Here is a 53,599-nt window from a genome sequence, read left to right as displayed (position 1 = left end):
TCCGTTTATTGGGCTTTGAGAAAAGGAGGAACGCACTGTGATTCAGCAGCAAACTTACCTCAAGGTTGCCGATAACACCGGCGCTAAGGAACTTATGTGCATTCGTGTTCTCGGCGGAACCAGAAGAAGGTATGCCAATATAGGCGACGTAATCGTTGCTTCCGTTAAGAAAGCAGCACCCGGCGGCGTTGTTAAAAAAGGCGACGTTGTAAAGGCAGTTGTTGTACGTTCTGCAAAGGGCGTACGCAGAGAGGACGGCACTTACATTCGTTTTGATGAGAATGCAGCCGTAATTATAAAGGAAGATAAGAACCCTAAGGGTACTCGTATCTTCGGACCGGTAGCAAGAGAGCTTCGTGATAAGGATTATCTGAAGATTCTTTCTTTGGCTCCGGAAGTACTTTAATGGAGGTGTCAGCAGATGAATAAGAAACTTCATGTAAAAACAGGCGACACCGTTGTAATTATAAGCGGAAAGAGCAAGGGCAAAAAGGGCAAGGTTCTTGCAGTTAGCCCTAAGGAAGGTAAAGTTATCGTAGAGAAGTGCAACATGGTTCACAAGCATGTTAAGCCAAGAAAGATGGGCGACCAGGGCGGCATCGTTGATGCTGAGGGCGCAATCTACGCTTGCAAGGTACAGCTTTACTGCCCTAACTGCAACAAGGCAGTAAGAGTTGCATATAAGACCTACGAAGACGGCACAAAGGCTAGAGTTTGTGCAAAATGTAAGGAAGCACTTTAATAGGAGGATTAAGAAATGGCAAGACTTAAAGAGTTATACGCTAAAGAAGTTGCACCTGCTCTTATGAAAAAGTTCTCTTATAAGAGTGTGATGCAGATTCCAAAGTTTGATAAAATCGTTATCAACGTAGGTGCAGGCGAGGCTAAAGATAATTCTAAGGTTATCGACGCTATCTGCACAGATCTTGCAGCAATCACAGGTCAGAAGCCAATGGTTTGCCGTGCAAGAAAGTCAGTTGCTAACTTTAAACTTCGTGAGGGTATGGCAATCGGCGCTAAGGTTACTCTCAGAGGCGACAGAATGTATGAGTTCATGGACAGACTCTTCAACGTAGCTCTCCCAAGAGTTCGTGACTTCAGAGGAATTAACGCTAACTCCTTTGACGGCAGAGGCAACTACAACATGGGTCTTAAAGAACAGCTCATCTTCCCTGAAATTGAGTACGATAAGATCGACAAAGTACGTGGTATGGACATTTGCTTCGTAACCACTGCAACTACAGACGAAGAAGCCCGTGAGCTTTTGACACTTATGGGCGCACCATTTGCGAAGTAAGGAGGAATTGTTGTGGCTAAGACTGCTATGAAAGTTAAGCAGCAGAGAGTTCAGAAATATTCCACAAGAGAATATTCAAGATGCAAAATCTGTGGTAGACCACACGCCTACCTCCGTAAGTACGGAATTTGCCGTATTTGCTTTAGAGAACTCGCTTACAAGGGCGAGATTCCCGGTGTAAAAAAGGCAAGCTGGTAATCAGAGGAGGTAAACGGTATGCAGAGTACAGATATCATCGCTGATTTGCTTACTAGAATTCGTAATGCAAACACAGCAAAGCATGACAGTGTTGAAATCCCAGCATCAAACATGAAGAAGGCTATCTGCCAGATTCTTCTTGATGAAGGATACATCAAAAACTTTACAGTAACCGAAGACGGCAAGCAGGGCATGATCAAGGTTGTTTTGAAATACGGCGAGGGCAAAACTCCAGTTATTTCCGGCCTTAAGAGAGTTTCAAAGCCAGGTTTGCGTATATACAGCGATGTAGAGAATATGCCAAAGGTTATGAAGGGCCTCGGAATTGCAATCATTTCAACTTCTAAGGGCATCATGACAGACAGAGAGGCTCGCAAAGAGCACGTAGGCGGCGAGGTTCTCGCATATATTTGGTAATAGGAGGTGCGAAAATGTCTCGAATTGGAAGAAAACCTATAAATATTCCCGCCGGTGTAGAAGTTAAGTTCGAAAACGGCGTTCTCACAGCAAAGGGTCCTAAGGGTACACTCACTCAGAATGTACACCCAAACATGCTGGTAGAAATCAACAACGGCATTATCGAAGTTAAGCGTCCAAATGACGACAAGCTTAACCGTTCACTTCACGGTCTTACAAGAACACTTATCCACAATATGATGATCGGTGTAACTGAGGGCTACAAGAAGGAACTGGATGTTAACGGCGTTGGTTACCGTGTTCAGAAGCAGGGTAAGACAGTTACAATGAACCTTGGATTCTCACATCCGGTTATCATTGAGGATACAGACGATATTACAATCGAAGTTCCAAACCCAAATAAAATTATCATCCACGGCGCAGATAAGCAAAAGGTTGGTCAGTTTGCTGCCGAAGTTAGAGAGAAGCGTCCACCAGAGCCATATAAGGGCAAGGGTATTAAGTATGTGGACGAACACATCCGCCGCAAGGAAGGCAAGGCCGGTAAGGGCGGCAAGAAGTAATTAAGGAGGGAAATGACTAATGGTAAAGAGACCTGATACAAAAAAAGCTCGTTTGAATCGCCACAAGAGAATTCGTGGCAAAATAAGCGGCACACCAGAGTGTCCACGCCTTTGTGTATTCCGCTCCACTAACAACATCTATGCACAGCTTATAGATGACGTTAACGGTGTTACACTTGCTTCAGCTTCTAGCCTTGACAAGAGCATCGAAGGAAACGGCGGTAACAAAGAGGCAGCACGTGCAGTAGGCAAGCTCATTGCTCAGCGTGCAGCAGAGAAGAATATAGTTGATGTTGTATTCGACAGAGGCGGCAACATCTACCACGGCCGTGTTAAGGAATTGGCCGAAGGCGCCCGTGAGGGCGGCCTCAATTTCTAAGGAAGGGGAGGAATAACTTTGGCAATTATTGACGCAGGAACATTGGATTTGAAAGAGCGCGTTGTTGCTATCAACCGCGTATCTAAAACAGTAAAGGGCGGACGTATCTTCAAGTTTGCAGCTTTGGTAGTTGTAGGCGACGAGAACGGAACAGTAGGCTTCGGTATCGGTAAAGCAGGCGAAGTTCCGGATGCTATCCGCAAGGGCATTGAGGATGCTAAGAAGAACCTTATTAAGGTTTCTCTCAGAGGCACAACAATCCCACACGAAATTATCGGTGAGTACGGTGCAGGCAGAGTTTTGATGAAGCCGGCTGCTCCCGGTACAGGAGTTATCGCCGGAGGTCCAGTGCGTGCCGTTGTTGAAGCAGCAGGTATCAAAGATATCAGAACAAAAGCTCTTCGTTCAAACAACCCATGCAACGTAGTTAGAGCTACACTCGAGGGACTTAAGGCTCTTCGTACAGCAGAAGAAGTTGCTGCAATCCGTGGCAAGTCTGTAAAAGAAATTTTATAATAAACGGGGGTTGACGAAATGAAAATCAAATTAGTTAAGAGCCTCATCGGAGCTAAAAAGGATCAGATCGCAACTGCCCATGCTTTGGGTCTTAAGAAAATCGGCGATGTTACAACACAGCCAGACAACGCTCAGACAAAAGGCAAAGTAGCAAAAATAATCCACCTCATCGAGGTAGTTGAAGGTTAATCAATCAAGGAGGTGCGAAAAATGAAGTTACATGAACTTTCACCTGTTGAAGGCTCAAAGAAGGACGCCAAGAGAATTGGTAGAGGTCACGGTTCAGGCTGGGGCAAAACTTCCGGTAAGGGTCATAAAGGTCAGAAGGCAAGAGCAGGCAGAGGTATGCGTGTTGGCTTTGAAGGCGGCCAGATGCCTTTGCAGAGACGTATTCCTAAGAGAGGTTTCAACAACATCTTCGCTAAGGAAATCGTTTCTATCAACGTAGGTTCTCTCAACAGATTTGAAGACGGCGCAGTTGTAGATGCAGCAGCACTTGTTGAAGCAGGTCTTGTTAAGAATTATTTTGACGGTATTAAAATTCTGGGCAACGGTGAGCTTAAGAAGAACATCACTGTTAAAGTAGATGCATATTCAGAGTCCGCTAAGGCTAAAATCGAGGCTGCAGGCGGAAAGGCTGAGGTGATTTAATTGTTTAAGACAATTAGAAACGCCTGGGCTATCCCAGATCTCAGAAGAAAGTTACTTTTCACTTTAATGATTATAATCGTATTCAGAATTGGTTCCGTTATCCCGGTTCCATTTCTGGATATGGCTGCACTGAGAGAGGTTATGAACGCTAACGGCGTTGAAACCGGCAACTCAATGCTTGCTTATCTTAATACTCTTTCCGGTGGCGCTTTTTCCAACGCAACACTGTTTGCAATGGGCGTTTCACCATATATCAACAGCTCCATCATTATGCAGCTTTTGACAATTGCTATTCCTCCTCTTGAGAGAATGGCAAAAGAAGGAGAAACTGGAAGAAAGAAAATTGCTACAATAACTCGTTATGTAACTGTTGCGCTGGGACTTATTCAGGGTACTGCATATTTCTTCTATCTGCGCAACCAGAACATAACAGTTTACAACGAAGGCTTCAGCCTTTGGTTCTCAGCAATCGTTATCATCCTCGCATTTACAGCAGGTACTGCTCTTATGATGTGGATGGGTGAGCAGATCAATAAAAACGGTATCGGAAACGGTATTTCAATTCTCCTTTTTGCAGGTATCGTTGCTCGTCTGCCTTGGACAATCAATGTTTTGGCACAGTACTTCTCATTGGGATTTTCCGGCAGCGCTCAGTATTTTATTCTTGTACCATTCTGGGTTATTCTCTTCCTTGCAGTTATTTGGATTATCACATTCATGCAGGATTCCGAGAGAAGAATCCCGATTCAGTACGCAAAGAGAGTTGTTGGCAGAAAGATGTACGGCGGTCAGTCCAGCCACCTTCCAATCAAGGTTGCTTTGGGCGGTGTTATGCCGGTTATCTTTGCTAGCTCCATTCTCTCAATTCCAAGTACAATTGAAATGTTTTGGCAGCCAACAGGCATCTGGGCAGGCTTCTTTGCAGCATTCAGAGCTGACGGCTGGGCATATGCATTACTTTATTTCTTACTCATTTTGATGTTTGCATACTTCTACACCTCAATTCAGTACAATCCGGTAGAAATGGCAAACAACTTGAAGCAGAACAACGGCACAATCCCGGGTATCAGACCTGGTACTCCTACTGCGGAGTTCATAAGAAAGATTCTTTCCAGAATCACACTTATCGGTGCTTTGTTCCTTGCATTCATAGCTTTGGTTCCAATTATTTATTCGTCAGTGACAGGTTTGAGAGGCCTCACAATGGGTGGTACATCCGTTATCATCATGGTTGGTGTCGCTCTTGAAACAGTAAAACAACTGGAATCTCAGATGATGATGCGTCATTATAAGGGATTCCTGGACTAATACTTTTTACCTTAGGAGGAGAATTCACATGAACATCATTTTGTTGGGAGCTCCCGGTGCAGGTAAGGGCACTCAGGCAGCTGTTATTTGCGAAAAGTTGAATATTCCTACAATTTCAACAGGAAACATCATCAGAGAAGCGCTGAAAAACGGCACTGAAATGGGATTGAAGGCAAAGTCCTACATGGACGCAGGAAAGCTGGTTCCGGATGAGGTAGTAATCGGCATAGTTAAGGAAAGACTTGCACAGGACGACTGCGCAAACGGTTTTATCCTTGACGGTTTCCCAAGAACAATTCCACAGGCCGAGGCTCTGGACGCAATGGGCGTTGTTATCGACAAGGTTATCGACATCGAGGTAGCCGACGAGGTAATAGTGAACAGATTGTCCGGACGCCGTGTTTGCGAGAAGTGCGGAAGACCTTATCACCTTGAGAGCTTGAAGCCAAAGGCTGAGGGAATCTGCGACGACTGCGGAGGCACCCTTGTTCAGCGTAAGGATGACAGCATTGAGACCGTAAAGGCTCGTCTTGATATCTATCACAACGAGACAGAGCCGCTCAAAGACTACTATGCAAAGCAGAACAAGCTTGTTGTAGTTGAAGGACAGGACACTGTAGAAGATACTTCTAAGTTGGTTCTTGCAGAAGTAGAGGCGTAAAGTATGATTGTGTTGAAAACCGCTCGTGAACTTTCTCTTATGAGAGAGGCGTGCAAAATATCTGCACGGGCATTAAAAATTGCCGGCGAAGCTGTTCAACCGGGAGTTTCGACTCTTGAAATCGATACTTTAGTTCGCAAGTACATCGAGAAACAGGGAGCCGTTCCCTCGTTTCTCGGGTACGGCGGATTTCCGAACAGTGCTTGTATATCGGTAAATGACACGGTTATCCATGGCATACCAAGCAAGAAACGCATTCTCAAAGAGGGCGACATTGTAAGCGTTGACGTGGGAGCTTATATAGGCGGATACCACGGAGATAACGCATGGACATTCCCATGCGGAAAGATAAGCGATGAAGCGCAGGCGCTGCTTGACGCAACGAGAGAAAGCCTTTTTAAAGGAATCGAAAAGGCTCAGCCGGGAAACAGAATCGGAGACATCGGCTCAGCGGTTCAGCAGTATGTCGAAGAGCGCAGTTACTCGGTGGTACGTGACTTTGTCGGCCACGGAGTAGGTGCGAAGTTACACGAAGAACCATCTGTACCAAATTTCGGTACACCGGGAAGAGGCCCGAGGCTTTTGCCCGGCATGACAATCGCAATAGAACCTATGATAAACATGGGAAGCTACCGTGTAAAGGTTCTTGAAGACGAGTGGACCACGGTTACAGTGGACGGAAGCTTGTCCGCTCATTTTGAGCATACAATAGCAATAACTCCGGACGGTCCAAAGATATTAACACTTCCGGATTAAGGATTGGGAATAATCTTATGGATATAGTCAAGGGAAGAATCGTAAAAGCCAAGGCAGGCAGAGATAAAGACAAATTCTTTGTGGTTGTGGATATATACAAAAGTACAGCGTATATATGCGACGGAAAGACCAGAAGAATAGAAAAGCCTAAACGCAAAAATGTTCTGCATCTTGCGCCTACCGCAGAAATGGCAGACGAATTTAACAGCAACCGAAAGATTCGGGAAATCCTCAAAAATTACAGAGGCGATTGATTTTAATAATCCGTTAGGAGGTTACAGTTGTGTCGAAGCAAGACGTTATCGAAATAGAGGGTACAGTAAAAGAAGCTCTCCCAAACGCACAGTTTAAGGTAGAGCTGCCAAATGGTCATGTTATTCTTGCCGTTATTTCAGGCAAGCTGAGAATGAACTTCATCAGAATTCTTCCGGGCGATAAGGTAACAGTTGAGATGTCACCATATGACCTTACAATAGGCAGAATTACATGGCGCTCAAAGTAATTGCAAAGCATATACGCTTTATTAAATAAATTGATTGACTATTAAGAAAGGAATGATTATAAATGAAAGTCAGACCTTCAGTAAAGAAAATTTGCGATAAGTGCAAGGTTATCAAGAGACACGGAAAAATCATGGTAATCTGCGAGAACCCAAAGCATAAGCAGCGTCAGGGTTAATCATAAGTAAATTAAACTATATTTTGAAATAATTATGGAGGTGCAACTATGGCTCGTATAGCAGGTGTTGATTTACCGAGAGATAAAAGAGTTGAAATTGGTTTGACATACATCTACGGTATCGGACGTAAAACTGCAAGCGACATTCTTGCTGCAACAGGTGTTAATCCTGACACTCGTGTCAGAGATCTTTCAGAAGACGATGTATCAAAGCTGAGAGAATATATCGATCATAACTGCCGTGTTGAAGGTGATCTTCGCCGTGACATAGCTTTTGATATTAAAAGACTTATTGAAATTGGTTGTTACCGTGGCGTTCGCCACAGAAAGGGTCTCCCGGTAAGAGGTCAGCGTTCAAAGACTAACGCTCGTACTCGTAAGGGTCCCCGTAAGACTATGGCAAACAAGAAGAAATAAGTAAAGGAGGACAAAGCTTATGGCAGCACCAAAAGCCGGAAAGAAGGCAACCGTGCGTCGTCGCCGTGAACGTAAAAATATCGAAAAAGGCGCAGCACATATTCAGTCAACATTTAACAATACAATCGTTACTATATCCGATACACAGGGTAATGCAATCTCCTGGGCAAGTGCCGGAGAGCTTGGCTTCAGAGGTTCAAGAAAGTCAACTCCTTTTGCTGCTCAGTCAGCAGCTGAGACAGCTGCAAAGGCAGCTATGGAGCATGGCCTCAAGTCAGTTGAAGTATACGTAAAAGGCCCTGGTCAGGGAAGAGAAGCAGCTATCAGAGCTCTTCAGTCCGCAGGTCTCGAAGTTAGCATGATTAAGGATGTTACTCCGATTCCTCACAACGGATGCCGTCCTCCAAAGAGAAGACGTGTATAACCGTAATATTACAGGAGGTGTCCCATTATGGCAAGATATACAGGAGCTGTGTGCAGACAGTGCCGCAGAGAGGGTCAGAAGCTTTTCTTGAAGGGCGACCGCTGCTACACAGATAAGTGCGCATTATCCCGCAGAGCTTACGCACCAGGACAGCACGGTCAGGGTCGTAAGAAGAGTTCCGAGTACGGTACTCAGCTTCGTGCAAAGCAGATGACAAGACGTTACTATGGCGTTTTGGAGAGCCAGTTCAGAAAGTACTATGAGTTGGCAGAGAAAAAAGAAGGTAAGACAGGTGAGGCATTGCTGGCAATCCTCGAGAGCCGTCTCGACAGTGTTGTATACAAACTCGGCTGGGCTTCTTCACACGCAGAGGCAAGACAGCTTGTTTCTCACGGTCATTTCACAGTAAACGGCAAGAAGGTTGATATTCCATCATACCTTACAAAGCCGGGCGATGTTATTACAATCGCTGAGAAGAGCAGAAGCAGCGCAAAGTTTAAAGCTCTTCTCGAGGCAAATGCAACAAAGCCTGTTCCAAAGTATCTTGAAGTAAACAACGATGCTTTCGAGGGCAAGGTAGTTTCCGTTGCAAAGCGTGAAGAAATTGATTTACCGGTTGATGAAACACTTATCGTTGAGTTGTACTCCAAGTAATCCCCAAAAAACGCAGGCAGGTTACAAACTCAGCGGCTTAAATGCCGCCTAACGTCAAGGAGGATTCGCTAATGATAGAGATTGAAAAGCCAAGAATAGAAACCGAAGAGTTATCAAGCGACGGCAAGTACGGTAAATTTGTTGTAGAGCCTCTCGAAAGAGGATTTGGCAACACATTGGGCAACAGTTTGAGACGTGTGCTCCTTTCATCCTTGGAAGGAGTTGCGGTTACATCCATCAAGATTGATGGTGTGCTTCACGAGTTTTCCACAATCCCGGGAGTAAAAGAAGACGTTACCGAGATCGTTCTCAACATGAAAAGACTTGTTGCAAAGCTTCACACCAATGATCCGAAAGTTGTGGAAATTTTTGCCGAGGGTCCTTGCGAAGTAACTGCAAGCACAATTAAGTGCGACAGCGAGGTTGAAATCCTCACACCGGATCTTCATATCGCTACACTGGGCGAAGGTGCAAAGCTTCATATGGAGATAACACTGGACAAAGGCAGGGGTTATGTTCCGGCAGAGCGCAATAAGCTCATCGACGGAAACAACGTAATCGGCGTTTTGCCGGTTGACTCCATATATACGCCTGTAGAAAAGGTAAACTACACAGTTGAAAATACCCGTGTAGGTCAGATTACCGACTACGACAAGCTTACTATGTATGTTTGGACAAACGGCGTGCTGAACGCACAGGAGGCTGTTTCATTGGCAGCCAAGGTTCTCACAGAGCACCTCAATCTGTTTGTTGACCTTTCAGATAAGGCAAGCAGCGCAGAGGTTATGGTAGAGAAAGACGACAAGGGCAAGGAGAAGGTTCTTGAGATGACTATCGAAGAGCTCGACCTTTCCGTTCGTTCCTTCAACTGCCTCAAGAGAGCCGGAATTAACACAGTGGAGGATCTCATCGGTAAATCCGAAGAGGATATGATGAAGGTTCGTAACCTCGGACGCAAGTCTCTCGAAGAGGTTATGTATAAGCTCAACAGCCTGGGCTTCAGTCTTCAGAAAGAGGACGAATAATTTGACAGCCCGTTTTTAATATCAATCCATATTGAAAAGGAGTGAATACAAATGCCAGGAACAAGAAAGCTGGGAAGAGCATCTGCTCACAGAATCGCTATGCTGAGAGCAATGGTTACCTTCCTTTTTGAAAAAGGCAAGATTGAAACAACAGTTACTCGTGCCAAAGAAGTATCAGCAATGGCAGAGAAAATGATAACAATAGCAAAAACAAACAGTCTTCACAATAAGCGTCTTGTAATGTCTTTCGTAACAAAAGAGGACGTTGCAAAGAGTCTTTTCGATACAATCGCACCTAAGTACATGGACAGAAACGGTGGTTACACACGTATCACTAAGATCGGACCACGTCGTGGCGATGCTGCTGAAATGGCAATTATCGAACTTATCTGATTTGTCTGATTGTATATGATTTTACATTTGGGAGCGGACATATATCCGCTCCCATTTTAAAATATTTCAAATTAGAATTTATATACCCGCCCGTGGCGCAGCCGGATAACGCAGCAGATTCCGATTCTGAAGAACGGGGGTTCGAATCCCTCCGGGCGGGCCATTTATTTTATTTCCGCCTTGCTGAACTTTGTTTTAGAAATCAACGACATTTCAAGGCGGGCGGGACCTTTTCTCTAAAGCTTTGGAATGGCTTTCTCACAGTAGGATTTATCTATTGTGAAGTTATGAGAATTGTAAAGGAACTACATTAACTTTTGTTGTGTTATGTCGTTAAATAAAAATAGAAGCTCTCCCGTAGGAGTGGATTGTATATCTACATGGTCGCAATAAGAATTATGTTAAATAATAGTCATTCAATATCGAATAATAAAACCCCCATTGTTATAGATTTCGTAACAATGGGGGTTTTGATTTTGTATTAAAATTTACTGATTTTCATTTACAAGGACTACTGAAACTCTTATGTTGTTTTCTGCTTCGTCAATATCATAGATTGAATTGTCGTCTATTGGAATATGTATTTCGTAGATATCTGATGTGCTGAGAGTTTCTCCGTCAAATACGAAGCTCCAGTTTTCATCGTTTACCTTTTTAAAGTTTCCATCGGAAGAGTAGGCGTAAAGGGTATATCCCTCGCCTGTGCCCTCAAGGCCGTTTCCTCTGAAAGCTACTGTTGTAGTGGTGTGAACATTTTCAACAGAGGCTGTGAAAACATAGGAAGCGGCGTCGCCGTGGATTCCGGCTTTCAGCTTTTCTTCATCTGTTAAAATGCTTCTTTCGGCAGAGTCCAAATCAACCTCTCTGTAAGGTATTTCCGGAAGATATACAAATCTATCCTGCAATCTTAAAAGCTCCATACAGCCTGTTGGACAGTAAAGTGTGTTTCCGTCACCGCCTGTGAACATTCCGATAGCCATATTGTTATAGCCGCTGAGGCCGGAAACATCCTTTGTATATACTGTTTTTCCGGTTTCAAAATCAAGGATAATATAACGCCACATCTTTGTTTCCGGGTCTTGGTCGTAGCCGTAAAGATATCCGGTGGCGGTTGAAAGCTTGAAAATGGATGTTGAGCTTATATCGTTTCTGCTCCAAATGGTTTTCATTTCCTTGCCGTTTTCGGTTTCAATCAGGTCAACTCTTTCAATTCCCGGCATTATGTAATCATTGCCGTTTTGCATCCAGTTTACATCGTAAATATTTTCAAAGGATTGGATTGAGGAGTCGCTGTCATCTTTTGCTAAGTCTGCGCTTCCTGCGCCGAACCAGTTGCAGACAATAGTGCTTACAGCCTCTTCGCCGTCGTAAACGATTATAGAGTTTTCAACGGAAACCTGCTGACCCTCTGCCAAATCGTCGAGAACCGGAGCGCTTGCAGCCAATTTACCGGTTTTAATATCCAGGGCAATAAGATTTACAGGGTCAAGGTTGTCGGTAAACAGCACATAATCCTGTGTAAGTGTCGGTGAAGAACCGCCGCCCCAGGAAAGACCGCCGCCTGTAGTTGTGCTGCCTGCCTCGCTGTCGTTTGCGCCGTTGCTGCCGTATTCTGTGCGCCATACAACGTCTACACCCTCGTTGGCTTTAAGGAGATAGCAGGCCTTGTTAGTGAGTATTACACAGCCATCCTCGCAGGAGGCAATGCCGTTTTCTGCTCCCTCGCCTGGGATTGTTTCGTAAACGTATACAGATTCCTCAGGCACGCTGCTTCTTTTTCCTTCCATTAAATCTTCAATGGCTTGTGCTTCTATATATCCTAAATATCCAACCTGTTCACGATCTGGATAAATGCGGAAACCACCTGTTACAAACCAAAGATTTCCTTCATAGTCGTATGTAACAGCTAAAAGGTTTTGTTCGGTTTGTCTGTCGATAACTGCTTCAACTAATTTCTTAATATCAATATCTGCAATCTTTTCAAAGGTTTCCAAAATATTTCCGTCTTCGTCCATTGTTTTTAATATCAAAACATGGTTGTGTGAGGTTGGGCAGACAATGTTGTTTTGAGAGTCCACAAAGGAATAAGAGGACTGAATGGAATAGCTTCCGTTGTCATCCTTCGATGGGATGAAAGAACCGATTGTTGTTATAACGTCAGCGTTTAAATCTCTTATGGTAATTCCACCCAAAAGCGGTGAAATAGCGTTGCCGTATTCATCGTAGAATATGGCAGGAGGAGCTTGTATACCCACTGTTTCAAGGGAAGCGTTAACCTCCGTGTAAATACCCAAAGGCAAAATGGCGTCGGTGGAGTCTGAATTGTAGCCGTCGTTGTGGATATTTGACTCAGATTTCGCCAAATAGGGATTTTGTTTGACAGATTTCGCAGCCAGGGGTTTAGGAGACAGAGAGAAAGAACTGTCACTGTAGTCAATTTTTCCCGTATCCTGACTTTGGCATCCGGAAGCAAAAATCACCATTGCGGCTAAAAGCACTGCAAAGATTTTTTTCATATTTACCTCCTAAATAAAAAACATAAGTTATTAAATATAAACTTGTAATATGATTATATATAAATATAAATATGGTGTCAATAAAAGGAAAGTAATTTTTTCCAAGTCGCCCATAAGAGGACAAAAGATTTATATATTTAATAAAAGACAGAAAAGTCATTGCTTTAAGCAGTGATAAACGAAAAAAATTATTTTTTTTGCAAAATTCTTAAAAAGACTTTACTTTACCGTGATAATGTGATAGAATACAAAAAAGTCACCGGATTAAAATCCGGAATAAATTATTCGGAGGAATTTATTTTGAAAAAGATACTTGCAATGCTTATGGCAATTCTCATGTTCGGTACAGTTGCAGCAGGCTGCGGCGGTAATGACGCAACAGAGAACAATTCAACAGACGGTTCAACATCAGAGGTTGGCGGCGCAGACGAGTCATGGACAAAGGTAGAGTCCGCCGGCAAATTGGTTTTGGGTCTTGACGACAGCTTCCCTCCAATGGGATATAAGGACCCTGAAACAGGCGAAATCGTAGGCTTTGACGTTGACCTTGCAAAAGAAGTTTGCTCAAGACTTGGTATCGAGCTTGTGCTCCAGCCAATCGTATGGGAAACAAAGGAAACAGAGCTTAACGGCGGAAACATCGACTGCATCTGGAACGGCTTTACCGCAACACCTGAGCGTGAAGAGGCAATGCTTCTTTCAGCCCCTTATATGCAGAATACTCAGGTAGTTATGGTTGCTGAGGGTTCAGACTTTACTGACCTTGCTTCCCTTGCAGGAAAGACAGTCGCTGTTCAGTCCGGTTCTTCAGGCGACAACGCTCTCAATGCGGATGAAAACGCAGACTTCAAAAACTCCCTTGGAAACATCATCAAGATTCAGGATTACCTCAGCGCAATCACAGAGCTTGAAAACGGTACAGTAGACGGCATCGTTTTGGACGAAAAGGTTGCCACAAACTACATAAACATGAAGCCTGGCAAGTACAGAATACTTGAGCAGGACGGCAAAGAGATTACACTTTCTGAGGAAGAATATGTTATCGCATTCAGAAAGGGCGATCAGGCTTTGATGGAGAAGATTATGGACACTCTTAAAGAGATGAAAGAGGACGGCAAGTTGGCAGAAATCTCCACAAAGTGGTTTGAAGAGGACGTTACAACAATCTGATTTTAACGAAACAAAAGAAAAAATTAAGGGTGGGCTTTGCCTGCCCTTAAGTTTGTTTTGGTTTAATAACTTAAATTTGGTATAAAACCTAATTTATGCCATAAAACAAGGATGAAATTGCAGGTATCAAAATAATAATTGCAGAATAAAAAGAAAGAATTTTGAGAGGTGTTCTTGTGAACTATAGTATTTTACTTTCCGAGATGCTGGAGGGTACATTAAATTCCCTTGCGCTTTTCGGACTTACATTGTTGTTTTCTCTGCCTTTGGGACTTATACTTTGTGTGGGCAGACGTTCAAAATTTAAAATTATAAATATTCCGGTAAAGTTTTACTTACTTCTGCTGAGAGGTACTCCTCTTATGCTCCAGCTTATGTTTGTTTTCTACGTTGTAAATCCCCTGTTGCCTTTCAGAATCGACAGATTCCCGGCGGCGGTTGTGGCTTTTGTTTTAAACTATGCGGCATATTTTGCAGAGATTTACAGAGGCGGAATGGAGAGTATTCCGGTTGGACAGTACGAAGCCGCAAATGTTTTGGGCTTTAGCAAAAAGCAGACATTCTTTAAAATTATTCTTCCTCAGGTAATAAAGAGAATTTTGCCTCCTATGGGCAATGAGTTTATAACCCTTGTAAAGGATACCTCCCTTGCAAAGGTAATTTCAGTTGTAGAGCTTATGAAGGTTACATCAGACTGGGCAAACTCTGCGGCAAACTTTGTTCCGTTTATCATCGCCGCTATTTTCTACCTTGTTATGAACGGCGTTGTTTCCAAGTGCTTCAGCATTGCGGAAAAGAAACTCAGCTATTACAGATAATGGAGGTATACCGATATGAAAATGCTGGAAGCAAAAAATATAGAGAAATCCTTCGATAAACTTGAAGTTTTAAAAAATATATCATTTGATGTAAATAAGGGCGAAGTCCTTGCAATCATCGGCCCGTCAGGTTCCGGAAAAAGTACATTGCTAAGGTGTATCACCCAGCTTGAAACAATCGACAAGGGTGAAATTGTAATCTGCGGCGACACTTTGGTAAAGACTGTTGACGGCAAGGCGGTTTACGCCAGCAAGGAAGACAGACACAAGATAAACATGCATTACGGACTTGTTTTCCAGAACTTCAACCTTTTCCCCCATATGAGCGTTATGAAGAATATAACAGCCGCTCCTATAAATGTTTTGGGAAAATCAAAGGAAGAAGCGGAAGCAACAGCAAAAAGTCTTTTGAAGAAAATGGGACTTGCAGACAGAGGGGATTATTATCCCTATCAGCTTTCAGGCGGTCAGCAGCAGAGAGTTTCCATTGCCCGTGCAATGGCTTTAAATCCTGAACTTTTGCTTTTTGACGAGCCTACATCAGCTCTCGACCCTGAGCTTACAGGTGAAATTTTAAAGGTTATCCGCAGTCTTGCAGAAGAAAAAATGACAATGATAGTTGTAACCCATGAAATGGCATTTGCAAAGAATGTTGCCGACAGGGTAATATTTATGGCAGACGGCGTAATTGTTGAAAGCGGAACACCTCAGGAAGTTTTTGAAAACACAAAGAACCCGAGAACATTGGAGTTCCTGGCCAAATATAATGAGGACAGGGAAGGTTAAATAAAAAAACTCTCCGCTATTGGAGAGGAAAGGAAAAAGTATGTTTACAGATAAAAAAAGACTTGTAGTAAAGGTGGGAACATCCACCCTCACATATGAAAACGGAAAGATGAATTTCAGAAGAATTGAACAGCTCTGCAAGGTTCTTTCCGATTTGCAGAATATGGGTCATGAAATTGTATTGGTTTCCTCAGGCGCTGTGGGCGTTGGAATGGGAAAACTGGGACTTCAAAAGCGCCCAACCCTTACAAAGGAGAAACAGGCTGTGGCGGCTGTCGGTCAGTGCGAGCTTATGTTTATGTATGATAAGCTTTTCGGTGAATATAACCACACAGTAGCCCAGATACTTCTTTCAAAGTATTCAATAGAAACAGACCATAAAAAGGAAAATGTTCTCAATACAATGAATACCCTTATGAGCATGGGAATTATTCCTATTGTAAACGAAAACGACACAGTAGCAATCGATGAAATTGAGGGCGCAAACTTTGGCGATAACGATATGCTTTCAGCTATTGTTTCGGTTTTAATCGACGCCGACCAGCTTATTATCCTTACAGATATCGACGGCTTGTACGATTCAAACCCAAGACTTAACCCAACAGCAAAGAAAATTTCTGTTGTAGAGAAAATCGACGAGAACATTTTAAAAATGGCAGGGGGAAGCGGTTCAAACCGTGGAACAGGCGGAATGGCTACAAAGCTTAAAGCCGCAACACTGACAACAGAAAACGGAATTGACTGCATAGTTGTAAACGGAAGCTCACCGTCAATTCTTTATTCAGTTATAGACGGAGTTGAGGTTGGAACAAAGTTCCTCGCCCAACCCGTAAGTGTACTGAACAGTAAATACCTTAATAATTATTGATTTTTTTGATTCTGCCGTGTATGGGTTAGAATGATAAAGCCTAAATTTAAAAAGAAGACAGTTTCAATATAAAACTTTTATGTAAGCCAATTTGGGATTCCAAAGGGACCACCGTCCCTTTGGCGGAAAGTTTGAAAGGCAGAGCCTTTCAAAAAAAGGAGGAAAAAAGATGACCGTTATAGAGCAGATGGGCGCAAGGGCAAAGACAGCCGCAAGGGTTCTTGCCAATGCTGGAACAGAAAAAAATAAGGCTCTTATGAGCATTGCCAAGGCTTTGAGAGAGAATTGCCAGGCTATTTTAAAGGCAAATGAAATCGACATTGAGAACGGAAAAAATGCAGGACTTACAGTTTCTCTTCTGGATAGACTCAGACTTACTGAGGAGAGAGTGGAGGGAATTGCAGTAGGCGTTGAGCAGGTTGCCGCTTTGAAAGATCCTATCGGCGATGTTTTAAGCGGAAATAAGCTTGAAAACGGCTTGGAAATAAGAAGAATAAGAGTTCCCCTGGGCGTAATCGGAATTATTTATGAAGCACGTCCAAATGTTACAGCAGACGCCGCCGCTTTGTGTCTTAAAGCAGGAAATGCAGTAATACTCCGTGGAGGCAAAGAGGCGATAAATTCAAATAAGGCTATTGCCGATATTATGCGTGAAGCTGTTGAAAAAGCAGGACTTCCTAAAGACTCAATACAGCTTATTGAGGATACATCACGAGCAAGCTCCACAGAGCTTATGGGTTTAAGCGATTATCTTGATGTTCTTATCCCAAGAGGCGGAGCAGGACTTATCAGAGCCGTTGTGGAAAATGCAAAGGTTCCTGTTATCGAAACAGGTGTGGGCAACTGCCATGTATACGTTGATGAGTATGCGGATATAGATATGGCGGCAAATATTATATTTAACGCAAAGACCTCAAGACCATCTGTGTGCAACGCAATCGAAACAATTCTTGTACACAGCGCAGTTGCAGAAAAAGCCCTGCCGGCAATAAAGGCAAGACTTGACGAGAAAAATGTGGAGCTTAGAGGTTGTCCGAAAACAGCGGAAATTCTGGGCAGCTGTGTAAAGCCTGCCACAGAAGAGGATTACTATAAGGAATTCCTTGATTATATACTTGCAGTAAAGGTTGTAGACAGCTTTGAAGAAGCGGTAGACCATATTGCAAAATACAGCAGCGGACACAGCGAATGTATAGTTACCGAGAACTACACAAGAGCCTGTGATTTCTTAAATCAGGTGGATGCGGCTGCGGTTTATGTAAACGCTTCAACAAGATTTACCGACGGAGGACAGTTCGGCTTGGGCGCAGAAATAGGAATTTCCACCCAGAAGCTTCACGCCCGTGGCCCTATGGGACTTAACGAGCTTACAAGCTCAAAGTTTATAATCCTCGGAAACGGACAAATCAGATAATTCCTGAAGGACGCTGTCCTTCAGACTACCAGCCAAAGGGACGGTGGTCCCTTTGGAATCCCGGAACAGCTCACGGAAGAGTGGATATGAATTGGTTACGGAAATCATTTATATCAAAAGGTACATTAAGGCGAGGAGCAGTCCGGTATCAGCGTTATCTGACGAAAGCAGAAGAATAAGTATAAGTATCAGACTTTTCTCTTTATCGTGAAAACAGGCGTCGAGAACTTCACCGCCTGTTTTCGCCGCTTTTATATCATCGCCGCTGAAGCTTTCTGCAAGCTTTTGCAGGTCGATGTTTTCGGTTTCGTAATTTTGGGACTGTTGATTTTTATTGCCGTTTTGTCCGCCGGAAAAGGTCTGCGCTTCGTTATGAACTGCATGATGAGCGTCAGTCTGAGGGGGAGGAAAACTTCCCCTGTTGTCGTTTCTGTTTTGGCGTTTTGAGTTATTTTCCTGAGAGGATGCGTTTTGCTGCATCTCTTTGACCCTCCTCATTGCTTCCTGTCTTAAATTGTCAAATCCTGCCATGAAAAATCACACTCACAATATGCCCTTAGATTTTATCAGGGGAAGTATTTTTAAAAGCCTGAGCATCTTCTTGGCTTCATCCAGCTTTTTCTGTTTTGCGCTTCCCAGAAAGGGGCGCAGAGCCTCCAAAAGACGTGTAGTGTCGTCCTCTGTGTTTAAAGAGGATAAAAGGGGCATAAGCTTTGCAACGGATGTTAAAGCTTCGCCGCCGAAAGAAGAATGGCTTTTGGCAAGACCGGATTGATGATTTTGATTGCCGGAATTGTTGTTCATTCCTCCCAAAAGGGACAGAAGCTGGGGATTGTTCATCAGTCCGGACAAAAGGTCTTGATTTATCTGAGGGAAAGAACCGCCTTGATTGTTGTTTTCCGAATGATTTTGACTACGGTTATTTCCTGAATTGTTATTGGGAATATCAAGACCTAACTGTTTTCCCATGGATTCAAGCTGACTCATTGCCTGAGGGTCGGACATGATTTTCCCTATCAGCTCCTGAATATCATCCATTTGAGTTACCCCTCAGTTTTTTCAGCAGGCTTTGAGCCTGGGGACTGTTCATAATTTTTTCCATTTCTTTTGGATTGTTCAATATCTCTTTAACTTTTTGAGCGTTTTGCGGGTCGAGATTTTTTAAAATTTCGTTGGGCGAGCCTTGCTGCGCCATGTTTTTTACCTGCTCGGCGGAAATATTCTGACCTGCCGAATTGTTTTTTAACAGAGCGTTCAAAAGATTAAAAAGTTTATCATTATTAGCCATATAAACACCTCGATACATATTATGCGGAAAAAGTAAAACTATGATAGGAGTTTTTAATATGAGAATACTTGTTGTTTCGGACACACACGGAGATTTCAGAACATTGAGAAAGGTTGTAGACGCTCACCAGGAGGCTGATATAATAGTCCACTGCGGTGACGGAGTAAGGGATATAGACAGAATACAGGATATTTATCCCGAAAAGAAAATAATAAACGTAAGGGGCAACTGCGACCTTGGAGAAAACCAGGTTTCCCTGATTGAAATTTTTATGGTACAGGGCAAAAAGATTATGGTAACCCACGGTCACCTTTTTGAGGTAAAATACGGACTCAACAGAATTATATACGAAGCAAAGGAAACCAACTGTGACGTTGTACTGTTCGGACACACACATAATGCAGTCGCTGATTACGACGAGGGACTTTTTATTCTTAATCCAGGCAGCTGTAACGGATACAACGCAAGCTTCGGCTATGTGGATATTACAAAGGACGGAATTGTGACAAACATCCTCAAAGCCTCAACCTGTGACAGCTTTTAAGTATTTACAATAAGTTGACATGTATTTTTAAATCATATATAATTTTATGTTGTGATATAAATTATTTTTTTTCGGAGGACACAATGGAGAGCGGTCTTTTTTTAAACAATGAAAACGCAAAAAAAAGAATAGACGCTCTATTTCAAAGCGGAAGAATTCCTCACGGAATATTGCTCCGTGGCGGAGATGAAGAGCTTAGAAAGGACTGCGCCAAATACATGGCGATGAAATTTCAGTGCATTTCCCAAAACCCTCCCTGCGGCAAGTGCGGACAATGCGTTAAGGTTATGTCCGACTGTCACAGCGACGTAATAACCACAAAGGGAAGCGGTAAAACCGGAATTATCTCCATTGAGGAAATAAGAAGAATTTCGGCGGATTCCGTAATTAAAGCCAACGAGGGAAAATACAAGGTTTATTTTCTCTTTGATGTGGACAAGAAGCTTATGCGTGAGGGACAGAACGCCTTTTTAAAAACATTGGAAGAGCCGCCGGAAAAAGTTGTGTTTATAATGACCTGTGAAAGCGAAAAAGCCCTTTTGGACACAATAAGGAGCAGAGTTACCCTTTTGTCCCTTGACAGCAAAGAGCAGGTTTCAGGGGAAATTTTGGAAACCGCAGAAAATATTGTGCTGTCTATTTTGGAAAACAGGGAATTTCCTCTCATGAAATCCCTTGCCCCTATAATGGGCGACAGGGCAAAGGCTAAAGAAATTCTTTTGCAGGTAAAGGAAATTTTGAGAAAAAGTTTATCCCAGTGCTTTATGGTGGAAACAGGCTCACAGACCGCAGAAAAAGCATCGTTAAAGCTGAATAAACTTAAGATATTAAAACTTATGGAGGCGACGGACAACGCCTTAATGTATATCGACCAAAACGGCGATATGAATTTACTTTCCGCTTGTCTTTGCGGAAAATACAGGAGGATTGCATGGCAGAAGTAATAGGAGTTAGATTTAAAGAGGCGGGCAAGGTTTATTACTTTGACCCGGATAACAATAAATTGAATATAAACGACATGGTAATTGTTGAAACCTCAAGAGGTGTTGAGTGCGGTCAGGTGGCTTTTGCAAACAGAGAAGCCGATGACGAGGAGATTGTGCATCCTCTTAAAAAGCTTATAAGAATTGCAACTGCTGAGGATTTACAGCACTTAGAGGAAAACAAAAGAAAAGAAAAAGAAGCTTTTACCATATGTGAAAATAAAATTGCGCAGCACAAGCTGGAAATGAAGCTTATCGACGTTGAATACACCTTTGACAACAGCAAGGTTCTGTTTTATTTTACCGCAGACGGCAGAATAGACTTCCGTGCTTTGGTAAAGGATTTGGCGGCTGTGTTCAGAACCAGAATAGAGCTTCGCCAGATAGGCGTCCGTGACGAGTCAAAAATGCTGGGCGGCTTGGGAATTTGCGGCAGACCTTTCTGCTGTCACACTTTCCTTGGAGAATTTCAGCCTGTTTCAATTAAAATGGCAAAGGAACAGGGGCTGTCACTTTCTCCGTCTAAGATTTCCGGAACCTGCGGCAGACTTATGTGCTGTCTTAAATACGAGCAGGAAGCCTATACCGATATGCTGAAAAAGACACCGAAAATCGGCGCTATTGTTGAAACTCCAAACGGAAAAGGTCTTGTGGTTGAGTCAAACCTCCTTACAGGCACATTGAAAGTAAAGCTTGACAACACACCGGAAGCAGCTCCCCCACATACTTTTAAAGTTAAAGAAGTAAAAATTATAAAGAACGGCTATATAAAGGTTGATAAGAAAGAGCTTGAAGAGCTTAAGGACCTTGAGGAATAAGAAATAATGAAAAAATCATTGATTTTTTTTCTGAATATGGTATAATGTGCTTAATAATAAAAGGAGGTGTATTTGAATGGCATACGCAATTTCTGATGAATGCATCGCTTGTGGCGCTTGTGCAGATGAGTGTCCTGTAAGTGCTATTTCTGAGGGTGACGGCAAGTACGAGATCGACGCTGATACATGTATCGAGTGCGGCGCTTGCGCAGATGTATGTCCTGTTTCTGCACCAGCACAGGCATAAGTTGTTTTTAATGAAAACGGCGAGGTTTTTATGCCTTGCCGTTTTTTGTTTGTGCCTTTTTATTTGAATACTTTTTTACAGGTGAAATAGATGGAAAATGAAATTCTCTTAGAGGGAGAACATTTTGAGCCTTTGGGAAAGGGCGTAAAGATAATTGTAAATAAGGAGTACCGTTTTTCTACGGATACGGTGCTGCTTGCAAATTTCTCAAAGCCACGAAAAAACGATATTGCCTGCGAGCTTGGTTCAGGCTGCGGCCCTATTCCTCTTATTTGGGCAAGGGACAATGTGCCGAAGCTTGTATCGGCTGTTGAAATACAGGAGAAAGCCTGCGACCTTTTTAGAAGAAGCATTAAGGCCAACGGCTTTGAAGAAAAAATACAGGTTATAAACCGAGATTTGAGAGAACTTAAAGGTGTTTTAAGTTTCGGAAGCTATAATCTTGTAGTCTCAAATCCTCCCTACAAGCTTATGGGAACGGGAATTTTAAATCCTGCGGAAAGCGATTTGATTGCCAGACATGAATACGGATGCAGTCTTGAGGATATAACCGAGGCGGCGAAAAATCTTTTGCAGTTCGGCGGAAGATTTTGTATCTGTCAGCGCCCTGAAAGGCTTACTGATGTTTTGCAGGCTATGCGTAACAGCGATTTAGAGCCTAAAAGACTGAGATTTGTCCAGCAAAGAGAGGGAAAAGAACCAAAGCTCTTTTTGGCAGAGGGCAGAAGAGGGGGCAAAAAGGGCTTTATGCAGGTTATGCCCACACTTTTTATTGAGGATGAAACAGGTGATTTCTCTCAGGAGATGAAAGATATATACGGCTGTTACAAGGACGGCAGAAACAGTCTTTAATCCTGTTTCGGAAAGGAATTTATTATGTCGGAATACGGAATTCTGTATGTGGTGGGAACGCCTATAGGAAATCTTTCGGATATGTCCCCAAGAGCCGTGCAGACCTTGGAAGAGGTTGACTTTATAGCGGCGGAGGACACAAGGGTTACCTTGAAGCTTTTAAACCATTTTGAGATAAAAAAGCCAATGATAAGCTATTACGAGCACAACAAAAAAGAGCGTGGGGAGATTATATGCCGCCGCCTTATGTCCGGTGAAAACGGAGCCATTGTAACCGACGCCGGTATGCCCTGTATTTCCGACCCGGGCGAAGAGCTTATCAGACAGTGCGGCGAATACGGAATAAAAACCGCAGTTGTGCCGGGCCCCAGCGCAGTTATTTCCGCTTTGGCGGTTTCGGGACTGGAAACCGGAAGATTTACCTTTGAGGGGTTTTTAAGCGTAAATAAGAAAAGCAGAAGAGAACACCTCAGCGAGCTTCAGGGCGAAAGGCGCACAATGATATTTTACGAAGCGCCCCACAAGCTTCCCAACACCTTAGAGGATTTCAAAAATGCTTTTCCTGAAAGAAAGCTTACAATCGTAAGGGAAATTACAAAAATCCACGAGGAGGTTATAAGAACCACCACGGATAAAGCCTTTGAGCTTTACGGGGACGGAAGCCTGAAAGGTGAAATCGTCCTTGTGCTTGAGGGCGCAAAGGAAGATGTAAAAGAAGAATATACCTTGGAAGATGCGGTAAATCTCGCAAAATCCCTTATAGACGGGGGAGAAAAGAAGTCCGAAGCGGCAAAGGAAGCGGCGTCAGTTACAGGATTTAAGAAAAACGAAATTTACCGAATTTTAAACCAGTGATGAAAAAGAGGGATAATTTTGAAAAGTTATCAAAATGCTATTGAGGAAATTCACAGTATGCCCAGATTCAGCGATAAACCAACCTTGGATAGAATAGGAAAAATTCTTGAAAGTATTGGAAATCCCCAAAAGGATTTAAAATTTATCCATGTGGCTGGAACAAACGGAAAAGGCTCTGTCTGCGTAATGCTTGAGTCAATTCTCAGAAACAGCGGATTAAAAACAGGTCTTTTTATTTCTCCCTATGTTTGCCGCTTTGAGGAAAGAATACAGATAAACGGCAAGCCGGTGGATGAAAAAACCTTTGTTTCAGCATGGGAAAGGGTTTATAAAAATATAAAGGTGCTTCAGAGCAAAGGCGTAATAGTAAACGAATTTGAAGCCGTAACCGCTTTGGGAATGGAAATTTTCGCCCTTGAGAACTGCGGGATAGTTGTTCTTGAAACGGGACTTGGAGGAAAATGGGACGCCACAAATGTTATTGAAGCCCCACTCTGCACAGTTATAACCTCTATAGGCTTTGACCATACAGCGGTGCTCGGAAACACAATCTCCGAGATAACAACGGAAAAATGCGGAATAATCAAGGAAAACGGCATAACCGTAACCGCTCCCCAAAGATCAAAGGCTTTGGAGATAATCAGAAAGAAAGCAAAGGATAAAAACAATATAATCTTTTTTGCCCAGGATGTGGAACTTGATGATATTGAGTATTCCATAAGAAAAACCTATTTTACATACAAGGGCGAAAGATTTTCTTTAAACCTTTTGGGCAGCTATCAGATTATAAATGTAAAAACAGTCTTTGCAGCGCTGAGCGCCCTCAATGTTACAAAGAAGCTGGGATTTAAAATAACCCTTGAAAGCGTGCATAAGGGTCTTGATGAGGCTGTGCATTTGGCGAGATTTCAGGTTTATTCCTTAAATCCACTAATCATCATAGACGGCGCTCACAACCCTGACGGAACTGCCCAGCTTGCAAAAACATTGCACAAGCTTTTACCGGATGAAAAGCCAATCGCATTGTGCGGCATGATGGCGGATAAAAAGATTGAAAATTCTCTTGTAAATCTTAAAGGAGTTTTTTCAAAGATTTATACTGTCACTGTTGATAATCCAAGAACAGCCACAGACGAGGCTGTAAGCAAAATTTTCATGGATATGGGTCAGGACGCCATTATGTGCGGAAACGTGGAAGAGGGCTTGAAAATCGCCCTGAAACAGGCTGAAATCGAGGGAAAACCTCTTGTTGTCTGCGGTTCTCTGTTTTTGTGCGGCGAGGTACTCAATAAACTTGAAAATAATTTTCTGAAAAAATAATTCGACAACAGAATAAAACAAAAAAATACGTTCATACTAATTATTATATTGGTATGAACGTATTTTTATTTTAGGAAGTGAAAAGATGGAGATTACATACGAAAACGATGTGATGACCGCCTATTTAAAAGGCGAGATAGACCACCACTCGGCTGCTCCCATAAGAAGCGAAATAGACGGAAAAGCCGAGTCTTTAAGACCCAAAATCCTGCGCCTTGATTTTTCAGGGGTGAAATTTATGGATAGCTCCGGAATAGGTTTGATAATGGGAAGATACCGCCAGATTTCTCTTTTGGGCGGCTCTCTTGAGGTTGTAAACATTCCAAAATCCTTGGACAGAATAATAAGCCTTTCCGGCGTATGCTCACTGGGGGTGGTAAAATGAATATTGTAAATCAGATGGATTTGAGTTTCCCTGCTAAAAGTACAAACGAAAGCTTTGCAAGAAGTGCCGTGGCATCTTTTATTTTGCAGCTTGACCCAACCATAAACGAGCTTGCTGATATAAAAACGGCGGTGTCAGAAGCCGTTACAAACTGTATCGTCCACGGCTACGGCTATGGGGACGGGACAGTGTACATAAATGTAAAAATAACCGATAAGGGAAAAGTAATAATAAAAATCCGTGACAAGGGCTGCGGTATTCCCGATATTGAACGGGCAATGGAGCCCCTTTTCACCACAGCAGGGGACGAGGAGCGTGCCGGACTGGGCTTTGCGGTTATGCAGAGCTTTACGGATAAAATAAAGGTTTCCTCAACAGTGGGAAAGGGTACGACTGTTACCCTTGAGAAAAATATAATCCGACACAGGAACAGCTCGGGAGGAGCTGATTTAGGTCATGGAGAATAAACAGGAGATTGCAAAGGCCAATTTAGGCCTTGTACACGCCTGCGCAAAGCGATTTAAGGGCAGGGGAATAGAATACGATGACCTTTTTTCTGCCGGCTGTGTGGGTCTTTTAAAAGCCATAAATAATTTTGACTGGGACAGAGGAATAAAGCTTTCCACCTATGCCGTTCCCGTGATTTTAGGGGAGATAAAACAGCTTTTCCGTGACAGCGGAACGGTTAAGGTGAGCCGAAGTCTTAAAGAACTTTCACTGAAAGCCTCGAAGATAAGCGACGAGTATCTGAGACAGCACGGGGAAGAGATAACCGTGAATAAGCTTGCGGAAATTCTTGAAACCGAGCCTGACAGGGTTGTACAGGCGTTAAACGCCTCAAGACTGCCGGTTTCTCTAAATAACCTTGACCGTGACGGGGACGAGTATGTGACGGATATCCCAGTTGATTCGGTGGAGGAAAAGCTCTCCGAAATAATTTCCTTGAGGCAGGCGGTCAAAGACTTGGGGGAAGAGGATAAAAAGCTTATAATTTTGCGGTATTATAAGCACATGACCCAGACTCAGACGGCAAAGGTGCTGAACATTACCCAAGTACAGGTGAGCAGACGTGAGAAAAAGATATTGGAAAGCCTTAAAAATTCCCTTGCGGTATAAGAAAACACACCGGAAAACATGAAATTTTTCCGGTGTGTTTTTTGTTGACGGTAAAGTTTTATATGATTATAATAAATTTGTGGTGATTTCAAATGGAAGATTTAAAAAACACAGCGACAGAGCTTGAAAAGGAATACAATCGGGAAAAACAGATAAAACTCCTTCAAAAAATAGAAAAACTTCTCATAACCGATTATGCGATAAATGTGTGCGGCTGTTTAATTGAACCTATGTGGGTTGAAGCCTACTATTTTCACAGCGGAAAATTTGAGGACTTTAACTGCCACAGAAAAGCAAAGCAAAAGGATAATTTCGACAGACTTTACCTACACACCGAAAAGAAAATATCGCCCTCTAATAGACTGGGCGGCGTCGATATAGTTTTGTCCTCCGGCGATTATTACCTATCCTTTTTAATAAAAAACTCCCTGTGCAACAAAAAATTTTGCAAACAGGTGGAGCTAAACGCCATACTCAGCGAAAGGGATTACAGCTTTGAAAATTCAAATGTGTTGGTTAAATGTAAAAGAAATCACAGCGTGTTTTTTACAAAAAGAATAGGACTTACAAAAGAAAGCTTTAAGGATGAAAACCTTGCGGCTCTCCCCATAGACCTGCTGAAAAATTATCCTTTTAAATTTAAGGAAAGGACAGCCTTTGAATATATAGAGGAATACAGAAAAACTCACTGTGAAAGTGAATGTATTAAGGAATGTAAAAACATTCTGGGATACGTGCCGAAAAAATTTTTTAATTTACCATAAAAATAACACCTCAGCGTTAATTTCGCTGAGGTGCTGTTGTTTAAATCAATCTTCCTCGTACATCTTTTTAAGCTCTTCCAGGTCGTATGGGGTCTGCTGATATACGTAGTAGTTGAGCCAGTTTGTATAAAGCAAAGTGGCGTTGCTTCTCCAAATAAGCGGAGGAAGCTTTGTGGGGTCGTCATTGGGGAAATAATGCTCCGGCACGTGTGGGTTTATGCCCCTGTTTTTGTCACGGAAATATTCGGAAGCCAAGGTGTTGCGGTCGTACTCCGCATGACCCATTACAAAGAACTGACGTCCGTTTTTGTTGCATACTATTGAAACTCCGGCTTCGTTGGAGGTTGCCAGAATTTCAAGCTCCGGACATTTTTCAATGTCTTCCTGATACACACCTGTGTTTCTTGAATGAGGAATCACAAAGGTGTCGTCAAAACCACGCAGCAATGGATGATTGTGATTGAGTATTCTGTGACTGAACACGCCGGAAAGCTTTTCCGGAAGCTGGTATTTTCTTACGCCGTAGTGGTAATAAAGTCCCGCCTGTGCGCCCCAGCAAATATGAAATGTGGAATAGACATTGGTTTTTGACCATTCCATTATTGTTTTAAGCTCTTCCCAGTAGTCCACTTCTTCAAACTCCAGAAGTTCTACAGGGGCTCCGGTAATAATCATACCGTCAAATTTACTGTCCTTGATTTCTTTAAAGGTTTTGTAGAAAGTGGTAAGGTGCAGGGAAGATGTGTTTTTAGATTTGTGGGTTTCCATTTGCAGAAGCTCAATGTCAGCCTGCAAAGGACTGTTACCCAAAAGTCTTAAAATCTGTGTTTCGGTTTCTATTTTTGTAGGCATTAAGTTGAGAATAAGAAGCTTTAGAGGTCTTATGTCCTGCTTTAATGCTCTTTCCTCCGGCATTACAAATATGTTTTCACTTTCAAGTATCTGTATAGCCGGCAAATTATTTTTTACCTTAATAGGCATCTGTCACACCTGACCTTTATATTTAATTTACAACAAAAGGAAATTATCAATACTGCTTGCCCCAGTAAACCTGATGCTTTGCAGGCTTTCCGCAGCATACGCAAACATCGCTTATGTGCTCCTCTTCAAAAGGAATACATCTGCTCTTTACGCCGCCTGTAACGTCCTTGATTTTCTCTTCGCACTCTACATCGCCGCACCACATAGCCTTGATAAAGCCCGGCTTGTTCTTTGCAATGTCGCAGAACTCTTCAAAGTTTGTGGCTGTAAATGTTTTATCCTGAGTGTTTTTGAGAGCTTTTTCATACATTCCGTCATGAACAAGCTGCAAAGCCTTCTCAACCTCTGCTTCGAGATTGTCAAGGGAAACAAAGATTTTTTCTCTTGTGTCACGTCTTACAAGCACGCACTGGTTTTTCTCTATGTCCTTAGGGCCAATCTCAACTCTTACAGGAACACCCTTCATCTCATACTGGCTGAACTTCCAGCCCGGTGAGTTGTCGCTGTCGTCAAGCTTTACTCTGAAGCTTTTTGCAAGTCTTGCTTTAAGCTCTGCTGCCTTGTCAAGAACGCCTGCCTTGTGCATTGCTATAGGAACAATTGCAACCTGGATTGGTGAAATCTTCGGAGGAAGTACAAGTCCGTCATCGTCGCCGTGAACCATGATGATAGCGCCTATCATTCTTGTGGAAACACCCCAGGAGGTCTGGTGAGGATAGTGGAGCTTGTTGTCTCTTCCTGCAAACTTAATGTCGAAAGCTCTTGCAAAGCCGTCGCCGAAATAGTGGGATGTGCCGCCCTGGAGAGCAACACCATTGTGCATCATAGGCTCGATTGTGTAGGTTTCCATTGCGCCGGCAAACTTTTCTTTTTCAGTCTTTCTGCCCACAACAGCAGGGATAGCAAGTGTTTCTCTGTAGAAGTCCTCGTAAACCTTGAGCATTCTCAAAGTTTCCTCTCTTGCGTCCTCCTCTGTTTCGTGCATTGTGTGACCTTCCTGCCACAAAAATTCTGAGGTTCTCAGGAAAGGACGTGTGGTTTTTTCCCATCTTACAACATTGCACCACTGATTGTAGAGCTTTGGCAAATCTCTGTATGTGTTGATGATTTTCTGATAATGCTCGCAGAAAAGAGTTTCGGAAGTAGGTCTTACGCAAAGTCTTTCGCTGAGCTTGTCGCTGCCGCCGTGAGTAACCCATGCAACCTCAGGTGCAAAACCCTCAACATGGTCTTTTTCTCTCTGGAGAAGGCTTTCAGGGATAAACAATGGCATGTATACGTTTTCAACGCCTGTTTCCTTGAAACGTCTGTCCAGGTCAGCCTGAATATTCTCCCAAATTGCATAACCGTAAGGGCGGATAACCATACAGCCCTTTACGCCTGAATAGTCGGCAAGCTCTGCCTTTTTAACTATATCTGTGTACCATTTTGCAAAGTCTTCATCTCTGCTTGTAATCGCTTCCACCAGCTTTTTATTTTCTGCCATGGCAAAATCACTCCATCTTTTGTATTTTAAGTTAATTTGTCGTGTTTACGAAAAAATCAGGCAATATATGTTTTTTATGCCTTAACATTCCTATTATACAGGCTTTTTATCCACATTTCAAGCAGTAAAAGACAAAAAAATAGGGCCGGAAAATCCGACCCTTAGTTTAAAAAATCAATTAAGAATTAGCCTCGATGTAAGAAACGAGATCGCCAACAGTGTGGATGTTCTCAACTTCCTCATCAGGAATTTCTGTCTCGAACTCATCTTCGATAGACATAAGAAGGTCTACAACGTCAAGTGAATCAGCGCCGAGGTCTTCCTGGAGATTTGTTTCAGCTGTGATGCTGTCTTCCTCTACGTCGAACTGTTCTGCCAAAATGTTCTTTACTTTTTCCAAAACCATTTTAGTTTCCTCCTAAACACTTATCAAAATTATTATTTGTTTTACAGCTTGTCTGTGGACAAGTTGTCGGTACATATGCTATAATGAGTTAAGGTGCTGAACCTCAATAGCACGTTACAAACATCATATTATGGTTTATTCCATACTTTGTCAATACTTATTTTGAAAATTTTTTAAAATTTTATAATTTCAACCTGTTTTTAGTTCTATTTACGACATTATATGTTATAATTTGTTAATTACAAACAGATTGGTATAATGGGAGTGTTTTATTATGAGTCTGAAAAAATATGCTGTTATCGGTCATCCTATGGGTCACACAATGTCGCCTTTTATTCATAAAAGACTGTTTGAGCTTTCAGGAATAGAGGCACAGTACGGTGTTTTTGATATAGCCCCGGAGGATTTGGAAAATCAGTATAAAACCGTTTTGTCAAAACTGGACGGATTCAATATTACAATTCCCCACAAACAGAGGATAATACCTTTACTCCAGAACCTTGACCCAAAGGCTAAGATGTACGGAAGCGTCAACACAGTGGCTTTTGGTGAAAAGGGTTCATGCGGCTATACAACCGACCCTGACGGCTTCTTGAAAGCTTTGGAGGCGGAAAACATTGCGCCTGTAGGCAGAGTGGTAATCCTCGGATGCGGCGGCGTTGCAAGAACCATGGCATATGAAGCGGCTTTGAAAAATGCCGATTTAAGCTTTGCGGTTAGAAAAGAAGATACAGAAATCTGCAAAGCTCTCTGCAAGGAAATTAAGGATACACTTGATAAGGATGTAAGCTTCTGTGAGCTTAATCAGATTGAGGGCGATATTGACCTTTTGGTAAACGCAACCCCGATAGGCATGTATCCGAAAATGGACGCACAGCCGGTTGAGGATAAGGTTCTTTCAAAGACAAAATCTTTGTTTGACGCTGTTTACAATCCTTTGGAAACACAGCTTATTAAAAAAGCCAAAGCAATGGGCTGCAAGGCTTTGGGCGGAATGTCCATGCTGGTATGGCAGGCTGTGGTTGCCCATGAGATATGGGACGGCAGTAAGTATGATAAACATGATATTGATAAGCTGTGTCTTGACGCAGCAGCGGAGCTGAGGAACAAATGAGCAGATTAAGTCAGATAAATATAGTTCTCTGCGGCTTTATGGGATGCGGAAAAACAACCATAGGAAAAATGCTTGCCGAGAGAACCGGAAGAAAATTTATGGATACAGACCAATACATAGAGGAATCTCAGAAGATGGAAATCCCGGAGATTTTCTCAAGACAGGGGGAGGAGTATTTCAGATATCTGGAATACCGTGCCTGCTGTGATTTGGCGAAGATGCAGAATCTGGTTATTTCAACCGGCGGCGGAGCCTTGACATTTAAGAGAAACGCCGAGGTTTTAAGTAAGACAGGAGAGATAATTTTGCTGGATGCGGACTTGGAAACACTCTGGGAAAGACTTAAAGACGACACAACAAGACCCCTTTTGCAAAGGGTAAACAAAAGGCAGATTATGACCGACCTTTATGAAAGACGTCTGCCTTTCTATAGGGAAAATTCCACCATGACGGTGGACGCTTCCATGTCACCTATGAAAGTATGTGATGAAATTATAAGAATGTTACGGCAAAAATACGCATAATAATTCATATTTTTTTGCTTTAAAGTATTGAATTTATCCGCAAGTGGTGATAAAATATCATAAAAACAATAATGCATACTTTTTTTAAGTTTTGCATTGTTTTTGTATTATAAAGGTTTGCCGCATGACGGGATTGCGGCAGTCCGCAAAATGGAGGTAAAGAAAAATGATTATTGTATTGAAGCCGGAATGTTCTAAAGAGCAAGTTTTAATGTTTACCGATATGCTTACAAGCCAGTATAACGTGAAGGTAAACAAATGGGAAGGCGTTCATTCAACCGTACTCGGTCTTATCGGAGATACTACTCAGATTGATATTGATTATATAGATGCTCAGGATTTTGTTGAGAGCGTAAAAAGAGTTCAGGAGCCTTATAAAAAGGCTAACAGAAAGTTCCATCCGGAAAACACCGTGATTGAGCTTTCAAACGGTGTTAAAATCGGCGACGGAAGCTTGCAGATAATGGCAGGACCTTGCTCTGTTGAGTCAGAAGAACAGGTTACTGAAATTGCAAAGAGAGTTAAGCTTTCCGGTGCGTCAATCCTTCGAGGCGGCGCATTTAAGCCAAGAACCTCACCATATGCTTTCCAGGGTCTTAAAGCCGAAGGTCTTGACCTTTTGAAAGCCGCAAGAAAGGCAACAGGCTTGCCTATAGTTACAGAGATTATGAGAGTTTCCCACATTGATATGTTTGAAAATGTGGATATTATTCAGGTCGGCGCAAGAAATATGCAGAACTTCGAGCTTTTGAAAGAGCTTGGCAAGGTAAACAAGCCAATCCTTTTGAAGAGAGGACTTTCCGCAACCATTGAAGAGTGGCTTATGAGCGCCGAATACATTATGGCAGGTGGCAATGACCAGGTTATCCTTTGTGAAAGAGGTATCAGAACCTATGAGACTTTCACAAGAAACACCCTTGACCTTTCAGCAATCCCGATTGTAAAGTCATTGTCACACCTTCCGGTTGTTGTTGACCCAAGCCATGCAACAGGTAAATCATGGCTTGTAGAGCCGATGGCTGTTGCCGCAGTTGCAGCAGGCGCAGACGGACTTATCATTGAAGTTCACAACGACCCTGCCCATGCACTTTGCGACGGAGCTCAGTCATTGACTCCTGACCAGTTTGACAGCCTTGCTAAAAAGGTATTCAAGCTTAAAGACTATATGAAAGATAATATTTAACGTAAAGCAAGGGTGGGGAAAAGTACCGCCCTTGTGCGTTTTCAGGGAGAAGATTTTTATGAACATAGTTATAGTCGGACTCGGAATTATCGGCGGAAGCATCGCCAAAGCATTGAAGAAAAATACAGAACACTACATTATCGGTATAGATAAAAACCCTGAGGTGGAGAAAAAAGCCCTCTCAGACGGAGCCATTGACGAAATCGGAGATATAGATTCTCTGGGAATTGCAGACGTTATTTATCTTGCCGTTTATCCCGGTGCGGCTGTGCAGTATGTGGAAGAAAACGGAAAATATATAAAGCAGGGCGCAATAGTTACCGACACTGCCGGTATAAAATACGAGATTTGTCCGGCACTTGTAGAGCTTTCAGTGGAATATTCCTTTGATTTTGTAGGAAGCCATCCAATGGCAGGCAAGGAGAAAAACGGATATGAAGCCTCAGACCCTGAAATTTTTAAAGGTGCAAGCTATATCGTTATTCCCTGCGACGCAGACGACAACAGCGTAATCGTTATAAGCGGACTTGCAAGGGCTATGGGCTTCGGCGGAGTTATGATAACATCTCCTGCGGAGCACGACAGAATGATTGCCTTTACTTCACAGCTTCCTCATGTGCTTGCCTGCGCCTATGTTATGAGCCCATGCTGTAAAAACCATGTGGGCTATTCCGCAGGAAGCTACAAAGACGTTTCCCGTGTTGCAAACATAAATGCAGAGCTTTGGAGCGAGCTGTTTTTGGAAAACAAGGACAACCTTGTAAAAGAGCTTGATCTTCTCATTGACAATATAGGAAAAATTAAAAAAGAGATAGAAAACGAAGATAAACAAAAGCTTACGGAGCTTTTGGCAGAAGGCAGAAAAATCAAGGAGGAGCTGGGAGAATGAAAGCCGTAAGGGTTGAAACCGGACGACCTTATGATATCCTCATAGAAAGAGGACTTATTAAAAAATGCGGAGAAATCATAAAGGGAATTACAAAGGCTGTTAGAATAGCAGTTATAACCGACAGCAATGTGTCGCCTATATACGCAGAAACCGTAAAAACTTCCCTCAAAGAAGCTGGATTTGCAGTTACGGTTTTTGCCTTTGAAGCCGGAGAACAGTCAAAAGGCATTGAAACAATCTGTCATATGTACGACTGTCTTGCTGACAACAACTTTACAAGACAGGATATGATTGTGGCTTTGGGCGGCGGAGTAACAGGCGATATGGCAGGCTTTGCTGCGGCAACCTACCTGAGAGGAATCGAGTTTGTTCAGATACCTACATCTTTGCTTGCTCAGGTTGACAGCTCCGTAGGCGGCAAAACAGGCTTTGACATAAAGCAGGGTAAAAACCTTGTGGGAGCCTTTTGGCAGCCGTCTTTGGTTATTATCGACCCGGACACAATAGACACACTTCCAAAGCACTTTGTAAGCGACGGAATGGCAGAGGTTATAAAGTACGGTTGTATAAAGGACAAGGAGTTCTTTAACTTCCTTAAAAACGAGGACGCTCTTGAAAATATCGACGAGGTTATATACAAGTGCGTTAAGATAAAGCGTGACGTGGTTTCAGCCGACGAGCATGAAAAAGGGGAGAGAATGTTATTAAACTTCGGACATACCCTGGGTCATGCTCTTGAAAAGTTAGGCGATTTTAAAACCCTCAGTCACGGCGAAGCGGTTGCAATAGGAATGGTTATGATGACCGCCGCTTCCGAAAAGGCAGGACTTACAAAAGGCGGAACCTGCAAGAAGATTGCAAAGGTATGCCGCAAATACGGACTGCCTATAGAAAATCCCGAAAAGTCACAGGATATAGCTTTGGCGGCTCTCAACGATAAAAAGAGCAGCGGCAACAGCATAAATCTTGTGCTTATAAGCGAGATTGGAAAAAGTTTTGTTAAGAAAATTCCCCATGAAGAATTGGCGGAATTTATCAAGGTGGATTGATTAAATATGACGACAGCAATGTTTACTCCCTCTTTTCTCAAAGGGGAGGTAACTGTTCCCCCGTCAAAAAGCGATGTTCACAGGGCGGTGCTTTGCGCCGCCCTTGCTAAAGGCATAAGCAGAATTGAGCCTGTTGCCCTTTCAAAGGACATAAAGGCAACGATAGACTGTGTAACCGCCATGGGGGCAAAAACAAGATTTGAGGGCGACGCCCTTATTGTGGACGGCAGAGAGATGTTTTCAAATAAAAGCTGCCGCCTCCACTGCTGTGAAAGCGGCTCAACCCTGAGATTTGTAATACCCATTGCGGCGGCAGGCGGTATTGACGCCCTGTTTACCGGAGAGGGACGGCTTCCGGAAAGACCTATCGGCATATACACGGAAATTCTTCCAAAAGCCGGAGTTAAATGTATAACATCAGGCGGACTGCCCTTTGAGATTTCCGGACAGCTTCAAAGCGGAGATTTTTCTCTTCCGGGAAATATAAGCTCTCAGTTTATAACAGGACTGCTTTTAAGCCTTCCTCTGCTTTCCGGCAACAGCCGCATTATTTTGACCACAGAGCTTGAGAGCGAGGGCTATGTAACTTTAACACTTGATGTTATGAAAAAATTCGGTGTAGAGGCTCAGAGAACCGATTACGGCTATTTTATAAAGGGAAATCAGCAGTATACCGCCGCAGACTATAAAACCCAGGGTGACTGGTCACAGGCGGCGTTTTTCATCTGCGCCGGCGCAATAAACGGCGACGTAACGGTGAAAGGCGTTTCTCAAAGCTCTTCACAAAGGGACAAGGATATCTGCGGCCTTGTGAAAGATTTCGGGGCAGATATAAGCTGGGGCGAGGATTTTGTAAAAGTGAAAAAAAGCTCTCTCCATGGAATAAAAATAGATGCAAGACAGATTCCGGATATAGTTCCGGTTTTGGCAGTGACCGCCGCCTATGCTCAGGACGAAACTGTGATTTACAATGCAGAAAGACTGAGAATAAAGGAAAGCGACCGTTTACAGGCGATTTCACAGGCTGTAAAGGCTTGCGGCGGAGATATAGAGGAAACAGAGGACGGACTTATCATAAGGGGAGTGAAGTCTTTAAAAGGCGGAAAAGCTCTGGGATGCAACGACCACAGAATTGTTATGTCTATGGCGACAGCGGCTGTGGGAAGTGAAAAAGAGATTTATGTAACCGACCCTATGAGCATAAACAAGTCCTATCCTGATTTCTTTAAGGACTACAACAGTTTGGGAGGTAAAGCAGATGTCATCGACTTGGGGTGATAAAATAAAAATCTCCGTTTTCGGAGAAAGTCACGGAAAGGGAATAGGCGTTGTTATAGACGGACTTCCCTCCGGACACAAAATAGATATGGAACAGGTCTATGAGCAGATGGCAAGACGAGCTCCCGGCAAGGACAAGACAGCCACGCCAAGATTTGAAACTGACATTCCCACAGTTCTTTCGGGAATGTTAAACGATGTGACAACAGGTGCGCCAATCTGCGCAGTTATCGAAAACAACAACACAAAAAGCGGAGATTACAGCAATTTGCTGGACTGTCCGAGACCGGGACACAGCGATTATCCCGCCTATGTGAGATATAAAGGACAAAACGATATAAGAGGCGGCGGACATTTCTCCGGACGTCTTACAGCTCCCATAGTTTTTGCAGGTGCTTTGTGCCGTCAGATTTTGGAAAAGCAGGGCATCCATATAGCCGCTCACATTGCTTCCGTTGGCTCTGTAAAGGATAAAAGCTTTTACGATTTGGGAGTTTTTCCCGATGAAAATATTTTAAGAGAGCTTTCAAAAAGCCGCTTTGCCCTTATTGACAAGGACATTGAGGAAAACATAAGACAGGAAGTAGCCAATGCCGCTGAAAAAGGTGACAGCGTAGGCGGAACTGTAGAGTGCATTGTAACAGGAGTAAAGGCAGGTTACGGCGACCCAATGTTCGGCGGAGTGGAAAATATTATTTCTTCAATTGTTTTCGGTATTCCTGCAATAAAGGGTATCGAGTTCGGAAAGGGCTTTGAGCTGTCCGAAATGCACGGAAGCGAGAGCAACGACCCATTTGAAATAATCGACGGAAATATACAGACGAAGTCAAACAACTGCGGAGGAATTTTAGGCGGCATCACAAACGGTATGCCGATAGTGTTTAAAGCCGCTGTAAAGCCCACAGCGTCCATTTCTATAGAACAGGACACAGTAAGCCTCAGCGGAATGAAAAACGCTAAATTAAGCGTTAAAGGCAGACACGACCCATGCATAGTGCCGAGAGCTGTTCCTGTTGTTGAAGCCGCCGCCGCTTTGGCGGTTGCCCAGCTTGTTCTGTGATGGGAGTGTTTGTATTATGAGAGATTTAGCCGATATCAGAAAAGAAATTGACGGAATTGATAAAGAGCTTATTGAGCTTTTTAAAAAAAGAATGGACTGCGCCAAGGCTGTAGGGGAGTACAAGAAAGCAAACAATGTGCCTATACTCAATCAGAAACGTGAGGACGAAATTCTTGACGAGGTTCAGAAAAAGGGCGGAGAGTACGGCCACTACGCCAGACTTCTTTATGCCAATATTATGGAGCTTTCCCGTGCATTACAGCACAACATTGTTGGAAGCGGAGAAGCCATGCGCAGAACAATAACCGAAGCTGTAAAGGTACTGCCGGAAAAAAATCTGAAAATCGCCTGCCAGGGAATCAAAGGAGCAAACTCCCACGAGGCGGCTACAGAGATTTTCCCGCTTTGTCAGCCGGTGTTCTATAAAAAATGGTCTGACGTTTTTGCGGCGGTGGACAAGGGAGAAGCGGACTTCGGCGTACTTCCCGTTGAAAACTCCACAGCCGGTTCTGTTTCCGATGTTTACGACCTTATTCTTAAAAACAGATTTTATATCGTAAGGGAAAAACAGCTGAAAATAAACCACTGTCTCTGCGGAATTAAGCAGAGCAGTCTTGAGGATATAGAGCAGGTTTGGTCACATCCTCAGGCTCTTTCACAGTGTTCGGAGTTTATAGCCGAAAACAACATGAAAGCCGTTCCATGTTCCAACACAGCGGTGGCGGCAAAGGAAATTTTTGAAGAAAAAAGAATAAACTGCGCCGCAATCTGCTCGGAAAGTGCGGCGGAGGAATACGGACTGAAGATATTAAAGAGAGATTTCCAAAACAGCAAGGGCAACACAACAAGATTTATCGTGATTTCCAAGAAGCTTTACATTCCGGAAAATGCCGATAAAATAAGCTTGTGTTTCAGCCTGCCTCACGTTACAGGTTCTCTTTATACTGTGCTTTGCAGATTTAATTCAAGCGGTCTTAACCTTACAAAAATAGAGTCAAGACCAATGCCCGACCATAAATTTGAATATCTTTTCTATTTGGATTTTACAGGCAACGTATACAACGACGATGTATTGAACCTGCTTTGCGCCCTGTCCGAAGAGCTTCCGGAGTTTAGTTTCTTGGGAAACTATTGTTAGAACAAAAAAATTTGGGATTCCCAAGGGACCACTGTCCCTTGGGCTGGTGGTTTGGAGGACAGCGTCCTCCAAGGTCTTATTTACTTTTCACTAACTATTAACAAAGAGTCTTTTAAATTAAAAAATATACGAAATCCCCCGACTTTGTTTCAGATATCACTGAAATATAAGCCGGGGGATTCTTATTTGGAGGTGCAATTTTGTATGTTAATCATGTCATGTTTTCGCTCTTTTATCTTTCGGATTTTATCTTCTGACTGCAAAAAATAAAATCAGAAAAACAAAACAGAAAAGAAAGCAAACGGAAAGGGAACTTTAATTTAATACAGGATCAAATCAAAGTTCCCTTAACAAAATGGAAGTAACATAATTAAAACCTTAGTCTCCTATCATTAAAATATATTTAAACTATTACAATATCTGTTTTTCAGGGGCTCTTCAACTGTTTTATTGAGATTTTAAAACACTGCTGTTGAAGATTTGGATATTGTTTAAGGAAGGTTTATTTACAAGTCTTACTTTAACTGATTTTTCCAAAACACATATTATCAAATTAAAACAATCTTTAAACTGTATCTAAACAGCAACTTGGTAATTTATTTAACAACCATTGGTCTCAACCTTTCGCTTTATGATTTTGTAAAGCTTATGCAGATCTGTTATTATTTTCAGTAGGCTTTTAATCAATCTATATCCGGGTACACCATAAATTGTAAAGGAAATATGTAAGGCATTTTGATTTTTTGATTGTTTCTGATTTTAAAATATGTTTTTGAATTGATAATTAAAATAAGTTTCAGCTTAGAAATATTCTTGATGTTACGTTACGCTCTTATCTCAAATTAAAACTCCGAATATTTCGTAAACAGCAATCTTTATATAAACAAGCCTTCATAAATTTATTTTTACCGAATAACTTATTTTCAATTACCTTTTGAAAATACATATTTGTATTTTTTAATTAGCAATTTTATTTGCTTGAATTATATTTGATGCTGTTTACCTAACTGAAATTGCCAGCAGGTGGAACCCCTTTTCATAATGTTTTCTCATGGGCATTCTCCTTAATACAACTTCTCAAAACATGGACATCAAAGCTGTGAATCTGTTCCTTCTGATATTCTCATTGGACTCACCTCGTAAATAAAAAAACAACTAAATCAACTTTAAATATTGAATTGGAAGATTTCCTTTTGTTTGACTTAATTATATACTATAAAAAGGGATTTGTCAATAGTTTTTATTAAAAAAATAATAAAATTTTTTCAACATGTTTTTAACTTATGTAAAAAGTTAATAAAGAACAGCTTGTTCAAGTAATGTGAAAATTATGTCATATAAAACCCTTTAAAGTCGAAAAAACACCAAAAAAAGGCATTACAAACAATTCGCATCTGCAAATAGTTTATAATGCCATGTACATGGGAATACATCCTTCAAGAAATCTTTTTTCAGAAGGGCGCATAAATTTTTCAAATTCTTTAAAACCGCTCCGTATATAAAAGTTTACCGCCTCTGGCACTGAGTACAAAACAATCCTAGAAGCACCGCAGTAATTTTCAGTAAAGTGATATATAAATGCAATTATTTTATCAAGACAATATTCGCTCCATTTGTAATTGTCAACATTTGGATATGATTTATGTTGATAATCTTCTGAAACAGCGAACATCTTTATTTCAACAGCGGGAATAATTTGAATTCTGATACCGGATTCAATCATTATTCCGGTGCAGCATAATGACACCAGTGCAACGACACGGTCATTATTTATAAACCCGAAAGTTGTAACATCATTATCGTCAATAGCCTTGTGTTTAAAGTAATCATCTATAATATCTTTACCACACTGAAATTTATTTAACAATAGCGAGGGAATATCTTTTATATTTACAAGTTCTTTTTGAGTATTCATTTTTCAATATGTGTTAAATCATTTATTTTTTTATCTAAATACTTAATTTCATCGTCATCAGTATTTTTACCGGAAAGTAAGGCGCACTGACGCAGACGTTTAAATTTTTTTAAAAGCATTTCGGTATCAGGTTTTTCACTGAGAAATTCCTGAGATTTTTCACTGCTTACGAAAAAAGCTAAATCCTTTGGTTTTGAAATTACAGCCATCTTACATTCCTCCTGTCGTTTAATATTATCCCTCATATAAATCATAACACCTCTGGTCAAAAAAATCAATAAATTATACTAATTATATAATATTATAATATTGTGAACAGGGGATTATGCATTTATGAAAGATGATAAACAAAAAAGCATCTGCAAATTGCAGATGCTTTTGGCGCGCTGTAAGGGACTCGAACCCCTGACCTACTGGTTCGTAGCCAGTCACTCTATCCAGCTGAGCTAACAGCGCATTTTGCGGCTCTTTCCGAACCGCTATAGTATAATAGCACAAACCAAAGGAAAAATCAAGTGTTTTTTTATTTTTTTTACGATTTCTCAAATAATCTGTAGTATTAACCTTATTTTTATTTAAGATAACGGAAAATCAGTTAAAAAAGCAGTAAAATGCTCTGTATGCCATGTAAACGTCGGTTTTTGAAACAATCTCAAAAGGCGCATGCATGGAGAGTACCGGAACGCCCAAGTCGATTACATCCACGTTCATATTGGCAACGTACTTTGCGATTGTACCGCCGCCGCCCATGTCAACCTTTCCAAGCTCGCCGGTCTGCCAGCTTACATTGTTTTTCTCAAGCATTGAGCGGATCTCGCCCATGTATTCGGCAGAAGCATCGGATGTGTCGTACTTTCCGCCGTGTCCCATGTATTTTGAGATAACCACGCCTTTGTTGAGATAGGAGCAGTTCTGTGTTTCGTAAACGGAAGCGTATGTTGGGTCAAATGCGGCGTTTACGTCTGCTGAAAGGCACTTGCTCTTTGAAAGAACTCTGTAGCCCTCTTCGCCCTCGGCTTTTGCAAGATCGTAAATAAAGTAACGGAGGAAATCGCTCTGCATACCTGTGTTGCCGTCACTGCCTGTTTCTTCCTTGTCGGCAAGCATGGTGATAACTGTGTTTTCAGGCATTTCTGTTTCCAGAATAGCTGTAAGAGCCGGATAAGCGCATACACGGTCGTCGTGGCCGTAGCCGCCTATCATGCTTTCGTCAAAGCCCACATCCCTTGTTTTAAGTGCCGGAACAAAGCTCAGTTCAGCAGAGAGGAAATCCTCCTCGGTGATACCGTATTTCTTGTTGAGGATGCTCATAATGTTCAGCTTTACAAGGTCGCTTTCGCCGCTGTTGTCATATGGGCGGGAACCTGCAAGGATATTCAGTTCCTCACCTGTGAACACCTTAGCCATAGGTTTCTGAACCTGTTCCTTTGCAAGGTGGGGAAGAAGGTCTGTAATGCAGAAGCATGGCTCGTCGTCCTTTTCTCCCAGGTTGATTTCAATCTTTGTTCCGTCTGTTTTAATAACAACACCGTGAAGTGAGAGAGGAAGAGCAGTCCACTGATATTTTTTAAGTCCGCCGTAATAATGGGTCTTAAACATTGCAAGGCCGCTTGCTTCGTACATTGGATTTGGCTTTAAATCTATTCTCGGTGAGTCTATGTGAGCAATAGCCAATCTCACGCCGTCTTTAACGCCCTTTTTGCCGATAACAGCAAGAGCCAGAGCCTTGTGGCGGTTTACATAGTATATTCTGTCGCCTGCCTTATACTTTTTATCCTGCTCGAAAGGAACAAATCCGGCTTTCTCAGCCAGCTTTACGGCGGTTTTTACCGCTTCACGTTCTGTCTTTGAGTGGTCGATAAACTTTTTGTAGTCCTCGCAGTATTTGTCAGCTTTTTTGATTTCGCTTTCTTTCATGGAAGCAATGCCCTTGTCGGTTCTGGTAAAAAGCTGTTCCTTTAATTCCTTAATCTCTGATTTTTCTTCTTTTTTCTTAGACATATATTACACCCCTTAAGGTAAATTTACTTTGTTTCATCTGTGGAGAAATAAAGCTTTGAATACATTTCGTAGGCTGTTTCCACTTTTTCTATATACGCCGTTGTCTGGGCGTAAGGTGTGGTTTTAAGATTTACTCCGTCGTCGCTGTACTCAGGATTTTCAAGCCATTCGCTTACCACAAATCCTGCATTGTAGGCGGCGGCAACTGCGCTTCTGCTGTCGTACATGTCTACAAGATAATCCAAGAACATTACCCCGTATTTTATGTTGGTTTCAGGGTCGTAAAGGGCAGAGGAATCCAAAACCTCATCTGCGCCGGAGTAAGTTTGAAGCCATGTGAATGTATCGGGCATAATCTGCATAAGACCTATTGCGCCAACGGCAGATTCTGCATTTGGGTCGAAATGGCTTTCTGTATTTATTATAGAGTATATAAGAACCTTATCCACATCATATTCTTCGCTGTATTTATCCACGTATTCAGTATATTGAAGCTGGTACTGACTTTCAAAAAGTCTTTCCCTTACTTCTGACACAAGGTTTACAACCAGCAGTCCTGCGCAGACAATCAAAACAGCCAGCGCACCCGCAATAATAAGGCGTTTTTTGCCCTTGTTTTTTGCGTGTTTTTTGTGACCGTGGGAATTTCCGTTTTTAACGGATTCGCTATTATCTTCAACTCTGTATCTGTGCTGTCGCTGTTGGCTCATATTATTCCCCCTTTTTCAAATCGTTCTGTAAATTAAAGGCGGTTTGTTTTATATCCTCCTGAGAACCGTTGTTTTCTATAACGGTGTCAGAATTTTCTATGTAAAAAGCCTCTTCGTGCTGGGCTTTTATTCTCAGCAAAGCATTTTCACGGCTAAGACTATCCCTTTTCATTATTCTTTCAAGCCTTATATTCTCTTTTGCTAAAACAGTTATAACATGGTCGCACAAAAGGTGGGAGCCGCTTTCAATAAGCTGAGGTGCGTCGTATAAAATATTTTTTATGCCCTGTGAAACAAGGTGTTCGATATTTTTAAGCACAAGCTGTAAAATATAGGGATGAGTCAGGGCGTTTAGTGTGTCTGTGTTTTCCCTTGAGGAAAAGGCTCTTTTAGCAAGCAGAGGTCTGTCTAAACTGCCGTCACCTTTTATTATATCATTTCCAAAGGCGGCGCAAAGTCCGTAAAGAGCGGGACTGTTTGGTGCTAAAGCCTCTCTTGCCAGCTTGTCGGCGTCAATTACCGCCCAGCCTTTTTCTTTGAAAACAGAGGACACAACACCTTTTCCGGCTCCGGTTTGTCCGGTAAGCCCTACAAGATTATATTTTCTCAAGGTCAATCACCTCAAAACCTGCGGCTCTGATAAGTCTGTTGTAAACTGCAAGACCTATTCCCTGAATAGAGGGACATCTTGCAAAGACTTTCTTTATGCTTTCGTCGTTGTCGATTTCCCTAAGCTCGTCAAAAAGTCTGTGAGCCTGACTTTCCTGGTCTTTTTCTTTTCCCATGGAAAGGGTTTTGCATTTCAAATCCTTTATGTCCTCTTCCCAGCAGAGAGCGGCTGTGTTTTCGTCATCATGGCTGTTTACATAGTCAATGTATGCTTTTGAAGAGCCTTTGATTATAACAACCTCAGCTTTCGGAGCATAGTGCTTGTACTTCATACCCGGGCTTGCGGCTTTTACGCCGTCTTTCAGTTTGTGCAAAACTGCGTCGTCCATTTCAACCTCGCCCAAAGCTTCTCGAAGCTGCTCTAAGGTAACTCCGCCCGGTCTTAAAAGCCTCGGCTTTTCTCCGGCAAGGGTTATTACTGTGCTTTCCACGCCCACACTGCACTCTCCGCCGTCAATAATGGCTTCAATTCTGCCTTTCATGTCGTTCATAACATGCTGGGCGGTGGTGGGGCTGGGACTTCCGGAAAGATTTGCCGATGGTGCGGCTATGGGAGTTCCTGCCGCTCTTATGAGTGCGGCGGCTGATTTGTGAGAGGGTATTCTCACAGCCACAGTGTCAAGACCTGCGCTGACCTCATCGGGGATAATATCCGACTTTTCCATAATTATTGTGAGAGGGCCCGGCCAGTATTTATCGGCTAAAATCTTTGCCCCTTGGGGTATCTTTTTTACAAGATTGTATTTTTCTATATCCTCAAAAGCTGCCACATGGACAATCAGAGGATTGTCGCCGGGTCTGCCCTTTGCTTTAAAAATTTTGGATACAGCCTTTCCGTTTAAAGCGTCGGCGGCAAGACCGTATACGGTTTCCGTGGGCATACCCACAAGACCGCCATTGCGGATTATCTCTGCCGCTTTTTCTATATCCTCCGGTGAGGAAGAAAGCATAACGGTATTTAAAGGCTCATTGCATATTGTCTGCATTTAAAAATTACACCTGTTTCTCATTATTATAATGTGTTTATGTGAAAGTGAAATGTTCGATTAGTAGAAATTTATAAAAACTAATTGTTTTCCTCCATGGACTGCTGAAGCTGTTTTGCTCTGTGAGCGGCTATAAGTGCGTCCACAATTTCCTCAATATTGCCGTTTAAAATGTCGTCGATTTTATATAGTGTAAGACCTATTCTGTGGTCGGTTACACGTCCCTGAGGATAGTTGTAGGTTCTTATTCGCTCGCTTCTGTCACCGGTTCCAACCTGCTGTTTTCTTTCTGCGGCGATAGAGTCCTCCTGCTCCTCACGCTTTGCCTGCAAAAGACGGCTTTTAAGAACCTTCATGGCCTTGTCCTTGTTTTTGTACTGGCTTCGCTCGTCCTGACATTCGACCACAACTCCTGTGGGAATGTGGGTGATTCTTATGGCACTTTCGGTTTTGTTTATGTGCTGACCGCCTGCGCCGCTGCTTCGGAAGGTATCAATCTGCAAGTCGGCAGGATTTATCTCAAGCTCAACGTCCTCAGCCTCAGGGAGAACCGCAACCGTAACCGTTGAAGTGTGTATACGTCCCTGACTTTCGGTTTCCGGAACTCTCTGAACACGGTGAACGCCGCTTTCAAATTTAAGCTTTGAATATGCGCCCTCGCCGTTTATCATAAAGGAAATTTCCTTAAAACCCCCAAGCTCTGTTTCGTTGGCGTTTATTATCTCGGTTTTATATCCCTGCTTTTCCGCAAACATGCTGTACATACGGTACAAAACGCCGCAGAAAAGTGCTGCTTCCTCGCCGCCGGCTCCTCCTCGGATTTCCATAATAACATTGCGGCTGTCGTTGGGGTCCTTGGGAAGCAAAAGAATTTTAAGCTCTTCCGTAATTTCCGGAAGCTTTTCCTTGCAGTCGTCTATTTCAGCCATAGCCATTTCACGGAAATCTTTGTCAGAGGAGCTGTCCTCTATAATTTCACGGGCTTCATCCATTGCTTTTAATATTTCCTTGTACTCACGGTATTTTAAAACAATGGCTTCAATAGACTTGACCTCTTTCATGACCTTTGAATATTCGTTGGGGTCTGCCGCAACAGAGGGGTCGTAAAGACGGTTGTTAAGCTCGTCGTATCTTTTGCTGAAAATCTCGATTTTTTCAAACATTTATTTCAAATCCTTTCTATTACCTGAAGTTTAAAGTTAAATTCGGGACAATAGGGGACTGCTAATCTCTTTGAATTTTTTTAATATTTTTTTCGATTTTATTTCTCGGAACCATTACTTCATGTCCGCATTTGGTACAGCGGATTTTAAAGTCCATGCCCACACGGAGCACCAAAAACTCCTTACCTCCGCAGGGGTGGGACTTTTTCATTTCAAGTCTGTCGCCAACCTTTACATCCATATTATGCCTCCCTGTTTTGATTTACGCTATCATATTATTATACCACATTTTTGTAACCTGTACAACGAATAAAGTCGGATACAATTATTCTGTGATGTAATCCCTTATGCGTCCGTAAAGAATTTCATCCACAACCGCTTCAACCTCTATGCCCTCGGCTGTGTATTCCTCGGAAATAAGTGTTCCCGACTTGCGTATTTCAGCGGAAATTCCCGCCATGGAGAAAGGAAGAAGAAGCTTTACCCTTTTCATTCTTACAGGAAGATTGTCTTCAATAGCCTGTAAAAGCCTGTCTATTCCTTTTCCGGTTTTTGCGGAAATTCTCACGGAATTGCCGATTGATACAATATCGTTTTCTGCGGAAAGCAGGTCGCATTTGTTGAGCACAGGAATTACAGGTCTGTCTTTACAGCCAAGGCTTGCCAGCAAATCCTCGGTAACCTCAAGGTGAAGCTTTGCTTCATCGTTGCTTACGTCGCATACGTTTAATATTATGTCGGCGTTTGCAGCTTCTTCCAAGGTTGATTTAAAGGCTTCAACCAGATGGTGGGGCAGACGGCGGACAAAACCTACCGTGTCTATAAGCATAACGGTGATTCCTGACGGAAGTTTCAATGCCCTTGAGGTTGGGTCAAGGGTAGCAAAAAGCTTGTCCTCAGCCAAAACTCCCGCCTGTGTGAGATAATTCATAAGTGTTGACTTTCCGGCGTTTGTATAGCCTACGATTGCAACTGTTATGACATTGTCCTTTTCACGGCGTTTTCTAAGTCTTTCACGGTGTTCTTCAACCTCTTTAAGCTGTTCCTTTAATGTTTCTATTTTTCTTCTTATGTGTCGGCGGTCGGTTTCAAGCTTTGTTTCACCTGGGCCTCTTGTGCCTATTCCGCCGCCCAAACGTGACATCTGAACGCCCTTACCTGTAAGTCTTGGAAGCATGTATTTAAGCTGGGCAAGCTCTACCTGTAATTTGCCCTCCTTTGACCTTGCTCTTAAAGCGAAAACGTCAAGGATAAGCATTGTTCGGTCAATAACTCTAACGTCGGTGGCCTCTTCAATGTTTCTTATCTGTGTAGGTGAAAGCTCACAGTCAAAAATAAGCAAATCTATCTCATGAATGTCACAGTATTCCTTTATTTCCTCAAGCTTTCCGGAACCCACATAGGTGGCGGTTTCCGGTCTTTCCAGCTTTTGTGTTATGCTTGCAACAGGCTCTGCGCCTGCGCTTTCCGTAAGCTCGAAAAGCTCTTCAAGAGATGACAAAGCGTCATATTCTCCTGTATCAACGCTTACAAGCAAAGCTCTTGTTACTTTTTCCTCGTTGTTCTGTATTTCCATAAATACCTCCGGTTTGTAAACTGAAAGTTCGTTTTTAACATAGATTTTATCAAATTGTCTTATTTATTACAAAAAAATTGAAAACACTATTTTAAATCAAAACTAATTGTAGTATAATATATTCAAATAATTTTGTAAACCAACATTTAATAACAGGGGTAAGGAAAATGGATAAACAATATGATGTGGTAATTGTCGGCACAGGCGTTGCAGGACTTTACGGAGCCCTTCAATATTCGGAAGATGTTAAGGTTTTGCTTCTTTCCAAAAAGGAACTTACCTTGTCCAATTCATCATTGGCACAGGGCGGAGTTGCCGCAGTTTTGGATACAAGTCATGACAACTACAAACTGCATATTGCCGATACTCTTATTGCAGGAAAATATAAAAATAATTTGTCCGCTGTTGAAAAGCTTGTAACAGAAGGCCCTTCCGATGTTTTAAACCTCAAGGATATGGGTGTTGATTTCGACAGAAACAAAAGCGGCGAGCTTATGGCAACCTTAGAGGGCGGCCATTCAAGAAATCGAATTGTTCATCACAAGGACTCAACAGGCAAGGAAATAGTTGACACACTTTTAAGACTTGTGGCTCAAAAGAAAAATGTAACAATACTTGACAATGCTCTTGTATACGACGTTGACAAGGTTGAAAACGGATTTTACATAAGCTTTTTGAGAAACGGAGAAAACATCTGTGTTTCTTCAAACTTCTGCGTTTTGGCTACAGGCGGCATAGGCAGAGTTTACAAGTACACAACCAACTCCGCAATAGCCACAGGCGACGGTATAGCTTTTGCCCACTTGCTGGGAGCTACAATAAGCCATCTTTCCCGTGTGCAGTTCCATCCTACAGCTTTCGCTTCCGAAAACAACAGAGAGCGTTTTCTCATAAGCGAAGCAGTAAGAGGAGAGGGTGCATATCTTCTCAACTGCAACGGCGAGCGTTTTGTTGAACGCTATGACCCAAGGGGAGAACTTGCACCTCGTGACGTTGTTTCCCACGCAATTATGGAGGAGGAAAAACGCACAGGCAGCGAGAAGTTCTACCTTGATATAACATATAAAGACCCTGAATTTTTGAAAAACAGATTCCCGATGATATATTCAAGATGTCTGGAAGAGGGCGTGGATATTACAAAGGACTGGATTCCTGTATTCCCATGCCAGCACTATCTTATGGGCGGAATTAAAGTTGATTTGGATGCCGCCACAACTGTAGAGGGACTTTACGCTGTGGGCGAGTGCTCCAACACAGGAGTTCACGGAGCAAACAGACTTGCCAGCAACTCACTGCTTGAGGCTCTTGTATTCTCAAGAAGAGCGGCTGAGGATATCATGCGTCACCTTTCAGAGAGAGGCAGACAGGAAATCACAGCGGCGCCTCCTGTTCATGACATCCACGGCGAACCGCTGCCAAAGGGAATAAGAACAGAAATCAGAGAGATAATGCAGGATACATATTTTGTAATTCCAAAGCTTGACAAGGTTGAGGAAAGCTACAAGAGAGTTGACGAGATAGTAAACAAGCTCATAACAACAAAATACGAGATAAACGCCGACTATGTAGAGGCAAGAAGCCTTGCAATAGTTGCAGGAATTATTTTAGGTGAAGTAAACGGAGGAATAAACTTATGATGTTAAACCAGATGTATGTGGACAACCTTATAAAGACAGCTCTTTTAGAGGATATAAACTACATAGACGTCACAACAGATTATCTTATAGATGAAGACCAGGAGGGTGCGGCTCAGTTCCTTGCAAAGGCTGACGGCGTTCTCTGCGGACTTGACGTGGCTTTGAGAGTATTTGAGCTTTTACAGCCGGACTTCAAAGCGGAGGTTTTCAAAAAGGACGGAGACGTTCTCAAAAAGGGCGACATCATAGCCAAGGTTTACGGAAAAACAAGAACAATCCTCAAGGGCGAGCGTACAGCTTTGAACCTCATTCAGCACATGAGCGGTATTGCAACAGCTACAAACGAAGCTGTAAAGCTTGTTGAGGGAACAAAGGCTTCCATTGTTGATACAAGAAAGACATTGCCGGGTATGCGTCCTTTGCAGAAATACGCAGTCACAGTGGGCGGCGGAAAGAACCATAGATATAACCTTTCCGATGCGGCAATGCTCAAGGATAACCACATTGACGCAGGCGGCGGAATTACAAACGCTGTTAAAAAGCTTAAATCAAAGCTTGGCCACATGACAAAGGTTGAGCTTGAGGTTAGAACTCTTGATGAACTGAGAGAAGCTTTAAGCGTTGACGTTGACGTAATTATGCTTGACAATATGTCAAATGAGATGATGGCAGAAGCTGTTAAAATCACCGATGGCAAAGCAATCCTCGAAGCAAGCGGCGGCATAACAGCGGAAACACTGAGAGGCGTTGCTGAAACAGGCGTTGATATAATTTCAATAGGCGCATTGACACACTCAGTAAAAGCCTTTGATATTTCTCTTAAAATATTGAAGTAATAAAAAATCGGATAAAAATAAAATTCAGGCAATCACCATTATTTAAGGTGTGCCGGAATTTTTTGTGTTTTAATTTATAGGATATAATTCTGCAAAAGAAAATAAAGAAACAGCCATGGTTTACTTCAAATATAACCATGGCTGTAAAATTATAAATATTCAAAATCAAAGCCAACCGAGAGCGAGCCATTCCAAAGATTAAGAATAACGTTTCGCCCGACGTGTGCAGGTGTTAATTTCCGTTGCTAAGTTCATGCACGTCGGAAATAAAAACGTCTCGCCCGCCTTGAAACGACGTTCATTTTCAAGTAAAAACTTTGCAAGGCGGATATAAAAAACGTCTCGCCCGCCTTGAAACGACGTTTATTTCCAAGTCAAACCTTTGCAAGGCGGATATAAAATTACTCGACGGTTACGCTTTTGGCTAGGTTGCGGGGTTGGTCTACGTCACAGCCTCTTAAAACGGCGGTGTAGTAGGCAAAAAGCTGTAAGGGGATTACTGAGAGTAAAGGCATGTAAATGTCCTCAGCATTGGGAATTGAGAGAACGTAACGGGCTACACTCATGTCAACGGGCAATCCCTCTTTCACTATTAAAAGCACCTTGGCGCCCCTCGTTACAACCTCTTTTATGTTGCTTACGGTCTTTTCGTAGATGTCTGACTGGGTGGCAACGGCGATTACAGGCACGTCTGTGTCCATAAGGGAAATTGTGCCGTGTTTAAGCTCGCCGGCGGCGTATGCCTCGGAGTGCATGTAGGATATCTCTTTGAGCTTTAATGAGCCTTCAAGAGATATGGCATAGTCAAGACCCCTGCCGATAAAAAACATGTTGGCGGCGTTCTGAAAGCGTGAGGCGTAGTATTTGCAGTCGTCGGTTTTTTCAAGAATTTTCTGCATCTGTGAGGGCATTGTCAAAAGAGTTTCGCCCATCTTTTTGGCAGAGTCTAAATCAATTTTACCTTTAGCAAGGGCAAATTTGATTGCAAGAAGATACATAACACCAAGCTGTACCGTATAAGCCTTTGTGCTGGCAACGGCGATTTCAGGGCCTGCCCAGGTGTAAATAACATAGTCTGCCTCTCTGGCAATGGATGAACCCACTACATTGACCACCGCAAGGGTTGTAATGCCCTGCTGTTTTGCAAGGCGCAGAGCCGCCAGTGTGTCCGCCGTTTCTCCCGATTGACTTATTACCATCATAAGGTCGTTTTCGTGGAAAATAGGGTTTCTATAACGAAATTCAGAGGCAATCTGTACGTCAACGTCAACCCTTGCCAAAGCTTCGATAATATTTTTGCCTATCATTCCTGCGTGCATTGCGGTTCCGCAGGCTACAATGTGAATTTTGTTTGTGTTTTCAAAGAGAGAATCGGGGATTTTTTCGTTTGAGAAATCAACTAAGAAATCTTTAAGACGTGGGCTTATTGTGTCGTTTAAAGCCTTTGTCTGCTCGAAAATCTCCTTGAGCATGAAATGGGGATAACCGTCCTTTTCCGCCGCCTCAACGTCCCAGTCGGCTGTGAGAGTTTCCCTTTCAATTGTTTCTCCGTCCGTTGTGTAAACGGTGACAGAGTCTTTTTCCAAAACAGCTATAAGGTTTTCATCCAAAAGCTGATATTGGTTTGTGTATTTTAAAACCGCAGGAATATCGCTGGCTATAAAGTTTTCGCCGTTTCCTATGCCGATGATAAGAGGGCTGTCTTTGCGCAGAGCAAAGATTTTTTCCGGGATATCCCTGAACATTATACCCAATGCATAACTGCCCTTAACGGCCATTATAAGCCTTTTTATGGCGTCCATAGGGTCGCCCTTGTAATAATAGTCCAAAAGCTTAGCCACAACCTCAGTGTCCGTTTCGCTTAAAAAGCTGTAGCCCTTTTTAAGAAGCTTGGTTTTAAGCTCCATGTAGTTTTCAATAATTCCGTTGTGAACAATGGTGATACGGGCGTTTCCGTGGGGGTGAGAGTTGATGTCACTTGGCTCTCCGTGAGTTGCCCAGCGTGTGTGACCTATTCCGCAGGTGCCTTCGGGAGTTCCAACCTGCTTGATTTTTTCTTCCAAATCTTTAAGTCGTCCCTTGGTCTTTACCGTTACAAATTCCCCGGCATGGTGAATTGCAATACCTGCCGAATCGTAACCACGGTACTCAAGCTTTTTAAGTCCTTCAACAAGAACTCCTGCTGCCTGCTGTTCTCCTACATATCCAACTATTCCACACATAATATTTACCTGTCTTTCTGAGTTTGTCTTGTCTGAAAGCTCTGTTTCTCCCCTTGCGGAGAGGGTTTAACAATCAGACTGACGACACCGTATAAACGGCGCCGAAAGAGCATCCGCCGAATTTTCGATAACTCTTTCCCTCGTCACCGCAGTACAGGCATGCGGTCTGGCGCTGATAAATTACAGATAATAAACCTCCCTTTCAGCTTGTTTTGCCGTACAGCTTCTGTAAAAAATCTTTCAACATTCTACTACAGGTTAAGATAAAAGTCAATCAATATTTCTAATATTATGCATTATGCGAAAGTTTTATACACTAAAAATTAAATATTTATTCAATTATATTTTTCTCTAAACGTGAATTTATACTTCTTACGTTTTGACCGATTTGATAAACTTTTTTAAACTTAAATTAAAAGCTTTACTTTTACACTTTTATATGTTAAAATTGTAAAGGACTGATTTATGAAATCGAAACCTTTTTGAGTTACAGGAGGAAACTTATGAATTCAAAAATTAAGGACGAGACAGTAGACTTTTTGTTTAAAGCTATTTTGTCTCTGGAAACAATGGAAGACTGCTACGACTTTTTTGAGGACCTCTGCACTGTGCCGGAAATCAAGGCTATGTCACAGCGTCTTTATGTGGCAAAACTTCTTTCAGACAAATGTGTTTACAGCGATATTGTAAACAAGACAGGAGCATCAACAGCGACTATAAGCCGTGTAAATCGTGCTTTGATTTACGGCTGTGATGGATATAACCTTGCGTTTCGACGCATTGAAAAAAAGGAAAAAGAGGCAGAGGGTAAAGAGTGATGGCGTCTTACGGTGTTTTTGCCGACTATTACGATTCCCTTACGGAAAACGTGGAGTATCTGCGCCGTGCCGACTATATTACAGAAGTATTTGAGAGGCTTAACCACAATATGGGGTTAAGCCTTGATCTTGCCTGCGGCACAGGAAGCCTTACAATAGAGCTTTTTAAAAAGGGCGTCGATATTTACGGAATAGACGGCTCATATGATATGCTTGCTCAGGCAAAGGAGAAAGCCGACGAGCTGGGACTTGATATATTATTTCTCTGTCAGAAAATGGAAAACATAGACCTTTACGGAACAATAGACACATGTATCTGCACTTTGGACAGCATAAACCACCTTGTAAAAAAAGAAAAGGTGCAAAAGACCTTTGATAAGGTTTCTTTGTTTATGAACAAGGGCGGATATTTTTTGTTTGACGTAAATTCTCTGTACAAACATCAGCAGGTTTTGGGAAACAATACCTTTGTCTATGATACCGACGACGTTTTCTGCGTATGGCAGAACAGCCTTTCTGAAAATAATGTTGTAAATATTCAGCTTGATTTTTTCTGCGCAATGGAAAACGGAAAGGATTACAGAAGATACAGCGAGAATTTCTCAGAAAGAGCCTACAGCCATGAGGAAATAGAAGAAATGCTTCATAATTCCGGATTTGAAACAGCGGCTGTATACGGAGATTTAAGCTTTGAACCGCCGAAACCTGAGGAACAGAGAATAATTTATGTTGCAAGAAAAGTGAAATAATGGCATAATAGTGTCTAAATAATAAATAGGGAAGTGAAACAATGAATAAAGATAAAATCATAAGATGTATAACAAGCGACGGAGGCATAATGGCTTCCGCTATAGATTCAACAGGCATAGTTTTTACA

At 42.4% G+C, this 53,599-nt stretch carries 67 protein-coding genes and 2 tRNA genes (1 of these 69 cut by a window edge); 51 read left to right on the top strand and 18 right to left on the bottom strand.

Annotated elements, in window-relative coordinates; translation table 11 throughout:
• Positions 1 to 37 precede the first annotated feature (37 nt).
• The 22 genes from rplN (at position 38) to CGICJO_RS00945 (ending at position 10,500) form a co-directional block, all read left to right on the top strand.
• Positions 38 to 406, top strand: a complete 369-nt coding sequence (gene rplN / locus CGICJO_RS01050; RefSeq protein ID WP_087377479.1) for a 50S ribosomal protein L14 — start codon at positions 38 to 40, stop codon at positions 404 to 406.
• Positions 407 to 421: 15 nt separating this feature from the next.
• Positions 422 to 742: a 50S ribosomal protein L24 gene (gene rplX / locus CGICJO_RS01045; protein WP_087377481.1), complete on the top strand. Its 321-nt coding sequence runs from the start codon at positions 422 to 424 to the stop codon at positions 740 to 742.
• A gap of 15 nt (positions 743 to 757) precedes the next feature.
• Positions 758 to 1,297 (top strand): 50S ribosomal protein L5, encoded by a 540-nt coding sequence (rplE, locus tag CGICJO_RS01040; RefSeq protein ID WP_087377483.1) that lies wholly within the window; start codon positions 758 to 760, stop codon positions 1,295 to 1,297.
• A gap of 12 nt (positions 1,298 to 1,309) precedes the next feature.
• Positions 1,310 to 1,495, top strand: a complete 186-nt coding sequence (locus CGICJO_RS01035) for a type Z 30S ribosomal protein S14 (protein ID WP_087377485.1) — start codon at positions 1,310 to 1,312, stop codon at positions 1,493 to 1,495.
• 18 nt (positions 1,496 to 1,513) lie between these two features.
• On the top strand, positions 1,514 to 1,912 hold the full coding sequence (gene rpsH / locus CGICJO_RS01030; RefSeq protein WP_087377487.1) for a 30S ribosomal protein S8: 399 nt from the start codon (positions 1,514 to 1,516) through the stop codon (positions 1,910 to 1,912).
• Positions 1,913 to 1,926: 14 nt separating this feature from the next.
• Positions 1,927 to 2,475 carry a 50S ribosomal protein L6 gene (gene rplF, locus CGICJO_RS01025; RefSeq protein ID WP_087377489.1) on the top strand — a complete coding sequence of 183 codons (549 nt, stop codon included), beginning with the start codon at positions 1,927 to 1,929 and terminating at the stop codon, positions 2,473 to 2,475.
• A gap of 19 nt (positions 2,476 to 2,494) precedes the next feature.
• Complete coding sequence (gene rplR, locus CGICJO_RS01020; RefSeq protein WP_087377491.1) at positions 2,495 to 2,854, top strand: 50S ribosomal protein L18; 360 nt, start codon at positions 2,495 to 2,497, stop codon at positions 2,852 to 2,854.
• An 18-nt stretch (positions 2,855 to 2,872) separates the two neighbouring features.
• On the top strand, positions 2,873 to 3,370 hold the full coding sequence (gene rpsE / locus CGICJO_RS01015) for a 30S ribosomal protein S5 (RefSeq protein ID WP_087377493.1): 498 nt from the start codon (positions 2,873 to 2,875) through the stop codon (positions 3,368 to 3,370).
• 18 nt (positions 3,371 to 3,388) lie between these two features.
• Positions 3,389 to 3,559 carry a 50S ribosomal protein L30 gene (rpmD, locus tag CGICJO_RS01010; RefSeq protein WP_087377495.1) on the top strand — a complete coding sequence of 57 codons (171 nt, stop codon included), beginning with the start codon at positions 3,389 to 3,391 and terminating at the stop codon, positions 3,557 to 3,559.
• 21 nt (positions 3,560 to 3,580) lie between these two features.
• Positions 3,581 to 4,021 carry a 50S ribosomal protein L15 gene (gene rplO / locus CGICJO_RS01005; RefSeq protein WP_087377497.1) on the top strand — a complete coding sequence of 147 codons (441 nt, stop codon included), beginning with the start codon at positions 3,581 to 3,583 and terminating at the stop codon, positions 4,019 to 4,021.
• On the top strand, positions 4,022 to 5,329 hold the full coding sequence (gene secY, locus CGICJO_RS01000) for a preprotein translocase subunit SecY (RefSeq protein WP_087377499.1): 1,308 nt from the start codon (positions 4,022 to 4,024) through the stop codon (positions 5,327 to 5,329).
• A gap of 28 nt (positions 5,330 to 5,357) precedes the next feature.
• Complete coding sequence (locus tag CGICJO_RS00995; protein WP_087377501.1) at positions 5,358 to 5,990, top strand: adenylate kinase; 633 nt, start codon at positions 5,358 to 5,360, stop codon at positions 5,988 to 5,990.
• Between the two features lie 3 nt (positions 5,991 to 5,993).
• Complete coding sequence (gene map / locus CGICJO_RS00990) at positions 5,994 to 6,746, top strand: type I methionyl aminopeptidase (RefSeq protein WP_087377503.1); 753 nt, start codon at positions 5,994 to 5,996, stop codon at positions 6,744 to 6,746.
• 17 nt (positions 6,747 to 6,763) lie between these two features.
• Positions 6,764 to 7,000 (top strand): KOW domain-containing RNA-binding protein, encoded by a 237-nt coding sequence (locus tag CGICJO_RS00985; protein WP_486499313.1) that lies wholly within the window; start codon positions 6,764 to 6,766, stop codon positions 6,998 to 7,000.
• A 29-nt stretch (positions 7,001 to 7,029) separates the two neighbouring features.
• On the top strand, positions 7,030 to 7,248 hold the full coding sequence (infA, locus tag CGICJO_RS00980; protein WP_087377507.1) for a translation initiation factor IF-1: 219 nt from the start codon (positions 7,030 to 7,032) through the stop codon (positions 7,246 to 7,248).
• Positions 7,249 to 7,310: 62 nt separating this feature from the next.
• Positions 7,311 to 7,424, top strand: coding sequence for a 50S ribosomal protein L36 (gene rpmJ, locus CGICJO_RS00975; protein ID WP_087377509.1), 114 nt, complete (start codon positions 7,311 to 7,313; stop codon positions 7,422 to 7,424).
• A gap of 48 nt (positions 7,425 to 7,472) precedes the next feature.
• On the top strand, positions 7,473 to 7,841 hold the full coding sequence (gene rpsM / locus CGICJO_RS00970; protein ID WP_087377511.1) for a 30S ribosomal protein S13: 369 nt from the start codon (positions 7,473 to 7,475) through the stop codon (positions 7,839 to 7,841).
• Between the two features lie 19 nt (positions 7,842 to 7,860).
• Positions 7,861 to 8,265 (top strand): 30S ribosomal protein S11, encoded by a 405-nt coding sequence (gene rpsK, locus CGICJO_RS00965; protein ID WP_087377513.1) that lies wholly within the window; start codon positions 7,861 to 7,863, stop codon positions 8,263 to 8,265.
• Positions 8,266 to 8,292: 27 nt separating this feature from the next.
• A complete protein-coding gene (gene rpsD, locus CGICJO_RS00960) occupies positions 8,293 to 8,919 on the top strand; it encodes a 30S ribosomal protein S4 (RefSeq protein WP_087377515.1) in 627 nt (208 codons plus the stop codon).
• Positions 8,920 to 8,990: 71 nt separating this feature from the next.
• Positions 8,991 to 9,944, top strand: coding sequence for a DNA-directed RNA polymerase subunit alpha (locus CGICJO_RS00955; protein WP_087377517.1), 954 nt, complete (start codon positions 8,991 to 8,993; stop codon positions 9,942 to 9,944).
• 51 nt (positions 9,945 to 9,995) lie between these two features.
• Positions 9,996 to 10,337 carry a 50S ribosomal protein L17 gene (gene rplQ, locus CGICJO_RS00950; RefSeq protein WP_087377519.1) on the top strand — a complete coding sequence of 114 codons (342 nt, stop codon included), beginning with the start codon at positions 9,996 to 9,998 and terminating at the stop codon, positions 10,335 to 10,337.
• A gap of 86 nt (positions 10,338 to 10,423) precedes the next feature.
• Positions 10,424 to 10,500 (top strand) — tRNA-Arg (locus tag CGICJO_RS00945).
• 325 nt (positions 10,501 to 10,825) lie between these two features.
• On the opposite strand, the gene CGICJO_RS00940 is transcribed toward CGICJO_RS00945, so the two are convergent.
• Positions 10,826 to 12,853 (bottom strand): hypothetical protein, encoded by a 2,028-nt coding sequence (locus CGICJO_RS00940; RefSeq protein WP_486499312.1) that lies wholly within the window; start codon positions 12,851 to 12,853, stop codon positions 10,826 to 10,828.
• A 300-nt stretch (positions 12,854 to 13,153) separates the two neighbouring features.
• Between CGICJO_RS00940 and CGICJO_RS00935 the strand changes: the two genes are divergently transcribed.
• The 5 genes from CGICJO_RS00935 to CGICJO_RS00915 all read left to right on the top strand — a co-directional run bounded on the left by CGICJO_RS00935 (position 13,154) and on the right by CGICJO_RS00915 (position 17,909).
• Positions 13,154 to 14,023: an amino acid ABC transporter substrate-binding protein gene (locus CGICJO_RS00935; protein ID WP_486499311.1), complete on the top strand. Its 870-nt coding sequence runs from the start codon at positions 13,154 to 13,156 to the stop codon at positions 14,021 to 14,023.
• A gap of 176 nt (positions 14,024 to 14,199) precedes the next feature.
• Complete coding sequence (locus CGICJO_RS00930) at positions 14,200 to 14,841, top strand: amino acid ABC transporter permease (RefSeq protein WP_087377524.1); 642 nt, start codon at positions 14,200 to 14,202, stop codon at positions 14,839 to 14,841.
• Between the two features lie 15 nt (positions 14,842 to 14,856).
• Positions 14,857 to 15,627: an amino acid ABC transporter ATP-binding protein gene (locus CGICJO_RS00925; RefSeq protein WP_087377526.1), complete on the top strand. Its 771-nt coding sequence runs from the start codon at positions 14,857 to 14,859 to the stop codon at positions 15,625 to 15,627.
• Between the two features lie 40 nt (positions 15,628 to 15,667).
• Entirely contained in the window at positions 15,668 to 16,495 is an 828-nt protein-coding gene (gene proB, locus CGICJO_RS00920) for a glutamate 5-kinase (RefSeq protein ID WP_087377528.1), read from the top strand.
• A 169-nt stretch (positions 16,496 to 16,664) separates the two neighbouring features.
• Positions 16,665 to 17,909, top strand: coding sequence for a glutamate-5-semialdehyde dehydrogenase (locus CGICJO_RS00915; RefSeq protein WP_486499310.1), 1,245 nt, complete (start codon positions 16,665 to 16,667; stop codon positions 17,907 to 17,909).
• A gap of 108 nt (positions 17,910 to 18,017) precedes the next feature.
• Here the strand turns inward: CGICJO_RS00915 and CGICJO_RS00910 are convergent, their stop codons facing one another.
• From CGICJO_RS00910 to CGICJO_RS00900, 3 genes are all read right to left on the bottom strand, one after another.
• On the bottom strand, positions 18,018 to 18,389 hold the full coding sequence (locus tag CGICJO_RS00910) for a hypothetical protein (protein ID WP_087377532.1): 372 nt from the start codon (positions 18,387 to 18,389) through the stop codon (positions 18,018 to 18,020).
• Between the two features lie 63 nt (positions 18,390 to 18,452).
• A complete protein-coding gene (locus tag CGICJO_RS00905) occupies positions 18,453 to 18,947 on the bottom strand; it encodes a hypothetical protein (protein ID WP_486499309.1) in 495 nt (164 codons plus the stop codon).
• Complete coding sequence (locus CGICJO_RS00900; protein ID WP_486499308.1) at positions 18,940 to 19,197, bottom strand: hypothetical protein; 258 nt, start codon at positions 19,195 to 19,197, stop codon at positions 18,940 to 18,942. Before CGICJO_RS00900 ends, CGICJO_RS00905 begins: the two co-directional genes overlap by 8 nt.
• A 58-nt stretch (positions 19,198 to 19,255) precedes the next feature.
• Between CGICJO_RS00900 and CGICJO_RS00895 the strand changes: the two genes are divergently transcribed.
• The 11 genes from CGICJO_RS00895 to CGICJO_RS00845 all read left to right on the top strand — a co-directional run bounded on the left by CGICJO_RS00895 (position 19,256) and on the right by CGICJO_RS00845 (position 27,081).
• Positions 19,256 to 19,741 carry a metallophosphoesterase gene (locus CGICJO_RS00895; RefSeq protein WP_087377538.1) on the top strand — a complete coding sequence of 162 codons (486 nt, stop codon included), beginning with the start codon at positions 19,256 to 19,258 and terminating at the stop codon, positions 19,739 to 19,741.
• An 83-nt stretch (positions 19,742 to 19,824) separates the two neighbouring features.
• Complete coding sequence (locus tag CGICJO_RS00890) at positions 19,825 to 20,685, top strand: DNA polymerase III delta subunit-related protein (RefSeq protein ID WP_486499307.1); 861 nt, start codon at positions 19,825 to 19,827, stop codon at positions 20,683 to 20,685.
• Complete coding sequence (locus CGICJO_RS00885; RefSeq protein WP_486499306.1) at positions 20,673 to 21,542, top strand: PSP1 domain-containing protein; 870 nt, start codon at positions 20,673 to 20,675, stop codon at positions 21,540 to 21,542. The genes CGICJO_RS00890 and CGICJO_RS00885 overlap by 13 nt, the downstream gene beginning before the upstream one ends.
• A 76-nt stretch (positions 21,543 to 21,618) precedes the next feature.
• Positions 21,619 to 21,789: a 4Fe-4S ferredoxin gene (gene fdxA / locus CGICJO_RS00880; RefSeq protein WP_087377544.1), complete on the top strand. Its 171-nt coding sequence runs from the start codon at positions 21,619 to 21,621 to the stop codon at positions 21,787 to 21,789.
• A 90-nt stretch (positions 21,790 to 21,879) separates the two neighbouring features.
• Entirely contained in the window at positions 21,880 to 22,641 is a 762-nt protein-coding gene (locus tag CGICJO_RS00875) for a tRNA1(Val) (adenine(37)-N6)-methyltransferase (protein ID WP_486499305.1), read from the top strand.
• 24 nt (positions 22,642 to 22,665) lie between these two features.
• A complete protein-coding gene (gene rsmI / locus CGICJO_RS00870; RefSeq protein ID WP_486499304.1) occupies positions 22,666 to 23,496 on the top strand; it encodes a 16S rRNA (cytidine(1402)-2'-O)-methyltransferase in 831 nt (276 codons plus the stop codon).
• 18 nt (positions 23,497 to 23,514) lie between these two features.
• Positions 23,515 to 24,816 carry a bifunctional folylpolyglutamate synthase/dihydrofolate synthase gene (locus CGICJO_RS00865; RefSeq protein ID WP_486499303.1) on the top strand — a complete coding sequence of 434 codons (1,302 nt, stop codon included), beginning with the start codon at positions 23,515 to 23,517 and terminating at the stop codon, positions 24,814 to 24,816.
• Between the two features lie 85 nt (positions 24,817 to 24,901).
• Complete coding sequence (locus tag CGICJO_RS00860) at positions 24,902 to 25,201, top strand: anti-sigma factor antagonist (RefSeq protein WP_486499302.1); 300 nt, start codon at positions 24,902 to 24,904, stop codon at positions 25,199 to 25,201.
• Positions 25,198 to 25,668, top strand: a complete 471-nt coding sequence (gene spoIIAB, locus CGICJO_RS00855; protein WP_486499301.1) for an anti-sigma F factor — start codon at positions 25,198 to 25,200, stop codon at positions 25,666 to 25,668. The genes CGICJO_RS00860 and spoIIAB overlap by 4 nt, the downstream gene beginning before the upstream one ends.
• Positions 25,658 to 26,317, top strand: coding sequence for a sigma-70 family RNA polymerase sigma factor (locus CGICJO_RS00850; RefSeq protein ID WP_486499300.1), 660 nt, complete (start codon positions 25,658 to 25,660; stop codon positions 26,315 to 26,317). Before spoIIAB ends, CGICJO_RS00850 begins: the two co-directional genes overlap by 11 nt.
• Positions 26,318 to 26,409: 92 nt before the next feature.
• Positions 26,410 to 27,081: a hypothetical protein gene (locus CGICJO_RS00845; protein ID WP_486499299.1), complete on the top strand. Its 672-nt coding sequence runs from the start codon at positions 26,410 to 26,412 to the stop codon at positions 27,079 to 27,081.
• 45 nt (positions 27,082 to 27,126) lie between these two features.
• Here CGICJO_RS00845 and metA read toward each other — a convergent pair whose 3' ends face one another.
• The 3 genes from metA to acpP form a co-directional block, all read right to left on the bottom strand.
• Positions 27,127 to 28,062, bottom strand: a complete 936-nt coding sequence (metA, locus tag CGICJO_RS00840; RefSeq protein ID WP_486499298.1) for a homoserine O-acetyltransferase MetA — start codon at positions 28,060 to 28,062, stop codon at positions 27,127 to 27,129.
• 46 nt (positions 28,063 to 28,108) lie between these two features.
• Entirely contained in the window at positions 28,109 to 29,548 is a 1,440-nt protein-coding gene (gene proS, locus CGICJO_RS00835; RefSeq protein ID WP_486499297.1) for a proline--tRNA ligase, read from the bottom strand.
• 178 nt (positions 29,549 to 29,726) lie between these two features.
• Positions 29,727 to 29,954 carry an acyl carrier protein gene (gene acpP, locus CGICJO_RS00830; protein ID WP_087377564.1) on the bottom strand — a complete coding sequence of 76 codons (228 nt, stop codon included), beginning with the start codon at positions 29,952 to 29,954 and terminating at the stop codon, positions 29,727 to 29,729.
• A 274-nt stretch (positions 29,955 to 30,228) separates the two neighbouring features.
• On the opposite strand from acpP, the gene CGICJO_RS00825 reads away from it, so the two are divergent.
• From CGICJO_RS00825 to pheA, 8 genes are all read left to right on the top strand, one after another.
• Complete coding sequence (locus CGICJO_RS00825) at positions 30,229 to 31,068, top strand: shikimate dehydrogenase family protein (RefSeq protein ID WP_486499296.1); 840 nt, start codon at positions 30,229 to 30,231, stop codon at positions 31,066 to 31,068.
• Positions 31,065 to 31,592, top strand: a complete 528-nt coding sequence (locus CGICJO_RS00820) for a shikimate kinase (protein ID WP_486499295.1) — start codon at positions 31,065 to 31,067, stop codon at positions 31,590 to 31,592. Before CGICJO_RS00825 ends, CGICJO_RS00820 begins: the two co-directional genes overlap by 4 nt.
• A gap of 166 nt (positions 31,593 to 31,758) precedes the next feature.
• Positions 31,759 to 32,775 carry a 3-deoxy-7-phosphoheptulonate synthase gene (aroF, locus tag CGICJO_RS00815; protein WP_486499294.1) on the top strand — a complete coding sequence of 339 codons (1,017 nt, stop codon included), beginning with the start codon at positions 31,759 to 31,761 and terminating at the stop codon, positions 32,773 to 32,775.
• Between the two features lie 58 nt (positions 32,776 to 32,833).
• Entirely contained in the window at positions 32,834 to 33,664 is an 831-nt protein-coding gene (locus tag CGICJO_RS00810; protein WP_486499293.1) for a prephenate dehydrogenase, read from the top strand.
• Complete coding sequence (gene aroB / locus CGICJO_RS00805) at positions 33,661 to 34,713, top strand: 3-dehydroquinate synthase (protein ID WP_486499292.1); 1,053 nt, start codon at positions 33,661 to 33,663, stop codon at positions 34,711 to 34,713. Before CGICJO_RS00810 ends, aroB begins: the two co-directional genes overlap by 4 nt.
• A 6-nt stretch (positions 34,714 to 34,719) precedes the next feature.
• Positions 34,720 to 35,991 carry a 3-phosphoshikimate 1-carboxyvinyltransferase gene (gene aroA, locus CGICJO_RS00800; RefSeq protein WP_486499291.1) on the top strand — a complete coding sequence of 424 codons (1,272 nt, stop codon included), beginning with the start codon at positions 34,720 to 34,722 and terminating at the stop codon, positions 35,989 to 35,991.
• Entirely contained in the window at positions 35,972 to 37,051 is a 1,080-nt protein-coding gene (gene aroC, locus CGICJO_RS00795) for a chorismate synthase (protein WP_486499290.1), read from the top strand. The genes aroA and aroC overlap by 20 nt, the downstream gene beginning before the upstream one ends.
• Before the next feature lie 16 nt (positions 37,052 to 37,067).
• Positions 37,068 to 38,189: a prephenate dehydratase gene (gene pheA, locus CGICJO_RS00790; protein ID WP_087377579.1), complete on the top strand. Its 1,122-nt coding sequence runs from the start codon at positions 37,068 to 37,070 to the stop codon at positions 38,187 to 38,189.
• A gap of 1,405 nt (positions 38,190 to 39,594) precedes the next feature.
• On the opposite strand, the gene CGICJO_RS00785 is transcribed toward pheA, so the two are convergent.
• The 10 genes from CGICJO_RS00785 to hflX form a co-directional block, all read right to left on the bottom strand.
• A complete protein-coding gene (locus CGICJO_RS00785) occupies positions 39,595 to 40,104 on the bottom strand; it encodes a GNAT family N-acetyltransferase (RefSeq protein ID WP_486499289.1) in 510 nt (169 codons plus the stop codon).
• Positions 40,101 to 40,313: a hypothetical protein gene (locus CGICJO_RS00780; protein ID WP_087377583.1), complete on the bottom strand. Its 213-nt coding sequence runs from the start codon at positions 40,311 to 40,313 to the stop codon at positions 40,101 to 40,103. The genes CGICJO_RS00785 and CGICJO_RS00780 overlap by 4 nt, the downstream gene beginning before the upstream one ends.
• A 170-nt stretch (positions 40,314 to 40,483) precedes the next feature.
• Positions 40,484 to 40,560: transfer RNA gene (locus CGICJO_RS00775), tRNA-Arg, on the bottom strand.
• A 135-nt stretch (positions 40,561 to 40,695) separates the two neighbouring features.
• Entirely contained in the window at positions 40,696 to 42,105 is a 1,410-nt protein-coding gene (locus tag CGICJO_RS00770) for an aminopeptidase (protein WP_486499288.1), read from the bottom strand.
• Positions 42,106 to 42,128: 23 nt separating this feature from the next.
• Positions 42,129 to 42,815 (bottom strand): lytic transglycosylase domain-containing protein, encoded by a 687-nt coding sequence (locus tag CGICJO_RS00765; protein WP_486499287.1) that lies wholly within the window; start codon positions 42,813 to 42,815, stop codon positions 42,129 to 42,131.
• 1 nt (position 42,816) lies between these two features.
• Positions 42,817 to 43,425 carry a dephospho-CoA kinase gene (gene coaE, locus CGICJO_RS00760; RefSeq protein WP_486499286.1) on the bottom strand — a complete coding sequence of 203 codons (609 nt, stop codon included), beginning with the start codon at positions 43,423 to 43,425 and terminating at the stop codon, positions 42,817 to 42,819.
• Positions 43,412 to 44,470 carry an L-threonylcarbamoyladenylate synthase gene (locus tag CGICJO_RS00755; RefSeq protein ID WP_486499285.1) on the bottom strand — a complete coding sequence of 353 codons (1,059 nt, stop codon included), beginning with the start codon at positions 44,468 to 44,470 and terminating at the stop codon, positions 43,412 to 43,414. The genes coaE and CGICJO_RS00755 overlap by 14 nt, the downstream gene beginning before the upstream one ends.
• Before the next feature lie 80 nt (positions 44,471 to 44,550).
• The gene (prfA, locus tag CGICJO_RS00750; RefSeq protein WP_087377591.1) at positions 44,551 to 45,633 is read right to left on the bottom strand and encodes a peptide chain release factor 1; all 1,083 of its coding nucleotides are present in this window, start codon (positions 45,631 to 45,633) and stop codon (positions 44,551 to 44,553) included.
• 61 nt (positions 45,634 to 45,694) lie between these two features.
• Positions 45,695 to 45,874, bottom strand: a complete 180-nt coding sequence (locus CGICJO_RS00745) for a DUF951 domain-containing protein (protein ID WP_087377593.1) — start codon at positions 45,872 to 45,874, stop codon at positions 45,695 to 45,697.
• A gap of 84 nt (positions 45,875 to 45,958) precedes the next feature.
• A complete protein-coding gene (gene hflX / locus CGICJO_RS00740) occupies positions 45,959 to 47,209 on the bottom strand; it encodes a GTPase HflX (RefSeq protein WP_486499284.1) in 1,251 nt (416 codons plus the stop codon).
• 167 nt (positions 47,210 to 47,376) lie between these two features.
• Between hflX and CGICJO_RS00735 the strand changes: the two genes are divergently transcribed.
• Positions 47,377 to 48,846: an L-aspartate oxidase gene (locus tag CGICJO_RS00735; protein ID WP_087377597.1), complete on the top strand. Its 1,470-nt coding sequence runs from the start codon at positions 47,377 to 47,379 to the stop codon at positions 48,844 to 48,846.
• Complete coding sequence (nadC, locus tag CGICJO_RS00730; RefSeq protein WP_486499283.1) at positions 48,843 to 49,682, top strand: carboxylating nicotinate-nucleotide diphosphorylase; 840 nt, start codon at positions 48,843 to 48,845, stop codon at positions 49,680 to 49,682. The genes CGICJO_RS00735 and nadC overlap by 4 nt, the downstream gene beginning before the upstream one ends.
• Before the next feature lie 401 nt (positions 49,683 to 50,083).
• On the opposite strand, the gene glmS is transcribed toward nadC, so the two are convergent.
• Entirely contained in the window at positions 50,084 to 51,904 is a 1,821-nt protein-coding gene (gene glmS / locus CGICJO_RS00725; RefSeq protein ID WP_486499282.1) for a glutamine--fructose-6-phosphate transaminase (isomerizing), read from the bottom strand.
• 503 nt (positions 51,905 to 52,407) lie between these two features.
• On the opposite strand from glmS, the gene CGICJO_RS00720 reads away from it, so the two are divergent.
• The 3 genes in view from CGICJO_RS00720 to hslO are tightly spaced (at most 41 nt apart) and all read left to right on the top strand, a layout consistent with a single transcriptional unit that may run on beyond the window.
• A complete protein-coding gene (locus tag CGICJO_RS00720; RefSeq protein ID WP_087377603.1) occupies positions 52,408 to 52,722 on the top strand; it encodes a YerC/YecD family TrpR-related protein in 315 nt (104 codons plus the stop codon).
• Positions 52,722 to 53,471 (top strand): class I SAM-dependent DNA methyltransferase, encoded by a 750-nt coding sequence (locus CGICJO_RS00715; RefSeq protein WP_486499281.1) that lies wholly within the window; start codon positions 52,722 to 52,724, stop codon positions 53,469 to 53,471. Before CGICJO_RS00720 ends, CGICJO_RS00715 begins: the two co-directional genes overlap by 1 nt.
• Positions 53,472 to 53,512: 41 nt before the next feature.
• Positions 53,513 to 53,599, top strand: the start of a protein-coding gene (hslO, locus tag CGICJO_RS00710; protein WP_486499280.1) for an Hsp33 family molecular chaperone HslO. It continues 810 nt past the right edge of the window; only the first 87 of its 897 coding nucleotides appear in the window; its start codon is at positions 53,513 to 53,515; the stop codon falls past the right edge of the window.

This window comes from Candidatus Limousia pullorum (assembly GCF_057405065.1).
This window is presented reverse-complemented; position numbering and strand designations above follow the sequence as displayed.

Excerpts from the sequence above, each read along its gene's own strand:
- aroA (WP_486499291.1), top strand. The coding sequence starts at position 34,720 with ATGACGACAGCAATGTTTACTCCCTCTTTTCTCAAAGGGGAGGTAACT.
- nadC (WP_486499283.1), top strand. The coding sequence starts at position 48,843 with ATGATGTTAAACCAGATGTATGTGGACAACCTTATAAAGACAGCTCTT.
- CGICJO_RS00940 (WP_486499312.1), bottom strand. The coding sequence starts at position 12,853 with ATGAAAAAAATCTTTGCAGTGCTTTTAGCCGCAATGGTGATTTTTGCT.
- aroB (WP_486499292.1), top strand. The coding sequence starts at position 33,661 with ATGAAAGCCGTAAGGGTTGAAACCGGACGACCTTATGATATCCTCATA.
- CGICJO_RS00900 (WP_486499308.1), bottom strand. The coding sequence starts at position 19,197 with ATGGCTAATAATGATAAACTTTTTAATCTTTTGAACGCTCTGTTAAAA.
- CGICJO_RS00825 (WP_486499296.1), top strand. The coding sequence starts at position 30,229 with ATGAGTCTGAAAAAATATGCTGTTATCGGTCATCCTATGGGTCACACA.
- rplR (WP_087377491.1), top strand. The coding sequence starts at position 2,495 with ATGGTAAAGAGACCTGATACAAAAAAAGCTCGTTTGAATCGCCACAAG.
- CGICJO_RS00785 (WP_486499289.1), bottom strand. The coding sequence starts at position 40,104 with ATGAATACTCAAAAAGAACTTGTAAATATAAAAGATATTCCCTCGCTA.
- CGICJO_RS00755 (WP_486499285.1), bottom strand. The coding sequence starts at position 44,470 with ATGCAGACAATATGCAATGAGCCTTTAAATACCGTTATGCTTTCTTCC.
- proS (WP_486499297.1), bottom strand. The coding sequence starts at position 29,548 with ATGGCAGAAAATAAAAAGCTGGTGGAAGCGATTACAAGCAGAGATGAA.
- CGICJO_RS00905 (WP_486499309.1), bottom strand. The coding sequence starts at position 18,947 with ATGGATGATATTCAGGAGCTGATAGGGAAAATCATGTCCGACCCTCAG.
- CGICJO_RS00860 (WP_486499302.1), top strand. The coding sequence starts at position 24,902 with ATGGAGATTACATACGAAAACGATGTGATGACCGCCTATTTAAAAGGC.
- rsmI (WP_486499304.1), top strand. The coding sequence starts at position 22,666 with ATGTCGGAATACGGAATTCTGTATGTGGTGGGAACGCCTATAGGAAAT.
- map (WP_087377503.1), top strand. The coding sequence starts at position 5,994 with ATGATTGTGTTGAAAACCGCTCGTGAACTTTCTCTTATGAGAGAGGCG.
- rpsK (WP_087377513.1), top strand. The coding sequence starts at position 7,861 with ATGGCAGCACCAAAAGCCGGAAAGAAGGCAACCGTGCGTCGTCGCCGT.
- CGICJO_RS00780 (WP_087377583.1), bottom strand. The coding sequence starts at position 40,313 with ATGGCTGTAATTTCAAAACCAAAGGATTTAGCTTTTTTCGTAAGCAGT.
- CGICJO_RS00715 (WP_486499281.1), top strand. The coding sequence starts at position 52,722 with ATGGCGTCTTACGGTGTTTTTGCCGACTATTACGATTCCCTTACGGAA.
- rplQ (WP_087377519.1), top strand. The coding sequence starts at position 9,996 with ATGCCAGGAACAAGAAAGCTGGGAAGAGCATCTGCTCACAGAATCGCT.
- CGICJO_RS00875 (WP_486499305.1), top strand. The coding sequence starts at position 21,880 with ATGGAAAATGAAATTCTCTTAGAGGGAGAACATTTTGAGCCTTTGGGA.
- rplF (WP_087377489.1), top strand. The coding sequence starts at position 1,927 with ATGTCTCGAATTGGAAGAAAACCTATAAATATTCCCGCCGGTGTAGAA.
- CGICJO_RS00895 (WP_087377538.1), top strand. The coding sequence starts at position 19,256 with ATGAGAATACTTGTTGTTTCGGACACACACGGAGATTTCAGAACATTG.
- proB (WP_087377528.1), top strand. The coding sequence starts at position 15,668 with ATGTTTACAGATAAAAAAAGACTTGTAGTAAAGGTGGGAACATCCACC.
- hflX (WP_486499284.1), bottom strand. The coding sequence starts at position 47,209 with ATGGAAATACAGAACAACGAGGAAAAAGTAACAAGAGCTTTGCTTGTA.
- acpP (WP_087377564.1), bottom strand. The coding sequence starts at position 29,954 with ATGGTTTTGGAAAAAGTAAAGAACATTTTGGCAGAACAGTTCGACGTA.
- CGICJO_RS00745 (WP_087377593.1), bottom strand. The coding sequence starts at position 45,874 with ATGGATGTAAAGGTTGGCGACAGACTTGAAATGAAAAAGTCCCACCCC.
- CGICJO_RS00885 (WP_486499306.1), top strand. The coding sequence starts at position 20,673 with ATGGCAGAAGTAATAGGAGTTAGATTTAAAGAGGCGGGCAAGGTTTAT.
- CGICJO_RS00850 (WP_486499300.1), top strand. The coding sequence starts at position 25,658 with ATGGAGAATAAACAGGAGATTGCAAAGGCCAATTTAGGCCTTGTACAC.
- CGICJO_RS00735 (WP_087377597.1), top strand. The coding sequence starts at position 47,377 with ATGGATAAACAATATGATGTGGTAATTGTCGGCACAGGCGTTGCAGGA.
- CGICJO_RS00955 (WP_087377517.1), top strand. The coding sequence starts at position 8,991 with ATGATAGAGATTGAAAAGCCAAGAATAGAAACCGAAGAGTTATCAAGC.
- aroC (WP_486499290.1), top strand. The coding sequence starts at position 35,972 with ATGTCATCGACTTGGGGTGATAAAATAAAAATCTCCGTTTTCGGAGAA.
- rplO (WP_087377497.1), top strand. The coding sequence starts at position 3,581 with ATGAAGTTACATGAACTTTCACCTGTTGAAGGCTCAAAGAAGGACGCC.
- CGICJO_RS00820 (WP_486499295.1), top strand. The coding sequence starts at position 31,065 with ATGAGCAGATTAAGTCAGATAAATATAGTTCTCTGCGGCTTTATGGGA.
- rplE (WP_087377483.1), top strand. The coding sequence starts at position 758 with ATGGCAAGACTTAAAGAGTTATACGCTAAAGAAGTTGCACCTGCTCTT.
- CGICJO_RS00985 (WP_486499313.1), top strand. The coding sequence starts at position 6,764 with ATGGATATAGTCAAGGGAAGAATCGTAAAAGCCAAGGCAGGCAGAGAT.
- rpsD (WP_087377515.1), top strand. The coding sequence starts at position 8,293 with ATGGCAAGATATACAGGAGCTGTGTGCAGACAGTGCCGCAGAGAGGGT.
- glmS (WP_486499282.1), bottom strand. The coding sequence starts at position 51,904 with ATGTGTGGAATAGTTGGATATGTAGGAGAACAGCAGGCAGCAGGAGTT.
- rpmD (WP_087377495.1), top strand. The coding sequence starts at position 3,389 with ATGAAAATCAAATTAGTTAAGAGCCTCATCGGAGCTAAAAAGGATCAG.
- CGICJO_RS00925 (WP_087377526.1), top strand. The coding sequence starts at position 14,857 with ATGAAAATGCTGGAAGCAAAAAATATAGAGAAATCCTTCGATAAACTT.
- aroF (WP_486499294.1), top strand. The coding sequence starts at position 31,759 with ATGATTATTGTATTGAAGCCGGAATGTTCTAAAGAGCAAGTTTTAATG.
- CGICJO_RS00770 (WP_486499288.1), bottom strand. The coding sequence starts at position 42,105 with ATGTCTAAGAAAAAAGAAGAAAAATCAGAGATTAAGGAATTAAAGGAA.
- metA (WP_486499298.1), bottom strand. The coding sequence starts at position 28,062 with ATGCCTATTAAGGTAAAAAATAATTTGCCGGCTATACAGATACTTGAA.
- rpmJ (WP_087377509.1), top strand. The coding sequence starts at position 7,311 with ATGAAAGTCAGACCTTCAGTAAAGAAAATTTGCGATAAGTGCAAGGTT.
- rpsH (WP_087377487.1), top strand. The coding sequence starts at position 1,514 with ATGCAGAGTACAGATATCATCGCTGATTTGCTTACTAGAATTCGTAAT.
- CGICJO_RS00720 (WP_087377603.1), top strand. The coding sequence starts at position 52,408 with ATGAATTCAAAAATTAAGGACGAGACAGTAGACTTTTTGTTTAAAGCT.
- CGICJO_RS00810 (WP_486499293.1), top strand. The coding sequence starts at position 32,834 with ATGAACATAGTTATAGTCGGACTCGGAATTATCGGCGGAAGCATCGCC.
- CGICJO_RS00910 (WP_087377532.1), bottom strand. The coding sequence starts at position 18,389 with ATGCAGCAAAACGCATCCTCTCAGGAAAATAACTCAAAACGCCAAAAC.
- fdxA (WP_087377544.1), top strand. The coding sequence starts at position 21,619 with ATGGCATACGCAATTTCTGATGAATGCATCGCTTGTGGCGCTTGTGCA.
- rpsM (WP_087377511.1), top strand. The coding sequence starts at position 7,473 with ATGGCTCGTATAGCAGGTGTTGATTTACCGAGAGATAAAAGAGTTGAA.
- CGICJO_RS00995 (WP_087377501.1), top strand. The coding sequence starts at position 5,358 with ATGAACATCATTTTGTTGGGAGCTCCCGGTGCAGGTAAGGGCACTCAG.
- pheA (WP_087377579.1), top strand. The coding sequence starts at position 37,068 with ATGAGAGATTTAGCCGATATCAGAAAAGAAATTGACGGAATTGATAAA.
- CGICJO_RS00765 (WP_486499287.1), bottom strand. The coding sequence starts at position 42,815 with ATGAGCCAACAGCGACAGCACAGATACAGAGTTGAAGATAATAGCGAA.
- CGICJO_RS00915 (WP_486499310.1), top strand. The coding sequence starts at position 16,665 with ATGACCGTTATAGAGCAGATGGGCGCAAGGGCAAAGACAGCCGCAAGG.
- rplX (WP_087377481.1), top strand. The coding sequence starts at position 422 with ATGAATAAGAAACTTCATGTAAAAACAGGCGACACCGTTGTAATTATA.
- CGICJO_RS00890 (WP_486499307.1), top strand. The coding sequence starts at position 19,825 with ATGGAGAGCGGTCTTTTTTTAAACAATGAAAACGCAAAAAAAAGAATA.
- CGICJO_RS00845 (WP_486499299.1), top strand. The coding sequence starts at position 26,410 with ATGGAAGATTTAAAAAACACAGCGACAGAGCTTGAAAAGGAATACAAT.
- prfA (WP_087377591.1), bottom strand. The coding sequence starts at position 45,633 with ATGTTTGAAAAAATCGAGATTTTCAGCAAAAGATACGACGAGCTTAAC.
- spoIIAB (WP_486499301.1), top strand. The coding sequence starts at position 25,198 with ATGAATATTGTAAATCAGATGGATTTGAGTTTCCCTGCTAAAAGTACA.